The 57671-nt window shown below is 74.9% G+C and carries 45 protein-coding genes and 2 pseudogenes (1 of these 47 only partly in view); 27 read left to right on the forward strand and 20 right to left on the reverse strand.

The window, feature by feature from the left end; genetic code table 11:
* The 3 genes from ACQEVS_RS27000 to ACQEVS_RS27010 all read right to left on the reverse strand — a co-directional run.
* A protein-coding gene (locus ACQEVS_RS27000; protein ID WP_433024383.1) for a transcriptional regulator crosses the window boundary here: on the reverse strand, positions 1-509 show its 5' portion. 151 nt of this gene lie to the left of the window's left edge; the window shows 509 of its 660 coding nt (coding positions 1-509); the start codon lies at positions 507-509; the stop codon falls past the left edge of the window.
* Positions 510-587: 78 nt separating this feature from the next.
* Positions 588-800 carry a DUF6126 family protein gene (locus ACQEVS_RS27005; protein WP_433024385.1) on the reverse strand — a complete coding sequence of 71 codons (213 nt, stop codon included), beginning with the start codon at positions 798-800 and terminating at the stop codon, positions 588-590.
* A complete protein-coding gene (locus ACQEVS_RS27010; RefSeq protein WP_433024387.1) occupies positions 793-1437 on the reverse strand; it encodes a helix-turn-helix domain-containing protein in 645 nt (214 codons plus the stop codon). The genes ACQEVS_RS27005 and ACQEVS_RS27010 overlap by 8 nt, the downstream gene beginning before the upstream one ends.
* Positions 1438-1606: 169 nt before the next feature.
* Here ACQEVS_RS27010 and ACQEVS_RS27015 point away from each other — a divergent pair, with 169 nt between their 5' ends.
* Entirely contained in the window at positions 1607-2044 is a 438-nt protein-coding gene (locus ACQEVS_RS27015) for a ribonuclease domain-containing protein (protein ID WP_433024389.1), read from the forward strand.
* A gap of 390 nt (positions 2045-2434) precedes the next feature.
* Positions 2435-3094 carry a bifunctional 4-hydroxy-2-oxoglutarate aldolase/2-dehydro-3-deoxy-phosphogluconate aldolase gene (locus tag ACQEVS_RS27020; RefSeq protein WP_433024391.1) on the forward strand — a complete coding sequence of 220 codons (660 nt, stop codon included), beginning with the start codon at positions 2435-2437 and terminating at the stop codon, positions 3092-3094.
* Positions 3095-3360: 266 nt separating this feature from the next.
* Here the strand turns inward: ACQEVS_RS27020 and ACQEVS_RS27025 are convergent, their stop codons facing one another.
* A complete protein-coding gene (locus tag ACQEVS_RS27025; RefSeq protein ID WP_433024393.1) occupies positions 3361-4023 on the reverse strand; it encodes a LysE family transporter in 663 nt (220 codons plus the stop codon).
* A gap of 418 nt (positions 4024-4441) precedes the next feature.
* Between ACQEVS_RS27025 and ACQEVS_RS27030 the strand changes: the two genes are divergently transcribed.
* The 12 genes from ACQEVS_RS27030 to ACQEVS_RS27085 all read left to right on the forward strand — a co-directional run bounded on the left by ACQEVS_RS27030 (position 4442) and on the right by ACQEVS_RS27085 (position 19273).
* Positions 4442-5161 (forward strand): GntR family transcriptional regulator, encoded by a 720-nt coding sequence (locus tag ACQEVS_RS27030; protein WP_433027936.1) that lies wholly within the window; start codon positions 4442-4444, stop codon positions 5159-5161.
* A gap of 254 nt (positions 5162-5415) precedes the next feature.
* Complete coding sequence (locus ACQEVS_RS27035) at positions 5416-6387, forward strand: sugar ABC transporter substrate-binding protein (RefSeq protein ID WP_433024395.1); 972 nt, start codon at positions 5416-5418, stop codon at positions 6385-6387.
* Entirely contained in the window at positions 6384-7424 is a 1041-nt protein-coding gene (locus ACQEVS_RS27040; RefSeq protein ID WP_433024397.1) for an ABC transporter permease, read from the forward strand. The genes ACQEVS_RS27035 and ACQEVS_RS27040 overlap by 4 nt, the downstream gene beginning before the upstream one ends.
* Positions 7421-8305: an ATP-binding cassette domain-containing protein gene (locus ACQEVS_RS27045; RefSeq protein WP_433024399.1), complete on the forward strand. Its 885-nt coding sequence runs from the start codon at positions 7421-7423 to the stop codon at positions 8303-8305. The genes ACQEVS_RS27040 and ACQEVS_RS27045 overlap by 4 nt, the downstream gene beginning before the upstream one ends.
* Before the next feature lie 239 nt (positions 8306-8544).
* Positions 8545-9666 (forward strand): ROK family glucokinase, encoded by a 1122-nt coding sequence (locus ACQEVS_RS27050; protein WP_004942501.1) that lies wholly within the window; start codon positions 8545-8547, stop codon positions 9664-9666.
* A 5-nt stretch (positions 9667-9671) separates the two neighbouring features.
* The gene (locus ACQEVS_RS27055; RefSeq protein WP_433024402.1) at positions 9672-10238 is read left to right on the forward strand and encodes a hypothetical protein; all 567 of its coding nucleotides are present in this window, start codon (positions 9672-9674) and stop codon (positions 10236-10238) included.
* A 115-nt stretch (positions 10239-10353) separates the two neighbouring features.
* Complete coding sequence (locus ACQEVS_RS27060) at positions 10354-10737, forward strand: hypothetical protein (protein WP_433024404.1); 384 nt, start codon at positions 10354-10356, stop codon at positions 10735-10737.
* A 62-nt stretch (positions 10738-10799) separates the two neighbouring features.
* A complete protein-coding gene (locus ACQEVS_RS27065; RefSeq protein ID WP_433024405.1) occupies positions 10800-11396 on the forward strand; it encodes a nucleotide exchange factor GrpE in 597 nt (198 codons plus the stop codon).
* A gap of 58 nt (positions 11397-11454) precedes the next feature.
* Positions 11455-13002 (forward strand): Hsp70 family protein, encoded by a 1548-nt coding sequence (locus ACQEVS_RS27070; protein WP_433024407.1) that lies wholly within the window; start codon positions 11455-11457, stop codon positions 13000-13002.
* A gap of 64 nt (positions 13003-13066) precedes the next feature.
* Positions 13067-15721, forward strand: a complete 2655-nt coding sequence (locus tag ACQEVS_RS27075) for a hypothetical protein (RefSeq protein WP_433024409.1) — start codon at positions 13067-13069, stop codon at positions 15719-15721.
* Positions 15718-16809: a TRAFAC clade GTPase domain-containing protein gene (locus ACQEVS_RS27080; RefSeq protein WP_433024411.1), complete on the forward strand. Its 1092-nt coding sequence runs from the start codon at positions 15718-15720 to the stop codon at positions 16807-16809. Before ACQEVS_RS27075 ends, ACQEVS_RS27080 begins: the two co-directional genes overlap by 4 nt.
* 202 nt (positions 16810-17011) lie before the next feature.
* On the forward strand, positions 17012-19273 hold the full coding sequence (locus ACQEVS_RS27085) for a hypothetical protein (protein ID WP_433024413.1): 2262 nt from the start codon (positions 17012-17014) through the stop codon (positions 19271-19273).
* Positions 19274-19304: 31 nt separating this feature from the next.
* On the opposite strand, the gene ACQEVS_RS27090 is transcribed toward ACQEVS_RS27085, so the two are convergent.
* Together ACQEVS_RS27090 and ACQEVS_RS27095 are read right to left on the reverse strand one after the other, a co-directional pair.
* Positions 19305-21908: an NACHT domain-containing protein gene (locus ACQEVS_RS27090; protein ID WP_433024415.1), complete on the reverse strand. Its 2604-nt coding sequence runs from the start codon at positions 21906-21908 to the stop codon at positions 19305-19307.
* 108 nt (positions 21909-22016) lie between these two features.
* Complete coding sequence (locus tag ACQEVS_RS27095) at positions 22017-22850, reverse strand: hypothetical protein (RefSeq protein ID WP_433024417.1); 834 nt, start codon at positions 22848-22850, stop codon at positions 22017-22019.
* Between the two features lie 458 nt (positions 22851-23308).
* Here ACQEVS_RS27095 and galE point away from each other — a divergent pair, with 458 nt between their 5' ends.
* A complete protein-coding gene (gene galE, locus ACQEVS_RS27100) occupies positions 23309-24304 on the forward strand; it encodes a UDP-glucose 4-epimerase GalE (protein WP_433024419.1) in 996 nt (331 codons plus the stop codon).
* Between the two features lie 78 nt (positions 24305-24382).
* Positions 24383-24976 carry a GNAT family N-acetyltransferase gene (locus tag ACQEVS_RS27105; protein WP_433024421.1) on the forward strand — a complete coding sequence of 198 codons (594 nt, stop codon included), beginning with the start codon at positions 24383-24385 and terminating at the stop codon, positions 24974-24976.
* Here the strand turns inward: ACQEVS_RS27105 and ACQEVS_RS27110 are convergent.
* The 5 genes and pseudogenes from ACQEVS_RS27110 to ACQEVS_RS27130 all read right to left on the reverse strand — a co-directional run bounded on the left by ACQEVS_RS27110 (position 24952) and on the right by ACQEVS_RS27130 (position 29059).
* Positions 24952-25743, reverse strand: coding sequence for a nucleoside 2-deoxyribosyltransferase domain-containing protein (locus ACQEVS_RS27110; RefSeq protein WP_433027939.1), 792 nt, complete (start codon positions 25741-25743; stop codon positions 24952-24954). The two genes, ACQEVS_RS27105 and ACQEVS_RS27110, sit on opposite strands and share 25 nt — an antisense overlap.
* Complete coding sequence (locus ACQEVS_RS27115; RefSeq protein ID WP_433028193.1) at positions 25733-26053, reverse strand: alpha/beta fold hydrolase; 321 nt, start codon at positions 26051-26053, stop codon at positions 25733-25735. The genes ACQEVS_RS27110 and ACQEVS_RS27115 overlap by 11 nt, the downstream gene beginning before the upstream one ends.
* Before the next feature lie 170 nt (positions 26054-26223).
* Positions 26224-26571, reverse strand: a pseudogene (locus tag ACQEVS_RS27120) (alpha/beta fold hydrolase); the annotation flags it as partial.
* A complete protein-coding gene (locus ACQEVS_RS27125; RefSeq protein WP_433024423.1) occupies positions 26568-27548 on the reverse strand; it encodes a macrolide 2'-phosphotransferase in 981 nt (326 codons plus the stop codon). The pseudogene ACQEVS_RS27120 and the gene ACQEVS_RS27125, both read right to left, overlap by 4 nt.
* A complete protein-coding gene (locus ACQEVS_RS27130; protein WP_433024425.1) occupies positions 27545-29059 on the reverse strand; it encodes an AMP-binding protein in 1515 nt (504 codons plus the stop codon). The genes ACQEVS_RS27125 and ACQEVS_RS27130 overlap by 4 nt, the downstream gene beginning before the upstream one ends.
* A gap of 19 nt (positions 29060-29078) precedes the next feature.
* On the opposite strand from ACQEVS_RS27130, the gene ACQEVS_RS27135 reads away from it, so the two are divergent.
* On the forward strand, positions 29079-30731 hold the full coding sequence (locus tag ACQEVS_RS27135) for a CocE/NonD family hydrolase (protein WP_433024427.1): 1653 nt from the start codon (positions 29079-29081) through the stop codon (positions 30729-30731).
* Here the strand turns inward: ACQEVS_RS27135 and ACQEVS_RS27140 are convergent.
* From ACQEVS_RS27140 to ACQEVS_RS27180, 9 genes are all read right to left on the reverse strand, one after another.
* Positions 30696-31778, reverse strand: coding sequence for a glycosyltransferase (locus ACQEVS_RS27140; RefSeq protein ID WP_433024429.1), 1083 nt, complete (start codon positions 31776-31778; stop codon positions 30696-30698). The two genes, ACQEVS_RS27135 and ACQEVS_RS27140, sit on opposite strands and share 36 nt — an antisense overlap.
* Before the next feature lie 80 nt (positions 31779-31858).
* Complete coding sequence (locus ACQEVS_RS27145) at positions 31859-33091, reverse strand: ATP-grasp domain-containing protein (protein WP_433024431.1); 1233 nt, start codon at positions 33089-33091, stop codon at positions 31859-31861.
* Positions 33084-33788: a PIG-L deacetylase family protein gene (locus ACQEVS_RS27150; protein ID WP_433024433.1), complete on the reverse strand. Its 705-nt coding sequence runs from the start codon at positions 33786-33788 to the stop codon at positions 33084-33086. The genes ACQEVS_RS27145 and ACQEVS_RS27150 overlap by 8 nt, the downstream gene beginning before the upstream one ends.
* Positions 33785-35806 carry an NAD-dependent epimerase/dehydratase family protein gene (locus ACQEVS_RS27155; RefSeq protein ID WP_433024435.1) on the reverse strand — a complete coding sequence of 674 codons (2022 nt, stop codon included), beginning with the start codon at positions 35804-35806 and terminating at the stop codon, positions 33785-33787. Before ACQEVS_RS27155 ends, ACQEVS_RS27150 begins: the two co-directional genes overlap by 4 nt.
* 73 nt (positions 35807-35879) lie before the next feature.
* Positions 35880-36614, reverse strand: coding sequence for a hypothetical protein (locus ACQEVS_RS27160; protein ID WP_433024437.1), 735 nt, complete (start codon positions 36612-36614; stop codon positions 35880-35882).
* 6 nt (positions 36615-36620) lie between these two features.
* Entirely contained in the window at positions 36621-37655 is a 1035-nt protein-coding gene (gene vioC / locus ACQEVS_RS27165) for an arginine beta-hydroxylase, Fe(II)/alpha-ketoglutarate-dependent (RefSeq protein ID WP_433024439.1), read from the reverse strand.
* A complete protein-coding gene (locus tag ACQEVS_RS27170; protein WP_433024441.1) occupies positions 37613-39583 on the reverse strand; it encodes an amino acid adenylation domain-containing protein in 1971 nt (656 codons plus the stop codon). Before ACQEVS_RS27170 ends, vioC begins: the two co-directional genes overlap by 43 nt.
* A gap of 5 nt (positions 39584-39588) precedes the next feature.
* Positions 39589-40713 carry a capreomycidine synthase gene (vioD, locus tag ACQEVS_RS27175; RefSeq protein ID WP_433024443.1) on the reverse strand — a complete coding sequence of 375 codons (1125 nt, stop codon included), beginning with the start codon at positions 40711-40713 and terminating at the stop codon, positions 39589-39591.
* Positions 40714-40767: 54 nt separating this feature from the next.
* Positions 40768-42159, reverse strand: a complete 1392-nt coding sequence (locus ACQEVS_RS27180) for a KamA family radical SAM protein (protein ID WP_433024445.1) — start codon at positions 42157-42159, stop codon at positions 40768-40770.
* A gap of 410 nt (positions 42160-42569) precedes the next feature.
* On the opposite strand from ACQEVS_RS27180, the gene ACQEVS_RS27185 reads away from it, so the two are divergent.
* From ACQEVS_RS27185 to ACQEVS_RS27230, 10 genes and pseudogenes are all read left to right on the forward strand, one after another.
* On the forward strand, positions 42570-43076 hold the full coding sequence (locus ACQEVS_RS27185) for an XRE family transcriptional regulator (protein ID WP_433024447.1): 507 nt from the start codon (positions 42570-42572) through the stop codon (positions 43074-43076).
* Between the two features lie 70 nt (positions 43077-43146).
* The gene (locus tag ACQEVS_RS27190) at positions 43147-44880 is read left to right on the forward strand and encodes a carbamoyltransferase family protein (protein ID WP_433024449.1); all 1734 of its coding nucleotides are present in this window, start codon (positions 43147-43149) and stop codon (positions 44878-44880) included.
* Positions 44877-46577, forward strand: a complete 1701-nt coding sequence (locus ACQEVS_RS27195; protein ID WP_433024451.1) for a condensation domain-containing protein — start codon at positions 44877-44879, stop codon at positions 46575-46577. Before ACQEVS_RS27190 ends, ACQEVS_RS27195 begins: the two co-directional genes overlap by 4 nt.
* A 37-nt stretch (positions 46578-46614) precedes the next feature.
* Positions 46615-48132, forward strand: a complete 1518-nt coding sequence (locus ACQEVS_RS27200; RefSeq protein WP_433024453.1) for an AMP-binding protein — start codon at positions 46615-46617, stop codon at positions 48130-48132.
* Positions 48129-49829 carry an ABC transporter transmembrane domain-containing protein gene (locus ACQEVS_RS27205; protein WP_433024455.1) on the forward strand — a complete coding sequence of 567 codons (1701 nt, stop codon included), beginning with the start codon at positions 48129-48131 and terminating at the stop codon, positions 49827-49829. Before ACQEVS_RS27200 ends, ACQEVS_RS27205 begins: the two co-directional genes overlap by 4 nt.
* Positions 49826-51661: an ABC transporter ATP-binding protein gene (locus ACQEVS_RS27210; protein ID WP_433024457.1), complete on the forward strand. Its 1836-nt coding sequence runs from the start codon at positions 49826-49828 to the stop codon at positions 51659-51661. The genes ACQEVS_RS27205 and ACQEVS_RS27210 overlap by 4 nt, the downstream gene beginning before the upstream one ends.
* A gap of 70 nt (positions 51662-51731) precedes the next feature.
* Positions 51732-52634: pseudogene (locus ACQEVS_RS27215) on the forward strand (alpha/beta fold hydrolase); the annotation flags it as partial.
* Positions 52635-55648: 3014 nt separating this feature from the next.
* Positions 55649-56131, forward strand: coding sequence for a carboxymuconolactone decarboxylase family protein (locus ACQEVS_RS27220; RefSeq protein ID WP_433024459.1), 483 nt, complete (start codon positions 55649-55651; stop codon positions 56129-56131).
* Entirely contained in the window at positions 56128-56772 is a 645-nt protein-coding gene (locus ACQEVS_RS27225) for an MBL fold metallo-hydrolase (protein WP_433024461.1), read from the forward strand. Before ACQEVS_RS27220 ends, ACQEVS_RS27225 begins: the two co-directional genes overlap by 4 nt.
* An 88-nt stretch (positions 56773-56860) precedes the next feature.
* Positions 56861-57640: an exodeoxyribonuclease III gene (locus ACQEVS_RS27230; protein ID WP_433024463.1), complete on the forward strand. Its 780-nt coding sequence runs from the start codon at positions 56861-56863 to the stop codon at positions 57638-57640.
* The last annotated feature ends 31 nt before the right edge of the window (positions 57641-57671 follow it).

A 57671-nucleotide genomic window follows, 5' to 3' on the forward strand; every position in this document is an offset into this window, starting at 1 on the left:
GCGAAGAGGTCGAAGAAGCCGCAGGCCGTGTCGTCGAACCCGTAGTGCGCGCGCAGCGCCCGGCCCAGCACGGCGCAGTAGCCGCTCCACGTCGCGAAGTTGACGGTCAGAGCCACCACCACGTCCACCGGCTCGGCCTGCAGCGCCAGCCAGGACGTGTACGCGGGGTACGCCTGGCAGCCCGGCGTCGGCTCGTACGCCCGTACCGACCGCTCGTCCAGGCCGCAGGCCGCCGCCAGCGGGTCCAGCAGCTCCAGGGCGGTGGTCTCGCCGTCCGCGAGCGGCGCGAAGAACGCCTCGACGGCGGGGCGGCCCGCCGACCGTTCCGCCAGGTGGCGGTACGAGATCCGGTCGGACGCGATGACGTGGTGCTGCTCCAGGGCGAACGCGGCGATCACCGAACGCGGCGCCGAACCCTCGGCGATCAGGGGGACGAGCCGGTTGGCACCGGTGTCCGGGGTCAGCTCGCGTACCGCGTCCGCGAGGACGTCCTGAGCCGAGCGCGCCATCGGCGTTCCGCCTTCCTGGGGGAGCCCGGGGTGCGGGGAAGGGCCGCCAGGATAGCGGTCCTTCCCGGCCCGGAGCGGTCACTTGCCCAGGTAGAAGAGGAGGAAGAAGAAGGCGGAGATGAAGTGGACGGCGACCAGGTAGATGAAGACCCGCACCGCCATGCCCATGGGCGCGCGGTCCTCCACCTGCGCCGCCTCCCTGACGGGGGCGGGCGGCTCCGGCGCGGCCGGTGCCGTCGCGGCCTCGTGCGCGGCCTGTCCGGCCGGCCGGCGGTGCGCGGTGTCACTCATGGTGTCCCCTCCGGTTGGGTCCGGCGTCGCCGAGGCACAGCCCGGCCGCGCCGCTCTGCATCAGCGTGTGCATGAACAGCAGGTCCACCCCGCCGGGCGTGGCGGACGCGATGCGGTGCGGGGTGAGCGAGTCGAAGTGGGCGGCGTCGCCCGGGCCGAGCAGGTGCGTCGTCCCACCGAGGGACAGCCGGAGCCGGCCGCCGGTGACGTACAGCCACTCCTCGCCCGGGTGCACCCGCACCAAGTCCTCCTGGCCCGCCGCGTCGTGGCCGTGCGGCACGTGCAGCCGCAGGGCCTGCATGGCGCGGCCGGAGCCGCCGGCGCGCCAGTATGTCCAGCCGCCCGCGCGCTGGGGCTCCATCCGGTCCGCGCGCACGATCGGATCGGCCGTCTGGGGCACTTCGCCCAGGAGGTCGGATACCGTCGTTCCATAGGTGCGCGCGAGCGCCAGCAGCATGGGGAGGGACGGCGTCCGGCGGCCGGTCTCCAGTCGGGACAGGTGAGCGGGCGACAGTCCGGCCCTGGCGGCCGCGGCCTCCAGCGTCAGCGCGCTGCGGGTGCGCAGCGCGCGCAACTGCGGGGCGACGGCGGGCAGATCCTCGGTCTCGGGGGCGTCCGTGCCGGTGTTCGGGCTCATGCTCCCGGTATAGCCCTGCCGTGCCTCAAAGGCAAAAGTTGTTGCCTCTGAGGCAAATACGCCGCGAACCCACTTCCTCTCCGGGTCGTCCCCGGATTCGGTGAACGATGAGCAAACATCGGGTCTTTGTCGTTGACATGACATGCGCTACGCGCGTCATCCTGGGCGCATGAACATCCCCCACCGTTTCGCACGCCTCGGCGCGCCCGCCGTGCTGGCCTCCTTCCTCTTCCTCGGCGCCCCCGCCGCCGCCATGGCGGCTCCCGCCACCCCTGCCTCCTCCGCCCCCTCCGTCTCGGCCGCCTCGCTCGCCGTGAAGGGCGTCGGCCACGTCTGTCAGTCCGCCCTGCCGTCGCAGGCCCACGACACGCTGGACCTGATCGACGAGGGCGGCCCCTTCCCGTACCCCAAGGACGGGACGGTCTTCTCCAACCGCGAGGGCGTGCTGCCGAAGCAGGGCAGCGGCTACTACCACGAGTACACGGTGATCACGCCGGGCTCGCCCGACCGCGGCGCGCGCCGGATCGTCGCCGGGGAGGCCGACCACGAGGACTACTACAGCGCGGACCACTACCAGTCGTTCGCCCGCGTCGACTTCTCCTGCTGACCGCCGCTTCTTCTGTTGACTGTCAACCGGCCGGGCGGGTGCCGCTCGGCCGGTTGGCGTCGTCCGGCCGGTCGGCGGCGCTCGGCCGGTTGGCGGCGCCCGCGCCGGAATCCGTGGCTCCGCGGGGTGGGCCGCTCCGGCGCGTGAGCTGATGGAGCGTCAGCTTCCGCGCGCAACAGGCCAGGTGTCGTCACACCCGGCCGTACTCCCGCACGCTCCCGCGGGCCGTTCCGGGTGCCCGGGGAACCGCGAGCCGGGGTCGGATGTCAGTCCCTGCCGTTACCGTTCTTCTCGTTCCGCGAACCGCGGCCGCGCGAGCCGTGAACCCGCGAACCGCGGCCACGCGAACCGCGAACGATCCGCGCGCGACGAGAAGGGCGGCGAACTGTCGTGTACCGCTGGGAGATCACCCGGGCCGCGCTGGGGCAACGCGTCCTCGCCATGGTGCGCGGCGACAGCTACGACCAGGCGACGCTGACGTCCGGCACGCTGCTCTCGGCCGGCCTCACCAGCCTGGAGATATCCCTCGCCACGCCCTTCGCCCTCGACGCCGTCGCCACCCTGGTCCGGGAGGTCGGCGACGAGGCGCTCATCGGGGCCGGCGCGGTCCTGGACGCGGCCTCCGCGCGGATGGCCGTCGAGGCCGGCGCCCGTTTCCTGGCCTCTCCCGCCCTCGACCCCGAGGTGCTGCGCACCGGCCACCGCTACGGCGTCCCGGTCTTCGCCGGCGTCTCGACGCCCGCTGAGATCGTCCGCGCCCTGGAACTGGGCGCCGACGCGCTGAAGCTGTTCCCCGCCGCCGGCCACCACCCCGGGCGCGTCCGCGAGATCCGTTCCGAACTGCCGCAGGCCGCCCTGGTCCCCAGCGGCGGCGTCGGCGTCGACACCGCCCCCGAGTGGATCGCCGCCGGAGCCGTCGCCTGCGGCATCGGCGGTGTCCTGGCGGAGGGCGACCGTGACGCGGTGGCGAAGCGGGTGGAGGACCTGATCGCCCGGCTGGCGGAGGCGGACCGGGGCGAAGGGACGGGAGAAGGGGTGGGAAGGGATTAGGCGCTGCGGGACGGGGGGCGGAGCGGGAGCGCGAGCCGTCGGGCGGCGCTTCCCCGGCCCGCGGCCCTGACCGGGAGCACGCTCCGACGTCCGCCCGCCCGCGCCCTGGCCCGGGGCGTCGGACGCGCCTGGTGCGCGGTCACCCGCCGAACGCCGTCGCCCGCGCCCGCCCGGGGCGTCGCCGCGCGCCGGCCCACCGGCTCCGCACCTCCGCCGCCCCCCTGGCCACGCCCCCGTCCCTCACCCGATCGCGCGGGCCCCGTCCCTCACCCGATCACCCGCGCCCCGAAGGTCACCAGCAGCAATGCGGAGGCGGCCAGCAGCAGCAGGCCCGACCCCGCGAGCAGCAGCCGGAAGACGCGGGTGTTCATGCGGTGCCGGGTGCGGGCCACCACCAGGGCGAGGAGCGCCTTGCTGCCGACCAGCAGCGCGTAGAAGGCGACGAGGAAGCCGACGGCGCCCCCGGGGCGCTCCCGCCACGCGTCGACGAGCAGCGGCGACCCCGTCGTCAGCCAGAACAGCCACGGGTGCGGGCTGAGGAGGTTGACCACCACGCCCTGCCGGACGGTCCGCCGGTCCGCGGCGGTACGAAGGGGGGCGTCCGGTCCGGGGGAGGCGTCCGGCGCGGCCGGGGCCTCCGGCGTCGGCAGCGTGGCCGTCCGCGCCTCCCGCAGCGTGGTGCAGGCCGGCCACAGGAGGAACAGGCCGCCGAGGAGGCCGCCCGCCGCGACCGCCCGGTCCGGCAGCGCGGAGAGCACCGTCACCGACAGCGCGATCACCGGCAGGTCGGTCAGCAGCGGCACGGCGGCCACGCGCAGCCCGACCCCGAGCCCGCCGCGCAACGTACCCGACAGCACCAGCGCCAGCAGCGGCCCGGGGCTGATGCCGGCGCTCAGACCGAGCGCCACCCCGAGGGCCAGAACCTTCATCGGTGCTCCTCTGCCGAGTCGTGGTCGTCCGCGTGTCGGGCTGTGGTCGTCCGCGGGCCGAGTCGTGGTCGTCCGCGGGCCGGGCTGTGATCGTCCGGGACGGCGGCGGCGAGGCCCGCGCCCGTACGCCGCAGCGATCCTCGCGCGCTCCCGGGACGCGCGCCAGAGCGCCCGCGACGAACCCCCGATGACCGGCCGGGTCCCATATGTCCGGACAATAGAACCTCCGGACTTCCCGTCATCAGGCCCCCCCGCTACCCTCCACGGAGTGGCGAAGCACCGACCCCCGCAGCACCAGACACCGCAGCACCAGGCGCCGCAGTCCCAGGCACCGCAGTCCCAGGCACCCCAACACCAGGCCCAGCGAGCCCAGTCCCCGCGACACCGGCCCCCGCAGCACCGGCCCCTCCAGTTCTCCCTGGACCGCGGCAGCCCCGTCCCGCTCTACTACCAGCTGGCCCAGCAGCTCGAAGCCGCCATCGAGCAGGGCGGGCTCGCCCCCGGCAGCCTGCTCGGGAACGAGATCGAGCTGGCCGCGCGGCTGGGCCTGTCCCGGCCGACCGTGCGGCAGGCGATCCAGTCGCTCGTCGACAAGGGGTTGCTGGTGCGCCGCCGCGGGGTCGGCACCCAGGTCGTGCACAGCCAGGTGAAGCGCCCGCTGGAGCTCAGTAGCCTCTACGACGACCTGGAGGCCGCCGGCCAGCAGCCCGCCACCCTGCTGCTGGGCCGGACGACCGAGCCGGCCACCGCCCGCGTCGCCGCCGCCCTCGGGGTGCCCGAGGGGACGGACGTCGTCCGCGTCGAGCGGCTGCGCCTGGCGCACGGGGAGCCCGTGGCCCACCTGCGCAACCACCTCCCCGTCGGCCTGCTCGACCTCGACGGCGACGTCCTGGCCGAGACCGGTCTGTACCGGCTGATGCGCTCCGCCGGCATCACCCTGCACAGCGCCCGGCAGACCATCGGCGCCCGCGCGGCCGACGCCGAGGAGGCCGAGCGGCTCGCGGAGCCGCCCGGGGCGCCGCTGCTGACGATGGAGCGGACGACGTTCGACGACACGGGACGGGCCGTGGAGCTCGGTTCGCACCTCTACCGCGCGTCCCGCTACTCCTTCGATTTCCAGCTGCTGGCCCGGCCGTGAGACGGTCCCCCGGAGCCGTCGGAGATCATCCGGTCGACAGAATGTTCTGACAAAGTATTGACGTGGTGTGGCGCACACCACTAGAACACCTGCACACCGCGCCGGGAAAAGCCCCGCCGGACGACCGTGACGGATCGTGACGGATACTTGGGCGGTCGGGCCCGCGGGACCGGGGCCCGGCCGCACCGTGACAGACAGTGGAAGGGCAAGTCCTCGTGGCAAGGGTTCGGACAGGCGTACGTGCGGTGAGCGCCGTGCTGGCAGCGGTGCTCGGCGCCACACTGGCGGGGTGCAGCAGTACGGGCGGCAAGCGCGCCGAGGAGCGGGCCGCCAGGGCCGCCCAGGGGCGTTCCGCGGTCGACACGCCCCGGTGGACCTTCGCGATGGTCACCCACTCGGGCGATGGCGACACCTTCTGGGACATCGTGCAGAGCGGTGCCAAGCAGGCGGCCGTGAAGGACAACATCAAGTTCCTCTACGCGCACGACGTGGAGGGGAACAAGCAGGCCCAGAGCGTCCAGGCCATGATCGATCAGAAGGTCGACGGCCTGATCGTGTCCCTCGCCAAGCCGGACGCCCTGAAGGACGTCGTCGCCAAGGCGGAGAAGGCCGGCATCCCGGTGATCACGGTGAACTCGGGCTCGGACAAGTCCAAGGAGTTCGGCGCCCTCACCCACATCGGCCAGGACGAGGTGATCGCGGGCGAGGCCGTCGGCGAGCAGCTCAACCAGCGCGGGAAGAAGAAGGCCGTCTGCGTCCTGCACGAGCAGGGCAACGTCGGCCACGAGCAGCGCTGCGAGGGCGTGAAGAAGGCGTTCAAGGGCGAGGTGGTGAACCTCTACGTCGAGGGCACCAACATGCCCAACGTCCAGTCCTCCATCGAGGCCAAGCTCCAGTCCGACAAGGACGTGGACGCCGTCGTCACGCTCGGCGCCCCCTTCGCGCCGACCGCCGTGAAGGCCGCCCAGCAGGCCGGCAGCAAGGCCGAGGTCGACACCTTCGACCTCAACGCCAAGGTCGCCGACGCCCTCAAGGACGGCTCCCTCGGCTTCGCCGTCGACCAGGACCCGTACCTCCAGGGCTACGAGGCCGTCGACCTGCTCTGGCTCTACCGCTACAACCGCGACATGCTCGGCGGCGGCCGCCCGGTCCTCACCGGCCCGCAGATCGTCACCAAGGACGACGCCAAGGTGCTGGCCGAGTACACCAAGCGGGGGACGCGATGAGCACCACCACCGCCACCGCCCCCGAGGCGGCCCCGCGGGTCCGGAGCCTGCCGCGCCGCGTGCTCGGCCGCCCCGAGCTGGGCTCGGTCGTCGGCGCCGCCGCGGTCTTCGTCTTCTTCGCGATCGTCGCCGACTCCTTCCTGTCCGCGCCGAGCCTCTCCACCGTGCTCTACGCGTCGTCGACCATCGGCATCATGGCCGTCCCGGTGGCGCTGCTGATGATCGGCGGCGAGTTCGACCTCTCCGCCGGTGTGATGGTGACCAGCTCGGCGCTGGTCTCCTCGATGTTCAGCTACCAGATGACGGCCAACGTCTGGGTCGGCGTCGGCGTCTCGCTGCTCGTCACCCTGGCGATCGGCTTCTTCAACGGCTTCGTGCTCACCCGCACCAAACTGCCCAGCTTCATCATCACGCTCGGCACGTTCCTGATGCTCACGGGCCTCAACCTCGGCTTCACCAAGCTCATCAGCGGAACCGTCTCCACCAAGACCATCGGGGACATGGAGGGGTTCGACTCCGCCCGCGCCCTGTTCGCGTCCCACTTCACCCTCGGTGACGTGGACCTCCAGGTCACCGTCCTGTGGTGGATCGGCCTGGTCGCCGTCGCCACCTGGGTGCTGCTGCGCACCCGGGCCGGCAACTGGGTGTTCGCGGTCGGCGGCGGCGTGGACGCGGCCCGCGCGGTCGGCGTCCCGGTCCGGCGCACCAAGATCGGCCTCTACATGGCGGTCGCGTTCTGCGCCTGGGTCTCCGGCCAGCACCTGCTGATGTCGTACGACGTGGTGCAGTCCGGCGAGGGCGTCGGCAACGAGCTGCTGTACATCATCGCGGCCGTCATCGGCGGCTGTCTGATGACCGGCGGCTACGGGTCGGCCATCGGCTCGGCGGTCGGCGCGTTCATCTTCGGCATGACGAGCAAGGGCATCGTGTACGCGCAGTGGAACCCGGACTGGTTCAAGTTCTTCCTCGGCGCGATGCTGCTGCTGGCGACCCTGCTCAACGCCTGGGTCAGGAAGCGCGCGGAGGCCAGCAAATGAGCGCTCTGGTCAGACTGGCCGGCGTCGGCAAGGACTACGGCAACATCCGTGCCCTGGAGGACGTCTCCCTGGAGGTCCACGCGGGCGAGATCACCTGTGTGCTGGGCGACAACGGTGCCGGCAAGTCCACTCTCATCAAGATCATCGCGGGGCTGCACCGGCACGACGCCGGCACCTTCGAGATCGAAGGCGAGGAGGTCCGTCTCGGCTCCCCCCGCGAGGCCCTGGACCGGGGCATCGCCACGGTCTACCAGGACCTCGCCGTGGTCCCCCTGATGCCGGTGTGGCGCAACTTCTTCCTGGGCTCGGAGCCGACCAAGGGCCGGGGCCCGTTCAGGCGCCTCGACGTGGCCGCCATGCGCGAGACCACCCGCACCGAGCTGGCCCGGATGGGCATCGAGCTGCACGACGTCGACCAGCCCATCGGCACCCTCTCCGGCGGTCAGCGGCAGTGCGTGGCCATCGCCCGCGCCGTCCACTTCGGGGCGAAGATCCTGGTCCTGGACGAGCCGACGGCTGCGCTCGGCGTCAAGCAGTCCGGCGTCGTCCTCAAGTACGTGGCCGCCGCGCGCGACGCGGGCCTCGGTGTGGTGCTGATCACCCACAACCCGCACCACGCGTACCTGGTCGGCGACCGGTTCGTGCTGCTCAAGCGGGGTGCGATGGCCGGCAGCCACGCCAAGGCCGACATCGGCCTGGACGAGCTCACCCGGCAGATGGCGGGCGGCAGCGAGCTGGAGCAGCTCAGCCACGAGCTGGAACGGGCCGCCGCCCCCGATCTGGCGGCGCGCGAGCCGGCGGACGGCGCCCCGGAGAAGCGCGAGAAGCCGGAGAAGCGCGCGACGCCCGAGCAGGGCGCGAAGCCCGAGAAGGGCGCCTAGCCACCCCGCGGGGCCCGGCACCGGAGGCGGTGCGGGGCCCCGCCGCCCGTCGTGCACCGGTCGTCCGCCCGTTGTGCGGCGGACACCGCCGGTGAGGCACAATCGGCGACGCGGGCAGCACCCGCACCGACCGCATCCGCGAGGCCCCCGGCCTCCCGAGACCACCGCAGGGACGACGACCTCGTGCGAGCACGCCCCCGATCTGCCGCCGGAGCCCACCGAGGCGCGGAGGTGCCGCGATGAGCATCTACCGCGAGCGGGTCCACCGGGGCTCCGCACGGGCCACCGTCCTCCGTACCACCGGATCGCGCGAACGCCGTTCCCACCTCACCGCGCCCCGGGTGCCCACGGTCGGCATCGACATCGGCGGCACCAAGGTCATGGCGGGCGTCGTGGACGCCGACGGCACGATCCTGGAGAAGGTGCGCACCGAGACCCCGGACAAGTCCAAGAGCCCCAAGGTCGTCGAGGACACCATCGTCGAGCTGGTCCTGGACCTCTCCGACCGGCACGACGTGCACGCCGTCGGCATCGGCGCGGCGGGCTGGGTGGACGCCGACCGCAACCGCGTCCTGTTCGCCCCGCACCTGTCCTGGCGCAACGAGCCGCTGCGCGACCGGCTGGCCGGCCGGCTGGCCGTGCCCGTCATGGTCGACAACGACGCCAACACCGCCGCCTGGGCCGAGTGGCGCTTCGGCGCCGGCCGGGGCGAGGACCACCTGGTGATGATCACCCTGGGTACCGGGATCGGCGGCGCGATCCTGGAGGACGGGCAGGTCAAGCGCGGCAAGTACGGCGTCGCGGGCGAGTTCGGCCACATGCAGGTCGTCCCCGGCGGCCACCGCTGCCCGTGCGGCAACCGCGGCTGCTGGGAGCAGTACAGCTCCGGCAACGCCCTGGTTCGCGAGGCCCGCGAGCTGGCCGCCGCCGAGTCCCCGGTCGCGTACGGGATCATCGACCGGGTCGGCGGCAACATCCCCGAGATCACCGGCCCGCTCATCACCGAGCTGGCCCGCGGCGGCGACGCCATGTGCGTCGAGCTGCTCCAGGACATCGGCCAGTGGCTGGGCGTCGGCATCGCCAACCTCGCCGCCGCCCTCGACCCGTCCTGCTTCGTCATCGGCGGTGGCGTCAGCGCCGCCGACGACCTGCTGATCGGCCCCGCCCGGGACGCCTTCCGCCGCCACCTGACCGGCCGCGGCTACCGCCCCGAGGCCCGCATCGTCCGGGCCCAGCTCGGCCCCGAGGCCGGCATGGTCGGCGCCGCCGACCTCGCCCGGCTGGTCGCCCGCCGCTTCCGGCGCGCCAACCGGCGCCGCGTCGAACGGTACGAGCGCTACGCGCGGGCCGGCCGCGGGTGATCACCATGGAGCACACGGACCGCCAGGAGGCCGCGGAGGCGCCCGGGGGCACCCCGGGCGGCCCCCGCCCGCGCCGCTGGCTCAAGCCGCTGATCGTCTTCCTGCTCGTCGCCATCCCGGCCGGGTACCTCTACATCTCCGCGCTGCAGAGCCGCGACGGCAACGGCGACAAGCAGGAGGAGCACACGATCACCGGCCTGGAGGAGGGCTGGCCCTCCCGGCTCCAGCGGCGGCTCTACGAGGTGACCGTCCCGGCGGACGCCGAGGACGTCGCCCACTACGAGACCAACTCCTGGAAGTCCAGCTCCCTCTTCCTCCAGTTCACCACCACCCACGACAAGTTCGGCCAGTGGCTGAACGACCACGGGATGAAGCCCTCCGAACTGGAGGAGGGCGACGTGACCATCGACGAGGACGAGGCGGCCACCGTCGGCTGGAAGTTCACCGGCAAGCACCACTGGGCGGGCACGGTCCGCGAGGAGGACAAGCCCAAGCCCAACATCGAGGTCACCGCGAACCTCGACGACCCGCGCTACCCGCGGGTGTTCGTCGTCTCCACGACGAGTCCCTGACGGTCCGTTCCGCCGCTCCGGGAGTTTCCTTCACCAAACCCGGGTCCCGACGGCCCCACCGGTTCTAGGCTCGGCCCATGGCCCGAGCGGCGGGCCGTGGTGGAGGACGGACCTCATGGATCAGATAGCACCCGAACTGCTGATGACCCTGGCCGGCGGGGCCGCCGGCGCGGCGGGGAGGCAGGCGTGGGAAACCCTGCGGAGCCTGGTCGTCCGGCGGCGGCCGGGCGGGGAGCCGGAGGAGGACGGCGAGCTGACCGCCCTGGCCGACGCGCCCGACGACGCCGAGCGGGCCGCCGAGTTGGCCGAGGCGCTGGCCCTCCGGGCCCGGCAGGACCCCGCGTTCGCGCAGGCCCTCGCGGACTGGCGGCGGGAGGCGGAGGCTCTGGAGACCGGCCGGACCGGCTCCGGCAATGTGAGCAACAGCTTCTCCAACAGCACCGTGACCACGGCCGTCCAGACCCGGGACCTGAACGGCTCCTTCACCATCAACAACTGACGGGGAAGGCGGAGCGGCCGCTCGGCTGACGTGCGATGCCCCCAGGGGCTACTGTGAGCGACGTGTCGGAACAAATCGAACTCAGTTCTCTCGCAGCCGAGTTCACCGAGGCCCTCGCCCGCCAGCAGCGGCTCGCCGAGCGCCGTGAGGCCATCGTGACCAGGCTGCACGACGAGGTCGAGCGGCTGCGGCAGGGCGAGATGGAGACGGCACTCGACCTCGTGCGCCACTCCCTCATCCGGCTCCACGACCAGATCCTCCGCCAGGCCGAGCACGTCGACGGCCCCCTCGGCGTCGACGAGCTGCGGGCCCTGCTGACCGCGCTGGCCGACGAGGCCGCGGACACCGTGGCCAGGACCGGCGTCGAACGGTACGTCCCCCGGCGCGGGGAGGCCTTCGACCGGGCGCTGCAGCGCCCGGTGGGCCGCGTGGCCGCCGAGTCACCCGAGGCGGAACGGACGGTGGCGCGGGTCGTGACGGCCGGGTTCGTCCAAGGGGAGCGGGTCGTGCGGAAAGCCGACGTCGTGGTGTGCCGGTGGGAACCGGACGCCACGCCGAACGCTTCTTCCCCGGCGACCACTGCGGTGACCACTTCCACCCCGGCGTCCCCTTCTTCCCCGGAGGGCACGGGGGACACGACGGCGTACCAGGACAACTGACGGACAACGGACGGGACCGCCCCGAACGCGGGCGTCCCGGTGGCGGGAGAGAGACCCTATGGCCGTGTACGGCATCGACCTCGGGACCACCTACTCCTGCGTCGCGCGGATCGACGACGTCGGCAGGCCGGCCGTGCTGCGCAACATCGAGGGCGCGGACACCACGCCGTCCGTCGTCTACTTCGAGAGCGCCGACAGCGTCGTCGTCGGACAGAGCGCCAAGGACGCCACCGTCCTTGACCCCGAGCACGTCGTCCAGCTCGTCAAGCGGGACATGGGGGAGTCGGTGCCGCGTGAGTTCCACGGCCGCGCCTACACCCCCGAGGAGATCTCCGCCCGCATCCTCCGCAAGCTCGTCGAGGACGCGAAGGCGGCCACCGGCGAGGACGCCCGCGACGTGGTGATCAGCGTGCCCGCCTACTTCGGGCTCGCGGAGCGGGACGCCACCCGCAAGGCCGGCGAGATCGCCGGGCTGCGCGTCCTGGACGTGGTGGCCGAGCCCATCGCGGCCGCCCTCGACTACGGGGCCCTGGAAGGCGCCGAGGAGCACGGGGGCCGGGCGATCCTCGTGTACGACCTGGGTGGCGGCACCTTCGACACCACCGTGCTGACCCTGCGCGGCCGCGAACTGACCGTGCTCTGCACGGACGGCGCGAAGGAGCTGGGCGGCAGTGACTTCGACGACCGCGTCGTGGCGCACCTGGCGGACCGGTTCCGCGAGCGCTTCCCCGACGCCGACGACCCGCTGTCCGACCCCCAGTCCGAGACGCAGCTCCGCAAGGACGCCGAGGAGGCGAAGAAGGCGCTGTCGTTCCGCGAGCGCTACACCGTCCGCGTCATGCACCAGGGCAGGGTCGAGGCGGTGGAGCTGACCCGGGGGCTGGTCGAGGAGCTGACCCGCGACCTGCTCGACCGCACCGTCGACATCACCCGCCGTACCGTCGAACTGGCCGCCGAGCGCGGCGTCGCGTCCTTCGACGAGGTGCTGCTCGTCGGCGGCGCCACCAAGATGCCGGCCGTCGCCGCCGCCCTGCGCGCCCAGTTCGGCTTCGAGCCCAGGCTGCACAACCCCGACCTGGCGGTCGCCCGCGGCGCCGCGCTGTACGCCCTCGACCGGGCGGAAGGGGCGTCCGGCGCGGACACGGCGGAGACCGGCCTCGCCCACCGCCCCTACGAGATCTCCACCGTCGCCTCGCGCGGCTACGGCATCAAGGTCACGGACATCGACACCGGCCGCGAGTACGTCACCCACCTTGTGCACGCCAACGACGTCCTGCCGGCGTCGGTGACCGACGACTTCTTCACCCTCCGCGACGACCAGCGGAAGGTGCGGATCCAGGTGATGGAGCAGGCGGGCGCGGTGGAGTCGGACGAACCGGCGCACAACACCGCCGTCGCGGAAGGGACGTTGCGGATCCCGCCGGGCAAACCGAAGCGCTGGCCCTTCCAGTGCGTCTTCACCCTCGACGCCTCCGGCCTGCTCAACGTCGTCGCCACCGAGCGGGAGACCGGCGAGCGGATCGAGATCTCCGTGCAGATCGGGGGGCTGTCGCAGGAGGCGGTCGACGAGGCGCGGGTCGCGATGAGCCGCCAGCGGATCGGCTGAGCGCGGGCGCGGGCGCGGGCGCGGGAGCGGACGGGGACGGGGACGGGATCGGGGGAGCACGCTCGTGGGTTTCGACGAGGCACGCTACCGGCGCGAGGTGCTCGACGCCGGGCCGCCCGTGACCGAGGATCTCCGCGCGCGGTACCAACTGCCGGATGACCTGGGTGCGGACGCGGTCGCCGAGGCGGTCGCGGCGGTCCGCGCCTGCTGGCGCAGGAGCCGGGCCCGGCTCCGCTACCGCCCGGTGATCGAGCAGTTGGAGGCCGGCTACCTGGCCCACCGGCCGCTCTTCGACGCGGCCGCCGCCGGGGACCCCGAACCGCTGAAGGCCGCCCTCCGGGAGCACGGCCGGCGCGCCGCGTCCGAACGGGCCCGGCTGCGCGCCGCCTTGGAGGAGGCCGCGGGCGGGCTCGGCCTGCTCGCGGAGAGCACGGTCGCGCACCTCGCCGCCGCCCACCGGGTGCACGAGGACGAGGTACGGGCGTCCCTGGCCGCCCTCGGGCTGCGCACCGCCGAGCCGGACGCGCTGCCGCGCTCGGTGCCGCACCCCGCGTACGCGCGCTGCCCCGGCCACCTGGAGGTGCTGGGGCTGCGCCACCTCGCCGACTTCCTCGCGACGGGCACCCCGGGCGGCCGGACCGACCGGCCCGTACGCGTCTTCGGCGCACCCCCGGCCGGCCCGCCGGCCGTCGAGGCGGCGGCCCGCCGCTGGGGCCGGCTGCCGCACGGCGCCGCGCACACGGCGGCCCAGGCCGTGATCGCCGCCGTCCGCGGCGTGCTGGCCGAACAGGGCCCGGAAGGGCTCGCCCGGGTCCTGCTCCACGAACTGGCGGTGCCGCTGCGGACGCGCCGCGCCGCCCGCGCGGCCCCGGCCACCCTCCTCGCCCACGCGGTGGGGGAGTTGTCCGTCGCCGAGGACGACGCGCGGCGCCTGGTGTTCGCGGTGCTGCACGAGCCGGCCGGGGACCCGGTGGCGGAGCGGCTGCGCCGCCTGGCCGCCGACGGGCGGCTCGCCGAGGCGGCGGCCGTGGCGGACCGGCTGCCGCCGGGCGCGCTCCCCGAGGACGTCCGCGCCCTGGCCGAGCACGTGCGCGGGAGGCTCGCCGACGCCCGCGCGGTCCTCGACCAGGCGCGCCGGCTGCCGCCGGAGGACGCGGACCGGGCCTGGGACCTGCTGGAACAGGCCGAGGCCGCCGTATCCGACCTGCCCGGGACCGACGCCGTGCGCCGCGGCCTCGCGGTCCGGCCGGTGTCGGGCCTCACCGCGACCCCGGACGGCGCGGGCGTCGCGCTCCGGTGGCGGCCCTCGCCGTCCACGGCCGGCGAGCCCGAGTACGTCCTGCTGCGCACCGAGCGGCGCGCGCCACGCGACGCGGCCGACGGCACGGTGCTGCCGCTGCCGTCGCCGCGCGCCCCCTCGTGCGTGGACGGCGCGCCCCCGGCCTGCGTCCCGCTGTACTACGCGGTCGCCGTCCGCCGGGCCGCCGAACCGGCGAGCGGGTTCTCACCGCTCGCGGTGCACGGACCCGTCGTGCACCGGCCGGAGGTCGCCGACGTCCGGGTGGAGCCCGGGGACGGCCGGGTCACCGCCGCCTGGACGTGCCCGGACCCCGCCCGGTCCGTCGAGGTCGTCCGCACCCCGCCCGACGGCGAGGACGTGCGCGTCACCACCCGCCGCGACGGCTTCACGGACGCCGGCCTCACCAACGGCACGGCATACGGCTACCGCGTGAGCGCCGTCTACCGCACCGACCACGGAACGACCGTGCGCACCCCGGGCGTCCGGCTCACCGCCACCCCGCTCCCGCCGCCCGAACCCGTCACCGGCCTGGACATCCGCCCGCTGGACGGCCACCCCGACGGCCGGCTCCTCGCGCGCCTCGACCCGCCGGCCGGCGGGGAGGTACGGCTGTACGGCCTCGACGACGTGCCCCCGTGGCCGGCCGGCACCCGGCTGCGCGCGGCCGGTCTCTCCGGCCGGCCGATCGCGGCCCGACCGGCGCCCGGGGGACTGTCGTTCGCGCCCCCGGACCGGCCGACCACGGTCGTCGCCGTGACGGTCGCCGGCGACCACGCCGTCGTCGGCGCCCACGCCGCCACCGGCGGGCCCGCGCTCGGCACCCCCACGCTCTTCCGGCACGGCGGCGCGGACGTGCTCGTCCTCTTCGACTGGCCGCCCGACGGCGGCGACGAGGCCGAGATCGCCTGGCGGACCCCCGGCGAGGCGGCGGGACGACGGCGTACGGTCACCCACGCCGCCTACCGGGACGAGGCGGGCGTACGGCTGCCGGTCGCGGACGGCGCCGGGGTGGAGGTCGAGGTGCGGGCGGTCGCCCGGCTCGGCGGACGGCCCGTGTACGGCCGGCCGAGCACGGCGGTCCTGCCGCCGCGCACCGAGGCCGGCTACCGGCTGGAGCGGCACGGCCTGCCCGGACGCCGCACGGTCACCGCCGTGTTCACCGCCCGCGCCACCGTACGCGCCGAACGCCTGCTGCTGGTGCGGTCGTACGGCCCGGTCTGGCCGCTGGACCCCGCCGACGGGCACGTCCTCGCGGAAGCCGCCGACGTGACGCTCGGCCCCGGGAAGGACGTACGGCTGTCGGCGCGCCTCGCCCGCGGCCCGGGCGGCCGGCTGCGCTGCTTCGCCGTCGGCGCGGCACTCGTGCTGCGCGACCCGCCGCAGCACACCCTCGACGTCACCCGGAGGGAGCGGGGGTGAGAACACCGTGGCGGCGCCGCACCCGGGTGTGCCCGCACTGCTTCCGGCCCCTCACGCGCGAGCGGATCGCCTACGTCTGCGCGAGCCGCCCCGCCTGCCCCGACGACCGTGCCCTGGCGTCCGCCGATCCCCGGGCCGGCTCCGCGGTGTGCGGCACCTGCCGCCGCACCACCACCCGGCTCCGCTGCACCGCGTGCGGCGGGCGGCTGCCGGAAGGCTATCTGCGCACCCCCGGCAAACTGGTCGCGCTCGTCGGACCGGCCGGCTCCGGCAAGAGCACCTACATCGGCGTCCTGCTCCACGAACTGCTGCACCACCTCGGCGCCGAACTCGACGCCGCGCTGCTGCCCTGCGACGACACCACGATCCTCGACTACCACGAACGGTACGCACGGCACCTGTACGAGGAGCGGCACACCGTCCCCGAGACCACCGGGCACGACGCCGGCCGGCCCCTCGTCCACCGCCTCGGCCGGGTCCGCCGGGGCCGCTTCGGACGGGAACGGGAACGGGTGCTGACGCTGGTCTTCCTCGACACGGCCGGCGAGCACTTCGCCTCCCGGGAACGCATGGAGACCGAACTGCGCTACCTCGCCGCGGCCGACGCCGTCGTCGTCCTCGTCGACCCGCGGGACCTGCCCGGGGCACCGGTGAGGGGCGGCGACGGGGTGCCGGGCCGGTCGGGCGAGGTGCTCGCCCGGGTGCTGGGCCGGCTGGCCGGCGGCGGGAAGGTGACCGTACCGGTCGCGGTCGTCCTCACCAAGGCCGACCTCCTGTGGCCGCACCTCCCGGAGCACTCCCCGCTGCACCGCGCCCGCCGCCCCGGCCCCGTCTTCGACGCCGACGACCGGGCCGCCGTCCACGCCGAGCTGCGCGCCCTGCTGTGGCGCTGGCAGGAGCACCAACTCGACGCGCGGCCCGCCCGGTTCTGCGCCGACTACCAGCTGTTCGCGGTGTCCATGCTCGGCACCGCCCCCCGGCCGGACGGCGGCCTCGGGCTCGGCGGCGTCGTCCGCCCGCACCGCGTCGAGGACCCCCTGATGTGGCTGCTGCACCGCTTCGGCGCCCTCGACCGGGAACGGAAGTGACGCGCGTGGCACCCGGCGGCGCGGACGGCGCGGCTGCCGGCGTACGGCGGCCGCGGGCCGGATGCGCCCTGCCGCCGGCCCCGGAGCCGTTCCGGCGGGGGCGGCGGGGGGAGACGGAGGTACACGAGACGCCGGGCGGGCGCGCGCCGGGGAACCGGGGAAGGCACCGCGGCCCTCGCGGCGGCGGGGGAGGGGGTGAGCCGTGACCAACCCCGTCGTGCTGCTCCTGGTGATCGTCCTCCTCGTCGTGCTGGTCGTCGGCCACGGCGTCTGCGTCACCCTCCCCAGGCTGGTGTGGGCCCAATGGCTCACCCTGTGGCGGACGTTCGGCCGGGCGGCGCCCGTCCCGCCCGATCCGCACGCCGAACCGGCCGTCCCCGCCTACCTCCCCGGCACCGCCTCCCGCGACCTGCGCGCGACCTGGTGGGACGGGCTCGAACAGCACGAACGGCTGATGGGCGACGCCGAGCGGTTCCTGGCCGACCGGCTGGGCGACGCCTTCCGCCGGCCACGGCAGGGCGGGACCGGCGGCCCGGGCTGCCTGATGGTCTTCCTGCGCCCGGCCTTCCTGCTCACGGCCGTCGGAGTCGTACTGGCCGCGACCGCGCTCAACATCCTCCCGGCGCTGTTCGCGCTGACGCTGTGGGCGCTGTGCCGCGCCCTGTGGACCCTGTGGTGGGCGGTGGGGGCGGCGGCCGCGCGGGCGGAGCGCGCGCTGCGCCGGGGACGGGCGCCGTGCCCGTACACGGACTGCGGGCGCGCCATCGACCGCCCGGTCAGGCTGTGCCCGAAGTGCCGCGCCCGGCACCGGCGGCCGGCGCCGGGCCGGTACGGCGTCTTCCGGCACCGCTGCCGCTGCGGCGCCCGCCTGCCCGCCGTGCTGCGCGTACACCGCCTGGACGCGTGCTGCCCGCACTGCGGGAAGGCACTGCCCGGCGGGTACGAACGGGCGCGCGTCGTGGTGCTCGTCGGCGGCCCGGCCGCGCGGCGCGCGGGGGTGCACCGGCAGGCGCTGGCCGGCCTCGGCGTCCCGCCGGGCACCGAACCGCCGCTCGTGCGCACGGCGGGGACGCCCGTCCTGTGGTTCGACCCGTCCGGTGACGCGTCCGGTGACGCTTACGGCAGTCAGGAGGCGGCGGCCGCGCTGGACGTACTGCGCCGGGCCCGCGGACTGCTGCTGGTCGTGGACGATCCCGCCGTGCACGGCGAGGCCGTGCGCGCCGTCACCCGGGTCCTGCACGTCCTCCACGCGCTGCCCCGGCGTTCCCGCCCGCGCCGGCTGGCGCTGCTGTACGGCCCGGCCGTACGGGGCGACGACACCGCCGTGCGCGCGCGGCTGGAGGCCGCGGGCGGCGGGCACCTGCTGCGCGCGCTGGACGGCACGGGCATCCCTGTCCGCTGCGTCCCGGCCGAGGCGCCCGGGGAGACGGTGCGGTGGCTGGCCGGTACGGACGACACCGCGGGCACGGGCGTGAGCATGGCACCGCCGCCCGCGCGCCCGCCGGTGAACACCGCGTTCCGCCTCCCCCGGCACCGCGTCCCCCGCCGCACCCTCCTCCTCGCCCACCTGGCCGGATACCTGGCCGTCCCGCTCGTCCTGACCCTCCTGGAGACGAGTGCGCTGCCGCCGGACTCCCTCGGGGGCCTGCCGCAGAGGTACGACAAGTGGCGCCACCCGCTGACCGGTTCGGTCCACCAGGTCGACCTCGCCGCGTCCGCCACCCGCGACTGGCCTAAGCTCAGGGCCAGTTACTCGGCGCCCGGCCACCCGCCGTCCGCGGCGCTGCCGGGCCGCGGGGGCTACTGGTCGATCAAGGGGTCCCCGCGGAAGGGCGGCTGGCTGCGGGCGGACTTCGGGATGCCGCTGCCGCTGGACGAGGTGTCGGTGGCCTTCGATCCGGACAGCGTCCCGCCGTTCGCGCCGCCGGCCGACGTGGAGGGCCAGGTCGGCGCCCGTACGGTCGCGTTCACCGAGAAACGTGCGCACAGCAGGAAGTCGGGGCCCGTCCTGTCCAAGACGTACGGCTACGACATCACGGTCCCGGAAGCCGTCGACTCCGTCCGCGTCGGCCTGGGGCCCGTCCTCGACAAGAGCGGCAAGGAGGCCCAGCGGCTCCGCCTGCGGGAGTTCCACCTCCGCTGGTCCAGCTCCGACGCCCTGCGCCTGCGCCCGGCGGACGGCGGCGGGCTCGTCGTGGAGAACACGACCGCACGCGACCTCGCCGTCACCGTACGCCCGCCCCTGCTGCCCGCGGGATGGCGCGCCACCCCGGCCGGACGCCCGCCCCGGATCCTGCGGGCTCACGCCGCGTACGAGGCACGCTGGCGGATCACGGCCCCGGGCGGGACCACGGGCCGCGCGCCCCTCGCGTACGCCGTCGACATCACCGAGGACGGCCGTACCGTGACGGCACGTTGCCTGGCCCTCCTCACGGCCTCCCTGCGGACCGAGCCGCTCTGCTGAGGAGGCCGGGAACGCCATGGACGCGGAGGCTTCACCCGCCGCCGGACGGCGACGTCCACCGGGGCCCGGCGAAGTCGGCCAGGGCCGCGGCGAGTCCGGGATCCACGTGCGGTGAGGGGCCGGTCGGCAGGACGAAGTACCAGCCGTCGCCCAGGCGGGAGCGCCGGGGCGGCCGCGGGGCGCCGGCGAGGAGCCGGACCTGGAGCGCGTGGAAGCGGGAGTCCCGGCCCCGGACGACGGCACGGCGCACGGCGATCTCCTCGACGTGCCGCCACTCGTACGAGCGCCGCCTGCGCCCGGCGACCGAGGTGACGCCGTCCCGGGTCAGCTCCAGCTCCAACGGCCGCGGCGGCATGAGGAATCCGACGACGGTGAGCAGGACGCCGGCGACGGGCCAGAAGGCCAGGCCCAGCCACACGACCGGCTTGTGCCACTGCCCGGTCACGCTCATCCGGACGGCGTAGGTGCCCAGGACCGCGCCGACCACGGCCCAGTGGGCCAGCGGAAGCCTCCGCGACCGGCCGCGGAGGCGGTAGTGGTCCGCCGTGTGCTCCACCGTGAAGTCGCGAGTGTCCGAGAGCTTGGGGAGCGGGACCGGCCCCGGGCCGGACGCGGCCGTTCCGCGTTCCCGGGCGCGCCGCCCCGCCAGGTGCTCCTGAAGCCTGCGGTTGCGGAAGCGGTAAGTACCGCCGGACAGTTGCAGCAGGCCGGCCGTGCGCGCGTCCCGGAGGAACGCCATCAGCGACCAGGGCACCCGGCGCGCCGCCGCGAGGGAGCACCTGGCCAGCACCCAGCGGCTCCACGGACTCAGCAGCACCAGCATGGCCGAGGCGCCCGCCCAGGAACCGGCCGCCGCCCAGCCGCCGCCCCCGCCACCGAGCCAGAGGAACGCACTGGTTCCCACCCCGATCAGCGGCGCCACCAGCGTCAGCGTCGTGACGAGCGCGCTCCGCTCGCCGCGCAGGAGTTCGTCGGGGGTGGCGGCGTCCACGGTGTCGGCGGGCGCCGCGTACACGATCATCAGCAGGACCGGCAGGACGCCGCCGACGGACAGCGACACCAGGATGGGGTCCCGCACCACGGCGTACAGGGCGAGGAGGAGGACGACGAGGACGGGCCCGCCCGAGAGCACCGCGAGCCGGGCGAGCGGACCGACGCGCGCGTGCCGGTCGAGGGAGCGCAGCGCCCTGACGAAGAGCAGCGGATTCGCGCTGCGGCGTGGTTCGGTCAGCCGCTGGCCGAACCAGGAGCCGGTCACCGAGCGGGCGACCGTCGCGGCGAGTACCCCGATTCCCACCACGGTCGTGCTGAGGAAGTCGTCCGACATCGAGGTGTCCGAGGAGCCGGACACCGCCGCCCTGACCGCGAAGGAGAGCAGGATGCCGGCCGTCAGCAGCGCGGGCAGGGCGAGCAGCCGGGGCAGGGGTGCCATGTGCAGCCGCCACCACGCCAGTTCGGACTCGCCGCGCCGGTTCAGCATGAGCGCCAGGTAGGAAAGCCAGGCGCCGGCCCGTTCGGCGTCCCAGGTGCGGGGCGGGTGCAGCCGGCCGGGGTGCGCGGGCAGCGGCGGGAAGGCGGCGGGCACGATCCGGTCGAGCAGGTGCGCCTCGACGGCGTCCCGGGTGGGGAACAGCTCGCGGTTCACCAGTTCCCCCGGGCCCTCCGGGTCCTTCTCGTACGCGCGGCGCACCAGCCACACCATCAGCGGACTGCCCAGGGCCCAGGCGGCCGGGGCGGCGGGTTCCGTCCGGAGGGTCGCCAGCAGCGGTGCCCAGGCGGCGGCGCGCGCCGGCGGCCGGGCCTTGCGGAGGTACTCCGCCACCTCGCCGGGGCGCAGCGGCAGCGACTCGATCACCGTGGCGTGCCGCAGCCCCCTGCCCTCCCGGTCGAGGGCGGCGTACTCGGCCGTGCGGGAGACCAGTACGGCGTCGCCCTCGCCGCCGAGGCCCGCGTCGAGCGCGTCGAGGACCTCGGCGCGGCGGTGTGCGGGCAGCTCGTCGAGCCCGTCGAGGACGGGCAGGACCCGGCGTTCGAGGACGAGCCGGCGGGCCGGGTGGACGCCGTCCACGGGCGGCAGGCCGGGGTGGTCCCGGTGCAGCCGGTCGATCAGCCACTCGGCGAGCGGCTGCTGCCGGGTGTTCCAGGACTCCAGCGACAGCATGAGCGGGACCGGCACGTCGTCCTCGCCCTGGGTGAGCCGGCGGGCGAGGAGTTCGAGGGTGAGCAGGACGGAGAGCACGGTCTTGCCGGACCCGGCGGTGCCCAGCACGACCAGCCGCCGCCGGGGCCGCAGCCGGAGGAAGGTCCCGGCGATGGTGTCGGTCCCCGAGCCCGCGGGCACATGCTCCCCCGCGGACGCCACGCGCCGGCTGGGCGTCCAGCGGACGGGCAGGGGCTCGGGGTCCGTCATGTCCCAGGCGTCCGCCTCCGCGCGCCACCGGTGCAGGAGGCTGCGGGCCAGTCTTCGCTCGGCCGCGGCGAGCGGGGCGTCGTCGTCGGGCGGCGGATGCTCCACCCGCATGGTGAGGTTGAGATCGCCCCGGAGGATGCCGATCTGGATCAGGTACTGGGCCGTGCAGTCGACCGCGGTGTTGATGATGTCCGGCTCGCCGCCGGAGTCCGTCCGCCTCACCATGTCCGTCCGCCCCCGTCGTCGCGCTTTCCGCCATCGCGCTTTCCGTCGTCGCGCCTTCCGTTGGTGTGCTTTCCGTCGGTGCGACCGATAAGACTCACGTGGTGCTTCTCAGGGTTTCCTCGGCTTGCCGTGGAGACGCACCGTGCCGAGGATCCGCATGATCGTCGAGTCCGGCAGCTCGTCCCGCACCCCTGTGGCGCCGTAAAGGCTCCAGGCGACGTAGCCGCCCGCGGAGTTCCTGAAGCCGAAGGTGACGGCCTTGCCGTCGGTGGAACACGCGTTCCTCCGGGGCGCGTTCCTGGACCGGGCCCAGGCGATGCTGCCCTTAACACCGGACTTGGTCGTGTAGGGCTTGGCCGTCCTGTCGGAGACGATGCTCTTCTTGTCCGGCTGTGTGTAGCCGCCGTACACCCACTTCGGAGCCCCGTTCAGGGCGACTTGGCCGGTGTCCCCGGCCCCCTGGGCGCCTTTGGTGCCGGCCCCCGCCAGCTCGCTGCCGACCACGCGCCCGTTCTCGTCGATGTCGGGCACGCACCAGTCGTCCCGGAGCAAGGCGTATCCGCTCATGGCGATGATGAACCTGCTCCAGTTGCGCGGGTCGTCGGGGTCGAGCTTGCGGTCCTGGAAGCCGTACGCCTCGGACGGAGGCTTGACGTCCCAGTCCGGCGGCACGTCGAAGGCGGTGCCGAAGTCGGGGTTGACGACGACCTTCCAGCCGGGGATGACGGGACGTTCGGTCTCCGCGACGTGGGGGGTGGCGCTCGCCGGTGCCGGCGCGGTCGGGCTGTGCGAAGTGCTTGCCACCGCACCCGCGTTGTCGCCGCCACCCCCCAACAGCAGCGAGCCCGCGACGCAGGCGGTGACGACCACGGTTGTGGCGGCGACGACCGCGACGGCCTTCGCCCGTCTTCCGGCGCCCACGGACGGCTCTCCCGACGGCATGGCCAGTACGATAGCGCCTGGTGTTTCCGAGGGCGCTGTTCCGCGGGTGAAGCGGTACGACGCAGGTGAAAGGGGCGCCCTGCGACGGCGGTTGCGACGCCGCAGGCGAAGCCCGCCGGCCCCTCCGCGGGCACCACTGCGGTCACGACTCCGGTCACCACCGCGGTCACGACTCCGCGACGTGCTCCGTCGGCGCGGGTGCGGCCACTGACCCCGCGGCACCGCGTCTCCCGACGCGGGCGCCGCTCCTCACTTCGGCCCCACCCGTCTCAGCCGCCTCCCTGGCGATGTGGGACCGGCCGCTCGTGCGCCCGCGACCAGGGCGCGACCGCCGCCTCGGCCTCGCGCGTCATCCGCGCGCCCAGGTGATCCACTGTGTCGGTTGTGTCGGTAGGCTGCGTGAAGTGCCCTGAGTGATCACACCGTTGACCTCGTGTTCTCCCCGTGGAGGGTTCACCGTGAAGGTTCTCGTCGCCGGCGGCGCCGGTTTCATCGGCAGTACCGTCGCCTCCGCCTGTCTCGACGCCGGCATCCGTCCCGTGATCCTCGACAGCCTGGTGACGGGGCGGCGCGAGTTCACCGAGGGGCGGGATTTCTACGAGGGGGACATCGCGGACGGTCCGCTGGTGGACCGCGTCTTCACGGAGCACCCGGACATCGGCGCCGTCATCCACTGCGCGGCCCTGATCGTGGTGCCCGACTCGGTCGCCGACCCGGTCGGCTACTACCGGGCGAACGTCGTCAAGAGCCTCGACTTCGTCTCCCACCTCCTGCGCAACGGCTGCGAGCGGCTGGTCTTCAGCTCCTCCGCCTCCATCTACCGTGCCAACGACGACCTGACCGTCGACGAGGACTCCGCCATCGACCCGCGGAGCCCGTACGCCCGCACCAAGGCGGTGTGCGAGGCCATGTTCGCCGACATCGCCGCCACGCGGCCCCTGCGCGTGCTGTCCCTGCGCTACTTCAACCCCATCGGCGCCGACCCCAAGATGCGCACCGGGCTGCAGCTGCGACGCCCCAGCCATGCCCTGGGCAGGATGATCCTCGCCCAGGAGGAGGGCGTCCCGTTCCCCGTCACCGGTACCGGGTACGCCACCCGCGACGGGTCCGGCATCCGGGACTACATCCACGTCTGGGACCTGGCCGCCGCCCACCTGGCCGCCCTGGAGGCGTTCGACGACCTGCTGACCGGCGGCACGACCTCCCTGGCCGTCAACCTGGGCACCGGCACCGGGACCACCGTGCGCGAACTCCTCGACGCGTTCAACAGCGTGACCGACCGGCCGATCGCGTCCGTCGACGCCCCGGAACGCCCCGGCGATGTGGTGGGCGCCTACACCCGCAGTGACCGCGCCCGCCGGCTCCTCGGCTGGCAGGCGCGGTACCCGGTCGCCGAGGGCATCCGCGACTCGCTGCGGTGGGCGGCCCTCCGCGACGAGATCCTCGCCCCGTAGACGGCCGGTGTTCCGTCCGGCGCCCCCACCGGCCGAAACCCGTACCGTCCCGGCCGTCACGGCCTTAACTTCTGTGCCATGAACAGTTCTGACGACACGACGTACGAAATCCGTATCGCCCGTCCCGAGGACACCCAGGCCATCGAGGATCTCGACGGCTCCTTCACCACCGGCACCATCTTCGAAGTCACCGTTTCCGAGCACGGGTTCACCCTGCGCGAGGTGCCCGTGGACCCGCCGCTGACCAAGGTCTTCCCCGACGACGAGCCCGACGGCGAGAACGACCGGGACGGCGAGGGTGACGAGGACGGCGAGGACGGCGACGCGTCCGGCAGCCGCACCTTCGTCGCCGTCGGCCCCGGTGGTGAGCCGGCCGGTTTCGTCGCCGTCTCCTACTCCCCGTGGAACCGCCGGCTCACCATCGAGGACATCGAGATCGGCCCCGGCCACCGTGGCCGGGGCGTCGGCCGCGCGCTGATGGGGCACGCCGTGGAGTTCGCCCGGGAGTGCGGTGCCGGGCACATCTGGCTGGAGGTCACGAACGTCAACGCCCCGGCGATCCACGCCTACCGGCGCATGGGGTTCGCCTTCTGCGGACTGGACACCACCCTCTACGACGGCACCGCTTCCCACGGTGAGCAGGCGCTCTACATGAGCATGCCCTGCCCCTGAGCCGACAGCAGACGGCCGACGGCGGGGCCGGAGCCGTCGCCCGGCGCGACCGTCACCGTCAGCAGCCAGGCCGCGAACCCCTCGGGGGCCGCGGCCGGCGCGTACCACTCCACCCGCGCGTCCAGCAGCCGGTCGCCGGCCGCCCGGCGGGCGGCGTACCACTCCCGGAACGCCGCCGACCGCCACACCACGAGGGGCACCGACCTCTCGCCGCCCGTGCGGCGGGAGCCCGGTCCGGCCAGGCGCAGGGCCGCGTCCGCCGCCCCCGGGAGCGTGCGCTCCACCGGCACCCCCAGGGCACCGGCGAAGTGCAGCAGGTACGCCATCCGTTCGGCCTCCGGCGGCGTGCCGAGCACCGCCCGGCCCGAGTCGCACCAGGCCCCCCACTTGATGTTGGAGACCAGCCCGGGCAGCCGGGCCATGTCCCGGGGGATCCAGAACAGGATGACGTCGGAACGGCGCATCGTCTCCTCCTCCCAGGCGATCTGGTCCGCGTACGCCGGGTAGGAGCCGCCGGCGGCCGGCTCGGGCAGGAACACCGCCAGCCGTCCCGGGCCGGTCCACGCCGCGCGCAGGGCGGCGACGGCGTCGGGGCGCCACGAGGGCTCCGCCGGGTCGGTGGGGGTCGGGCCGCACAGGTACACGGCCGCCGACCAGTCCTCCGGCGGCTCCTGGCCGACGTACACGACATGGACGCCGGCCACCCCGGAGCCGTCGGCGGCCTCGGCGGTCCGGCGTTCGGGGGTGGCAAGGGACTCAGCGGACACGGGACGCTCCGGGTTCGGTCGGGGAGAGGGGCGGGGAGAGGGTGGCGAGGAAGTCCAGCAGGACGGAGTTGAACGCTTCGGGCCGTTCCAGGAAGCCCAGGTGGCCGGTGTCCGGGAGCTGCTCGTAGCGTGCGCCGGGTATCGCCTCCGCCACCTCGCGGCCCAGCGGGGCGGGTGCCAGCACGTCGTCGGCGAAGCCCACCACCAGCACGGGTGTGGTGATCCGGGCGTAGTCGGCCGGCCGGAGGCGGACCGGCGGCAGCGGGCGGGGGGCGGCGGAGGTACCGCTGAACGCGGCCAGTTCGAACAAGTCGAGCCATTCCGCCGCCGCGCCCTCGTCGGCCAGGGTCCGGGGGAGAGGTTCTGCGTCAGGCGCACGAACGCCTCGTACTCCGGCGGCAGCCGGGTGCCGGCGTCGGCGAACGCGGCCTCCGCCCGGGCCATCGCCTCGCCGACCGGGTCGGGCCGGCCCCGGGTCGCGGCCAGCACCGCGCCGCTCGCCAGGTGCGGATCGGTGAGGAGCAGCTCCTGGACGGCGAGGGCCCCGAGGGAGTGACCGACCAGCGGGCAGGGCGGCAGGCCCAGTGCGGTGACCAGGTCCCGCACGTGGGCGGCGAGTTCGGTGACACCACCGGTCCCGGCCGGGTCGTGGTCGAAGGTGATCGCCTGCCGGCCCGCCGCGGTCAGCGCGGGCACCTGGTGGTGTTCCCAGATCCGGCCGGTGCCGCCCGAGCCCGCGACCAGCACCACCGGCTCGCCGGTGCCGTGCACGGTGTACGCCGGTCGCCCGGCGCAGGCCCGGTCCGTCCCGTCCGCCGGGCCCCTCATGACGCGATCCTGCTCATCGCCGTCTCCACCCACGCCGGGCGCCCGGTGTCCAGGCCGCGCAGCGCCACGTGGACCCAGAGGAAGGATCCCCGGGCCAGGATGTGGTCCCGCAGGCCGGCGCGGACCTCGCCGCCCGCCGCCCGGTAGGCGTCCAGCAGCCCGTCGAGAACGGCCGTCCCTCCGGCGTAGAGCATGTCGACGAAGTCGGCGGCGGGATCCCCGATGTCCGCGTTCGCCCAGTCCAGCAGGCCCGACAGGACCGGCGGGCCGGACGGCGGGCGCTCCACCAGGGTGTGGCCCGGGTGCACGTCCCCGTGGACGAGCACCAGGCGGTCCGGCCACAGCCGGTCGTCGTCCAGCCACTCCCGCCAGCGCCGCGTCCGGGCGGCGGGCAGTCCCAGCTCGGTACGGGCCCGGGCCAGCTTGTCCGCGATCCGGGCGCGGACGTCCTCCGGGGCCGCCGGCGGCCCGCCCGGCAGTTCCCGGGTGCGGTCCGGCGGGGTGGAGTGCACCGCCACCAGGGACCGGGCGAGCGGCTCCAGGTAGCGGTCCGGGTGGGCCAGCGGGTCCATCGACCAGCCGTAGACCAGGGTGTCCGGGTCCTCGCTGCCCGCCGCCTCGCCGGGAAGGCGGGGGTAGGCGACCAGCCCGGGGGTGTGCAGTCGCCAGTCGGGCACCGGCACCGGGACCCGGTCGCGGACGGCGGCCAGGACGGCGCCCTCCACGGCCAGCCGGTCCGCGGCCTCGGGCCGGCGCGGCTGCCGCAGGATCCAGGGGGTGCCGTCGGCGGCCCGGATGTGGGTGACCCGGAAGTCCCAGCCGCTGTCGTCGGCCCGCGCGGACGCCGGGTCGAGCGTCACGCCCAGCTCCCGCGAGGCGTACGCCGCCAGCTCCTCGGCTCCCGGGACCCCGGAGACCCCGGAGACCCCGGAGACCCCGGAGACCCGGGAGTCCTCGGAGGATGCCGTCGCGCTCATCGGCCCGCCCCCACCGGGCCCAGGTGACGGTCACGGGTCGCGTTCCGGTCGACCTTTCCGGTGTGGGTCCGCTCCAGCGCGTCGACCGGGAGGATCAGGCTCGGCACCAGGTGTGGCGGCGCCGTTCGGGACAGACGCTCGCGGATGCCCGCCGCGACCTCGCCGGGCGTGCGGTCCGGCAGCGGCACGAAGAACGCGGCCAGCGTGCCGGTCCCGTCCCGCTCCACCCTCGCGGCCGCGACCGCCGCCACCCCGTCGCACCGCCCGGCCAGCGCCTCCACGTCGAGCAGGTCCACCCGGAAGCCCCGGATCTTCACCTGGTGGTCCGAGCGGCCCCGGAACACCAGAACGCCGCCGTCCGCTTCGCCGACCAGGTCCCCGGTGCGGTACCAGCGGACGCCGTCCCGTTCCGTGAAACGGGCCGCCGTCGCCTCGGGGTCGTCGTGGTAGCCGAGCGCCAGCCCCGGCCCGGAGACGTGCAGCTCGCCCGCCTCGTCGAGCCACTGCCCGACGTGTGGCAGCGGGAGCCCGATGGGCAGGTCCCCGCCCGTCTCCGGCAGTGCGGGCGCGCCCGGCCCGGCCAGTTGGATCGCATGGGTGACCAGCGCCGTCTCCGTGGAACCGTAGGTGTTGAGCAGCCGGACGCCGTCGCGGCCCAGCAGCCGCCAGCGCTCCAGCATGTCGGCGCGGACCGCCTCTCCGCCGATGACCACGGTGCGCAGCGACTCCGGGAGCCGGGCGCCCTGGTGCAGCAGGTCCCCCGTGAGGTCGTTCCAGAACCCGGTCGGCAGCACCGCGACGGAGACCTGCTGGTCCTCCGCCACCCGCGCGAACCCCTCCCGCGCCGCGTCGTCGACGACGAGCGTGGCGCCACCGGTCAGGGCCGGGAGGATCTCCTCCAGGCTGGTGTCGCCGCCGGCGCCGTGGAAGTGCAGGACGTACTCGTCCGGGCCGGTGCCGTACAGGGCGCGCAGCCGCGGCACGACGGCGTCCAGCGCCCGGTGCGGGACCACGACCCCCTTGGGCTCGCCGGTGGAGCCCGAGGTGAACAGCATGTACGCGGGGTCCTCGGGCCGCCCGCCGGGCGCCGGGGGCGCGGCGGCCGAGGCGGGCGCTGCCGGGCCGGTGGCCCAGCGCGGCCGGATCACCGTCTCCACGGGCGGCTGCCAGCCGGTCTCGGCGGTCGCCACGGCCTCCCGGCAGCCGGCCCGCGCCAGGATCGTCTCCAGCCGGGCCTCCGGATGGTCGGCCTCCAGGGGCACGTACGCCCGTCCGGCCGCCAGCACCCCCAGGATCGCCGCCACGTCACGGGCCGAGTGGTGCACGACGACGCCCACGGGCGGCTGGGCGTCCGCGGTGCGCGGTGCGACGGCGCCGGCCACCGCCAGCGCCCAGGCGGCGAGGGTGCCGTAGGTGACGACGAGTCCGTTGTCGACCACGGCCGGCCGTGACGGGTCGTCGCGCGCCGTCCCGAAGAACGGTTCCAGATAAGAGACTTTCGCGGGCTGCATTGTGAAGTTCCTTGTTCTGATGGAATATTGGCGGGTGCATATCGTTGTGGAACACGACCTGAAAATACCCATGCGGGACGGCCGGTTATCGAGTGCCGATCTCTATCGCCCGGATACCGGCGGAGCGGTGCCGGTGCTCATCCGGCGGACGCCTTACGGGAAATCGGGGAATCCCGGCGGGGCCTCCGTCGACGGCCTGCGGCTGGTGCGCTCGGGGTACGCCCTGCTGGTGCAGGACGTCCGCGGCCGGTTCGGCTCCGACGGCACGTTCGACCCCTACTGGAACGAGGCGCGGGACGGCGCGGACACCGTCGCCTGGGCGGTCGCGCAGCCGTGGTGCGACGGCTCGGCGGGCATGTTCGGCCGCTCCTACGAGGCCATGGCCGCGCTGCTCGCGGCCGCCGAGCGGCCGCCCGGCCTGGCCGCCGTCGCCTCCCACATGGGCGGATCCGGGTTCGACGAGGGGTGGACCCGCCAGGGCGGCGCCTTCCAGACGGGCTTCGTCCTCTACTGGGTGCTGTACGACCTCCTGCTCGACGGGGCGGGGCTCGCCGGGCCCGAACGCGCCGAGGTGGCGGAAGCGGTCGACCGGATCGACGAGCTGTACCGGGACCCGGAGGCCGCCGCCGATCTCCTGGACCGGCTCGCGCCCTATTACCGGGAATGGTGTGAACACCCCACCGGCCACCCGTACTGGAAGCGCGCCGCACCCCGTGAGTCGTATCCCGCCGTGGAGATTCCCGTGCTGAATCTGACGGGCTGGTACGACATCTTTCTCGCCGGGGCCCTGGAAAACCACCGGGGATTCCGGGAGCACGGCACGGAGACGTCCTTGGTGGTCGGCCCCTGGTCCCATTGCGTCACCGGCGGGATATTCCCCCGGCGCCGCTACGGGCTGGCCGCCGACGAACAGCGGCTCGACGTCACCGGCCTGCACCTGGACCACTTCGACCGCCATCTGCGGGGGCGGCGGGACGGCGGGGCCCCCGGCCGGGTACGGCTCTTCGTCACCGGCGCCGACGAATGGCGCGCCTTCGCCGACTGGCCGGTCCCCGGCACCGAGGAGTACGTCCTCCACCTGGACGGCCGCCGTCTCGTGCCCGGCCCCGCCCCGGCGGCCCCCGGCAGCGACCGGATCCGCCACGACCCCGCCGATCCGGTGCCCACCACGGGCGGTGCCACCGCCCTGCCCGGCCAGTTCACCGGCGGCGACTGCGGCCCGCTCGACCAGCGGGAGGTGGAACGGCGCGACGACGTGCTGTGCTTCACCGGCGCCCCGCTCGCCGAGCCGCTGACCGTGGTCGGCGACGTCACCCTGACGGTGTTCGTCACCCCCGACGCCGCGGGCGCCGACGTGACCGGCAAGCTCGTCGACGTATGGCCGGACGGCCGGGCGGAGCTGCTGTGCGACGGTGTCCGCCGGCTGGAGCCGGCGGACGCCGTGGCGGGCGGCGGGCCCGCCGCCGAGGGGTCCGGGGAGCCGGCCGAGGTCACCGTCCGGCTCGGCGCGACCGGCCACGTGTTCCGCGCCGGCCACCGGGTCCGCCTGGAGATCGCCGCGAGCAACGCGCCGCGCTTCGACGTCCACCCCCCGGTGGTCGCGCACCACACGGTCCACCACGGCGGCGAGCACCCCTCACTCCTGCGGCTGCCGCGCCTGGCCGGCGACTGAGCCGGCGGCCGGCCCGGCGGCGTCCGTGTCGTGGAAGACGGACAGGTCGGCCACCTTCTCGATCCGCCGGCCCGCCTCCCAGTGCGCCCGGCGCAGCCGCCGCGTCTGGGCCCTGGTGAGGCGGGTGCTGTGCTGCGGGATCGACCGCACCATCCGGGCCCGCTTGGCCGAGGCCGGGTAGCGGTCCCGCACCCGGTACGGGTCGTTGAGCAGGTGGTGGACGGTTCCCGTGTGGAAGGCGGCCTTCAGCAGCGCGTAGTAGGCCGCCGCGCCCACGCCCTTGTCGCGGGCGCAGTGCACCAGGGTCCTGGACGCCTCGAACAGCCGCCAGACCACCGGCACCGCCGGGGTGGTGAACACGCCCGTCTCCTGGGCGATGCCCTCGCCCACGCCGTAGCGGAAATAGCTGCGCATGTTCGCGAAGCCGTGCTGGGCGTCGTGGAAGATCCGGGCCTCCGGCAGGTACACCACCGGGATGCCCGCCAACTGGAGCCGGAAGTCGAACTCCCGGTCCTCGCACCAGTGGATGAGCTCGTCGAAGTGGTAACCGCCGATGTGGTCGACGATCGCGCGGTTGTAGATCAGCGGCGGGGACAGCGCGCTGATGTAGTCGCCTTCGTCGAACTCCCGTACCCGGGCGGTCAGCCTGCTGAGCAGGCCCTCCGACTCCCCGTACACCACCTGCCCCTTGACCACGGGGTCGGTCAGGACGGCGCGGACCATGGCCCGGACCACGCCCGGGGCGAAGGTGCAGTCGGAGTCCATCAGCAGCAGGTACTGCCGGTCGGTGGCGGCGGCCCCCGCGTTGTAGGCCGCGCCCAGGTTGCCGACGTCCTCGATCTCGGTGACGGTCAGCGGCCGCGGGTGCTCCTCGATCAGCTTCAGGATCGCCTTGCTGGGGCCGTTGAGCGCCAGGACGATCTCGACGTCCTCGTCGATCGAGTCGATGCAGTCCGCGATCCGCAGGTCGTCGCGCAGCGCGATGACCACGGCGGTCCGGGCGATGCCCTTGTCGACCGCGGCCTCGTCCACCGGGTCGGTGGCCATCCGTTCTCCCTCGTGTCGGTTGTCTCCGTGCGATGTGCGGGCTCCGCGCGGGCCGCCGGCCCGTGGCGTCCGCGGGGCCGTCATCCGGTCGCGGCCTTGAACCGCAGCGGCAGCGCGCGCAGGGTGCGCTCGGCGATCGCCTCCGCCTCGTCGGGCTCCTCCGCGTAGGCGATCACCCCCGCCAGGACGTCGGCCCCGCCGCGGTACGGCGGCACCACCGTGCCGGGCGCCAGCTCCATGCCCCAGAACACGTCGTGCACCCCGGCCCGGCGGGCGGCGTCGCGCGGGTCGCCGGCCCACTCCACGACCCCGCCGTTCGCCGGGAGGAACCGCTGGACCACCGCGCGGTCGCGCACCGGCTGCAGCTCGGTGAGGTCCAGGGGCCGGCCGAGTGCCAGCCGGACCACGTTGGGCAGCGGGTCCACCCCGGTGGCCAGCCGCATCACCTCGGTGGCGATCCGGGCGCCGGTGATCCGGCAGGTGATCTCCAGCAGCACCACCCGGCCGTCGTGCGTGCACAGGATGTCGGTGTTGATCACCGCCGGGTCCAGGCGCAGGGCCCGCGCCCCGCGCCGTACGACGTCGGTGACCTCCTCGATCCGCTCCGCGGAGAGCCGGCTGGGCAGGGTGTCGCCGCCCTCGAAGAAGTACGGGGCGAACTCCTCCTTGCGCCCGTACTCCCGGTCGGCGAACCCGAACCGGTGCAGCTCACCGTCGGCCATGAAGGCCGCCAGCGTGTGCTCGGTGCCCCGCAGGAACTCCTCGACGACGATCCGGCCGCCGGGGCTGAGCCGCAGTGCCTCGGCGGCGACCCCGGGCACCTGCTCGGCCGACTCCACCTTCATCACGCCGAGCGACCCGGTCTGGTCGCTGGGTTTGATCACGGCCGGCAGACCGGTCACGGCGACCGCCCGCACGGCCTCCTCGACCGTCCCGGCGGTCGCGAAGCGGGGCAGGTCCAGCCCCGCCTCGCCCAGGATCGCGAGCCGCCGGTCCTTGAGCGTGCAGTCGAGCGCCGTCTCCACGGGCAGGCCGGGGCAGCCGAACCGGTGCGCGAGCGCGCTGATCACCGGCGGGTTGTCCGCGCCCAGCGAGAACACCCCGTCCAACCGGTCGATGCCGGCCGCCGCCAGCTCCGCGAGGACCGCCCCGGCATCGCCCGGATCGCAGACCAGCAGGACGTCCGCGGCCGCCCGCGCACGCTCGGTGGGCGTGTCGGTGACCACCACCAACTCCACGCGGGACGAGTGCAGTTCGGCCAGCGAACGGTCCATGCCGGAGCCGAGCCCGCAGACCAGGAGCCGGTCAGTCACGGCCGGCTCCCGGCCCGCCGGAGGCCGGCGCGGGGCGCAGGCTCAGCACCTGGAACACCTCCGCGTGGCCCGAGCCCGAGGTCACCGCGCCCCGGTAACGGGCCAGCCCCCGGATGCCCTCGTCCCAGGCGGCGTGCCGCAACTGGGAGACGTACGCGCGCATCGCCTCGACCTTGGTCTCGATCTGCTCGTCGATGTCCTCGGCGTACTGGAACCGGGCCATCGGCGCCCACACCTCGTACCCGAGCACCAGCCGCGGTGCGGGCATCGGCGGACCGCCCGCCTCCTGGAAGAACTCCGACTGCGCCATCCAGAGGGCCTCGGTGGTCAGTTGGTGCACCATGCGGTGCTCGACGTCGTCGTCGTTGTCGTGGGGCAGGTAGACCACCTGCGGCCGCACCTCACGCAGTACCCGTACGAGGTCCAGGTGGACCCGGCGGGAGAGCGTGAAGTCCCGGGAGGGCTCGTCGAAGCGGACGCAGCGGTGCACGCCCAGCGTCTTCGCGGCGGCCTCGGTCTCGGCGGCGAACTCGGCGTCGGTGACCGCGTCGTCGAGGGCGCTGCGCTCCCGTCCGATGACGATGACCACCGTCACCCGGGCGCCCGCGCGGACGTGTTTCGCGAGGGAACCGCCGCAGCCGATGACGTCGTCGTCGGGGTGCGGCGCGACCACCAGCACATCGGTGACCCCGGTCATGCGCGGGCCTCCGGCGCCTGCCGCGCCCAGCCGGCCCACTGCCCGGTCACCGCGATGCCCTCCGCGAAGGGGGTGCGCGCGGTGAAACCGAGCACCTTCCGGGCCTTGTCGTAGCGGGCGCGGGCGGTCGAGCGGTACAGCTCCAGCTCCCAGTCCGGCACCGGCTCCGCGCCGGGCCCGGCCGTGACCTCGCCGATGCCGCGCAGGGAGCGGATCGCGTCGAAGAACGCGCCCCAGCCGAGTGCCTCGTCGTGGCCGACGAGGAAGCGCTCGCCGGCGGCCTGCCCGGTCCCGGCGGCCAGGAGCACCGCGTCCGCCAGGTCGTCGACGTACACGGCGTTGCACACGCCGCCGCCCCCGCCCGTCGGCAGCGCGGCGAAGTCGCTCTCCGGGCGCCGCAGTTGAGCCGTGGTCCACTGGCCGCCCCACGGTCCGTAGACGACGCCCGGCTGGATCACGACGGTCTCCAGGCCGTCGCCGTCGGCGTCGAGCACCAGCTTCTCCGCGGCCAGCTTCTGCTGCTCGTACTCGCGGTCGGCGGGGTCGGCCGGGCGGGCCGGCGACTCCTCGGTCAACTCGCCGCCGACGGCCGGGTCGTAGACGTCGACGGTGCTCAGGTGCACCACGCGCCGGACGCCGGCGGCGCGGGCGGCGGCCAGGACGTTGGCGGTGCCCTCGACGGAGGCCGCCCAGCGGTCGGCCTCCTCGCCGGCGCTGCCGAAGGCGCAGTGCACGACGGTGTCGCAGCCCTCGAAGGCCGCCCGCAGCGCGTCCGCGTCGAGCAGGTCGCCCCGGCGGAACTCCAGCCGGTCCTGGGGGAGTACGGACAGCCGCGCGACCCGGCCGAAGCCGCGGACCACCGGCCGGACGCCGGCCTCGGTCCCCAGGATCAGCCGCTCGACGAGCCGGCCGCCGATGAACCCGCTCGCGCCGGTGACCGCGACGGTGCGGCCGGCGAGCGCGGGCAGGCCGTCGGTGCCGCGCGTGGTCCACGGCTGGACCGCCCGCTCGGGGGCGGTGTGGCCGTAGCACTCCCGGATCAGCTCCACGACACGGACGCCGTCCTCCGGACCGGAGTGGACGGTGGCGGTGCCGCGGACGGCGGCCGCGAAGTTGGCGAGCTGCTCGGTGAAGAGCAGCTCCCACTCGCCCTGGGCCGGGGCCACCGCCTCCACGTCGCCGCGGTGCAGCTCCACGCCGTCCGCGGTGATCAGGGTGCACTCCCCGGCCGGGAAGTCGGTGCCGATGGTGACGGTCGCCCGGGTGCCCGTCACCGTGCAGGAGATGCCGAGGTCGCGCACCCGGCTGAAGGAGCAGTGCGCGTCGACCGGGCCGAAGCGGAGGTGGGCGGTCGCGTCGGTCTCCACACCGCCCAGGGAGTCGTCCTCGTAGCGGACGACCGACACGTCGGGGCCCAGCCACCACAGCAGCGTGTCGAAGACGTGCGAGGCGGTGTCCGTGAGCACGCCGCCGCCGGCGAGCCGCCGGTCGAACATCGACCAGGAGACGGGCTCCCAGGCGTACGGGTGGCCCTCCGACCAGTCCACGCGCACGACCTCGCCGAGCTCGCCGCCCTCGATGAGCCGCTTGACCCAGGCGTAGGCGGGGAAGAGCCGGCGCGGGTGGGCCATCGCCAGGAGCGGCTTGGAGGGGTCGGCGGCGAGGGCGGCCAGGCGGCGCGCGTCCTCGACCGAGGTGGTCATCGGCTTCTCCAGCAGCACGTGCTTGCCGGCCGCGAGCAGCGGCTCGACGGTCTGTGCGTGCAGGGTGTGCGGGACGACGACCACGGCGGCGTCGAAGGCGTCGGCGGCTTCGGCCGGGTCGGTGGCGATCACCACCTCGTCGGCGCCGGTGCCGCCGAGTTCCCGGTACAGGTCGAGGGCGGCCCGGGCCTGGGCGGGGTCGCGGTCGACGAGCGCGGTGAGCCGCACGTCGCCCTTGAGCGGGGGCAGGGCGGGCAGGTGGCAGCCGCGGGCGGCGGCACCGCACCCGACGATGGCGAGGCGCACGGGAGGCATGGGTTTCTCCAGGGGATGAGAGGACGGGGGTGGTTGTGGGGGAGTGGGCCGCGCGCGGTGGCACGCGGCCCGCTCACGGTGCGTGGTGGACCCAGACGTTGGGCTCGGTGTACGTCCCGTGGCCGTCCTCGGCGACGCTCAGCGGCACCAGGGCCCCGGGCAGGGGATAGTCGCCCGGGCCGGGCAGCGGATGGCCGAGGACCCCTTCCCAGCGGGCGACCGGCTGACGGATCACCAGGGACCGGCGGGCGATGCCCAACTGCCGCGCGCCCAGGTCCAGATGCGTGCGCAGCCACGGGTCGAAGCACCGGCCGTCGGAGCGGCGCCAGGCGGCGTACTCCTCGATCGGGATCAGCGGGTAGCGGGGCTTGCGGGTGGGGCGCACCGGGATGACGACGCCGCGGGGGCACTGCTCGGCGGCCAGACGCCGGGCCTCGGTCAGCAGCCGTTCGGCATGGCCGGCCGCCCGGTGCCCGGCGTCGACGGACACCGACAGCATGCACAGGGCGTCCGGCCGGTCCGGCGGGCCGTTGTCCACGGCCTCCACCAGCACCTCGTCACTGCCGGACGGCAGGGACGCGGGGGTGCCGTCCCACCGGACCGGCAGCCCGTTGGCCGCCGCCACCAGCCGCCCGCCTTCGTCCACCAGGCACAACTGGTGGGCGGGGTAGCGGTCGTACATGCCGTGCCAGCGCCAGTTGCCGGGGGATTCCCAGCTCATGAACTCGGGCATGTTGGCACCGATCAGGGCGTCGACCTCGGGCAGCAGCCAAGGGTCCCGGGACAGGTCGGTGAGCGCGAGGGCCACCGGCGCTCAGCCCAGCAGCCGGGTCTCGGCGGTGGCCCGCATCTCACGGGAACGCCGCAGGTCGGTCGTGACGCACACCCGCTTGAGCCAGCGGTCCGTGCCGTCGTAGCGGGCCTTGAACGGCAGCCGGCCGTGCACCGCCCGGTGGTTGTCGATGAACAGGACGTCGCCCTGGTCCGCGACGACCTCCCGCATCCCGGCGTCCACCACCTTGAACAGCGCGTCGTACGCGCGCCGGGCGTCGGGGTCGTCCTCGGGCACGGAGGTGAAGTACGGGTCGAGGCGCATGTAGGGGTCCGTCCGCGAGCCGTAGAGCAGCGGGCCGAGCGGTCGCTCGTCGATCATCCGCTGGATGGTGGCGAACCGGGCCGCCTCCTCCTCGGAGGCGATCGTGTTGTTCTTCGGGAGGTGGGACTCGTCCGGCGCGATGTGGAAGCGCGGCTCGAAGAGGATGTCGACGTCCTCGGCGGACAGCGAGGACAGGTCCAGCTCGCCGACCGTGGTGGGCACGTGGTCGGGGTTGCGCAGCGCGCCGAGGATCAGGTAGTCGCTGCGGTGGGGGTGGAAGGCGTCCTCGGTGTGCCAGGTCAGCAGCTCCTTGCTGCCCATCCCCAGCTGGTCGTTCTCGTGCTTGCGGATCGGGAAGATGTCATGCACGAGGTGGCCGTCCTGCTGGGTGGTCCAGCCGAAGGGCTCGCCGAGCAGCGCGGAGTACAGCATCAGCAGGAGCTCCTCGGGGAACTCCGGGCCGGGCCGGGTGCGGCCGCGCCAGTGGGCGGGGGTGGGGCCGATGCGCCGCTGGTCGAAGTCGTGCCCGTGGATCACCGCGTGGCCGCGGCGGTCGGCCAGCTTGAACTCGCGCAGGAAGTGCTGCACGCCCAGCGGCAGCCGGGCCGCCAGCCCCGGGAGGTCCCGCAGCAGCACGGGGTCGTCGAAGGACGGGTAGGTGTCGGCCAGTTCGAGGCCGAGCGCCGCGGTCGCGGCGGCCTCCTCGGGCGTCAGGGTGTAGCCGTACGGGGAAGGGTCGGTGAGGTTCGACATGCCAACTCTCGCTGAGTGGTCGGGGCTGATTGCTGCCCGCGGTCGGCCGGAGCCGGGACCGCGGGCCCTCGGGTGGTGCGGGGTGACGTCGTGCCCGGGGGGTGCGCGACGGTGGTGTCAGGGCCGGGCGGCCGCGCTCCGCGCGAGCGCCTCGGCCAGCAGCCGGGGGTCGGACGGGTGAACAGGGCGCTCGCCCGCAGCCCCTCGGCGGCGGGGAAGGACTCGCGCAGTCGCGCGAGCAGGCGCATGGCGAGCAGGGACTGCCCGCCGTGGTCGAAGAAGTCGTCGTCGGGGCCGAGCGCCGGTGCGCGCAGGACCTCGCGGAACAGGCCCAGCACGGTGTGCAGTGGCTCGTCCGGGTGCCCCTCCGGGGCGGTTTCCGGCGCTCCGGCCGGTTCCGCCCGTGCCGTGGCCGCCGCCCAGGTGGCCAGCAGGCGCTTGTCGATCTTCCCGTGCGGGTTCTTCGGCAGCACGGCCACCCGGTGGAGCACCCGGGGTACGGCCCAGTCGGGCAGCCGGGCCTCCAGGGGCGCCACCAGCGCGGCCCGTTCCGCGCCGGTCAGGCGGACCGCCTCGCCGGGCGGCGGGGCGTACCGGGGGTCGGCCGGGACGGTGAACGCCCACAGCACGGTGCCGGTCTCCGGGTCCGGGAAGACGACGGCCTGGCCGACCGACGGGTCCTCGCACAGCGCGCGCTCGACCCGGGCCGGCTCCAGGCGGTGGCCGCGGATCTTCACCTGGTCGTCGACCCGGCCGAGGAAGACCAACTGCCCGTCGGCGTCGATCCGTCCCAGGTCACCGGTCACGTACACGCGCGCCCCGGGGGCGGTGGCCGACGGGTCGGCGACGAACCGGCGGGCGGTGGCGGCCTCGTCGTCGAGGAAGCCGCGGGCCAGCAGCGGCCCGCCGATGTGGATCTCACCGGTCTCGCCGTCCGGCACGGGCCGCCCGTCGCGCCGGACGCTGATCTCCACGTCCCGCAGCGGAGTGCCCAGCGGGACCTCCCGGGCGTCGGCCGACAGCAGCCCGGTGTAGAAGGTCGAGCTGACGGTGCACTCGGTCAGCCCGTAGACGTGGGCGAGCCGGGCCGGCTGACGGTCCTGCCACGCGCGGTAGGGCCGCGGGTCCATCCGCTCGCCGCCGACCACCACCGTGCGCAGGCTCTCCGGGGTGGTCAGGCCGCCGGCGTCGAGCCAGCGGGCGTACTCCAGCCAGTACTGCGTGGACAGTTCCACGATGGTGGTCCCGGTGCGGGCCATCGTGGCGTGCAGCTCCTCGGCGTCCAGCGCCCGGGTGTCCGGCCGGCAGACCACGGCCGCCCCGGCGGCGAGGGCGGGGAAGACCTCCTCGACGAGGACGTCGAAGCCCAGCGAGGCCACCTGCAGCCAGCGGTCCGCGGCCGTCAGCTCCAGCCGTTCGGCGACGGCGGCCGCGAACCGGCGCAGCGCGTCCCGCTCGACGACCGTGCCCTTGGGCTGCCCGGTGGATCCGGAGGTGAACAGCACGTACGCCATGGCGCCGGCCCCGGCCCGGGGCGGGGGAGCGGTGGGGCCGGTGTCCGCGGTGCCGTCCGGCACGTACGCCCCCTCGGGGGCGTGGCGGCCGTCACCGAGCCACACCGCCGCCCCGGTGCGGCGCACCAGCGCGGCCCGCGCCGCGGCGGGCAGCCGGTCGTCGAGGACGGTGAACCCGGCCCCGGCCTTCAGCACCGCGAGCATGCCCAGCACCGTGCGGCCGGCGTCGGGGAACGCGAGGCCCACCAACCGCTCCGGGCCCGCGCCGCGTCCGGTCAGGGAGTTTGCCCAGGCGTCGGTCAGGCGGTCCACGTCCCCGTAGGTCAGCACCCGGCCCGGGGTCACCAGCGCGGGGGCCTCGGTGTGGGCGCGGACGGAGTGGTCCCACAGGTCGAGCACGTCGGGTTCGGTCATGGCGGTCACCGGGCGGCCCCACGGGCGCGCAGGAAATCCGACAGCCCGGCGAGACCGGCCCGGAAGCTCTCCTCCGGGCCGCCGAAGCCGAGCCGGGCGCCGTGCGGCGCGCCGAAGGCCGTGCCCGGCACCAGCAGGGTGCGGTGCCGGGAGAGCAGCTCCAGGCAGAGCCGTTCCACCGCCTCCGGCCCGGCCGCCGTCTCCTCCAGCTCACGGAAGACGGGCAGCGCGCACACGCCGCCCTCCGGCGGGGTCCAGCGCACGAGGTCCTCGTGCCGGGCCATCCACTCCGTGAGGTGCGCGAGGTTGCGCCGCGCCTCGGCGGCCCGCCGGGCGATCAGCACGTCGGCGTTGCGCATCGCCCGCTCGGCGATCAGTTCCACCAGCGGGGAGAGGAAGAGCGTGGTGCGGTCGCGCAGCGGGAAGACGGCCGTGAGCAGCTCCGGCGGCGCGATGGCCCAGCCCACCCGGAGCCCGGGCAGGCCGAAGGTCTTGGAGAAGGTGCCGTAGGACACCGTGTCGCCGCCGTCGCCGCCGGGGTCCGGGAGCACGTCCCAGCGGTGGGCGATCTCGGCGGTGGCGGCGTCCCAGACGAGGGCGGCCCCGGCGGCCGCCGTCCGCTCGGTCAGCTCCTTGAGGCCCTGGGGGGAGAGCGTGACGCCGGAGGGGTTGTGCGGGAAGTTGACGATCACGGCGGTCGTCCCCGGGGTGACCAGGGCCGTCAGCACGTCGGGGTCGATCTCCCCGTCGCGCACGGCGGTCGCCGGCAGTTCGGCGACCTCGCAGCCCGCCGCCCGCGGGTAGTGGCCCAGGGAGTGGTAGATGCCCTCCTGGACGACCACCCGGTCGCCGCCCCGCAGCAGGGTGCCCAGCGTGAGCGCGATGGCCTCGCTGGAGCCGTGGGTGACCAGCACCCGGTCGGCGTCGCCCCCCGCGTAACGGTCGGCTATCGCCTGCCGGATGCCCGCTCCGCCCTGGGAGACGCTGTCATCCATGACGATCGCGTCGAGGTCCTCGGCCGCGATGCCGCACAGGTCGCGGATCTCGGCGAAGGAATACGGGTGGACGCCGCTGGAGCTGATGTCGTGGATGTCGGGGCCCAGATGCCGGCGGTACCACTCCTCGAGCACCGGAGGGTCTTCACGCCGCGGACGGAGACTGCTCATGGCTGTGCACGGTCCCTTCTATCCCTGAGGGGTGTCCCGCCACCACCGCTGCCCGGCGAGCGGGAGCGTGTCGATGGGGTCGTAGTAGTGGTACGAGCCGCTGTGGGCGTCCGGGTCCGCCGCCTCCAGCGGGGTGAGGTAGCTCTTGCTCCAGTGGGAGATGCCGAGCTCGCGGTCGTAGGAGTCGGCCTGGTCGACCCAGCGCTTGCCGGCCATCGGCACGTCGCACACGATGCGGGGGGTGGCGAAACCGGGCAGGTAGCCCATGATCTGACGCTGGATCAGCTGGGCCCGGTGCAGGGGCAGGCGCCAGTGCTCGGCGTTGGGGATCATGTCGCACATGTAGAAGTAGTACGGCGTGATCCCGGCGTGGTCGGTGAGCGCGAAGCACAGGTCGAGCAGGTCGTGCGCGCTGTCGTTGACCCCGCGCATGAGCACGCCCTGGTTGCGTACGTCGTGCAGGCCCGCGCCCAGCAGCGCCCAGGCCGCGTCCGCCACCGCGGGCGTCACCTGCTGGGCGGCGTTGGCGTGGGTGTGCAGGGCGATCCGCACCCCGCGGGACCGGGCGGTCGCGGCGAGCCGGGCGACGCCCTCCAGCACCGGGCCGGACCGCCAGTATTGGGGCAGCCCGATCAGGCCCTTGCTCGCCAGCCGGATGTCCCGGATCGAATCGATCTCCAGCAGGCCGCCGACGAACCTTTCCAGCCGCGGCCAGGGCAGGTTGGCGAGGTCGCCGCCGGAGACCACCACGTCCCGGATGCCGGGGGAGTTGCGCAGGTGTTCCAGGATGCGGTCGGCCCGGTCGGCCGGCTTGAGCCGGAGCCTGTTCTTGACGACCTGCGGCGTGGAGTTGCCCACCAGGTCCATCCGGGTGCAGTGCCCGCAGTACTGGGGGCACGTCGACAGCAGCTCCGCCAGCACCTTCGTGGGGTAGCGGTGGGTCAGCCCCTCCACCACCCACATGTCCTGCTCGTGCAGGGAGTCACGACTGGCCATGGGGTGTGAGGGCCACCGCGGGTGCCGGTCGGAGAAGACCGGCAGCATGTAGCGGCGCACCGGGTCGTCGTAGAACGCCTTGGTGAGTCCTCCCGGGCCGGGGGCTTCCGCCCCCGGGGCCATCGTGTTGATCATCTGGGGTGGCAGCAGCACCGACATGGTGGCGCGGTGCAGCCGGTCCTGCTCCCAGTCCTCGTAGAACTCCTCGTCGAGGAGGTCGCCCATGACCGCGCGCAGCCCCTTGGCGTCCTTCACACAGTTCGCGCGCTGCCACTGGGGGTCGGCCCACTGGGCCTCGGTGACGTCACGCCACCCGGGGAGGCGCCGCCAGTCCGGTTCCACGAGCGGACGGTCGCGGTACTCGTAGACGCCCTCCAGCGCTGCCGCGTCGGTCTGACTGCGTGCTGTGTCCACCAACCGTCTCCCGTTCCCGTCGGATTCGGCCGTCACCTGACAGCAACTGATCTTGCAGAGCGCCGGGGTTGTACACGAGGGGAGGTTGTACGGGGTGCACGGCAGGTGTGGTCCTGTACAAAACCTGGCGCACGACGGGAAACGGAAGCGGACGGACGGGCGTTGGGGTGGGTGAGCCGACGGCGGGCCGGCCCGGAAGGGCGGAACCGGCGGATGGCCGGATTCATCGGTTGATCGGTTGATCAATGTGATTGCGGCATGTACCAATGGCCGGGAGATTCCGGTGCGGGACTTCTCCGGCCCCGGCGGCCACCTCCGGCTGCCCATGCCGACGGACCGCCGCCGCCGACCCCGGTTGTACGGCTACGAGATGTGTGCTTCGGCGAGACAATCGATGACGAGGGGGAAACATGCCCAGGCCAGAGCGGTTACTGGACCCAGCAGCCGGACCGCTGGAAGCCTTCGCCCACGACCTGCGCGCTCTACGGAGACAAGCAGGGAATCCCTCCTACCGCACGATGGCGAAAACCGCCCACTACTCGGTGGCCACGCTCTCCGAGGCCGCCCGGGGACTGCACAAACCCTCGTTGAAAGTGACTCTCGCCTATGTGACCGCCTGTGGCGGTGACCCCGACCTGTGGGCGCGGCGCTGGCACCGTGTCACCCGCGAACTGGAGGCACGGGAGACGCGGGGCCGCCGCCCGGCCCGTGACGACGCCAGGACCGCCGACCGCGAGGTCCCGGGCGGACTGACCGCCGACGAACGGGCCGAACTCCGCGAGCTGCGCAGCGAGGTGGAGCAGCTGCGGCACGCGAACGAGGTCCTCAAGGCCGCATCCGCGATCTTTGCCGCGGATCTCCGTACAACCGCACAGGTCGTGTACAACTCCCCTGGCCGACAAGATCGGTTGGTGTGACCGGTACGCCGCGTGCCCACGGGCCCCGGGGCGTAACCGGAAGATCCCGACCGACCTTTGGGGACTGACCATGCGTGTGCTCGGAGTCAACGGCTGGCCCGGGGCCAGCCACGACGGTGCCGCCTGCCTCGTCGTGGACGGCGAAGTCGTCGCCCTGGCCGAGGAGGAACGCTTCACCCGCAACAAGCACGCCTACGGCGAAGCGCCCCTCAACGCCGCTGCCCACTGCCTCGCGGAGGGCGGTCTCACCCTGGACGACATCGACGTCGTCGCCCACGGGTGGGACCTGCCCAGGCTCTTCGGGGACCGCGGCCTGGACTGGTTCGCCACCGACGCCGACGCCCTGGAACACCTGCTGCCCAAGGCGCTCTTCCCGCGCTCCAAGGACCCCCGGCTGACCTTCGTCGACCACCACATCGCCCACGCCGCCAGCGCCTACCACCTCTCCGGGCGGGACCGGGGAGCGATCCTCGTCCTGGACGGGCAGGGCGAGAACGAGAGCACCACCCTCGCCGTCGGCGTCGACGGAGAGATCAAGACCCTGCGCGCACACACCCCCGGCTGGTCGCTGGGCTACTTCTACGCCGCCGTCTGCGAGTACGCGGGCCTCGGCGCCGACGCCGCCGGCAAGATGATGGGCCTCGCCTCCTACGGCACGCCCGGCGACATCACCTTCGGCGGCGCCCTCGGCTTCACCGACGAGGACTTCACCGTCGGCGCGGTCCCGCCGGACCTGCGCTCCGTCGGCACCACCGACGAGGAGACCGCCACCATCCGGCACTGGCTGGAGCACCTGGAGAAGGCCGTCCCGGACACCCCCAACCGCTCCCGCCGCCGCTTCGACCCCCGCACCGGCCGCTTCACCAGGGTCACCGACCGCGACCCCTTCGAGTACCGCGACCTCGCGGCCACCGCCCAGGCGGCCCTGGAACGCGCGGTCATGGGCCTGGTCCGCGGTCTGCTCCGGGAGACCGGCGAGACCACGCTGCTCGTCGCGGGCGGTGTCGGCTTCAACGCCACCCTCAACGGCAAGCTCATGCGCATGCCGGAGGTCGGCGACCTCTTCGTCCAGCCCCTCGCGGGCGACCAGGGCGTCTCCCTCGGCGCGGCGGTCTGGGTCGCGTCCCGGGAGGGCGACCGGATCCGGCCCATGGAGGGCTCGGTGGCCTGGGGCCCCCAGTGGTCGCCGGACGAGATCCGCCGCGTCCTGGACGCCTCCGGCACCGCCTACACCGAGCCCGCGGACATCGCCGCCGCGACCGCCGGGATCCTGGCCGGCGGCGGGGTCGCCGGCTGGTTCCAGGGCCGGGCCGAGGGCGGCCCCCGCGCCCTGGGCCACCGCAGCATGGTGGCCGTACCCGCCCCGGAGAGCACCCGCGACCGGGTCAACGTCCGCATCAAGGACCGCGAGGCGTGGCGGCCGTTCGCCCCGAGCATGCAGGAGGAGGCGGCCGAGGCCCTGATCGGCACCGCCACCCCGCTGCCGTACATGATCGTCACCACCCCGGTCACCGAGACCGGTGCCGAGGCCATGCCGGCCGTGGTGCACAGCGACCGCACCACCCGGCCGCAGACCGTCTCCGCCGCCGTCGACCCCCTCTACCACCGGCTCATCGGCGAGGTGGGCGAGCACACCGGTACCGCGGTCGTCCTCAACACCTCCTTCAACGGCCGTGACGAGCCGGTCGTGTGCAGCCCCCGCGACGCCCTCGCCACCTTCCACCGGCTGCCCATGGACGCCCTGGCCCTCGGCCCGTTCCTGGTGCGCCGCCCCTCCGGCTCCCTCGGGGAGGCCGGCGCGTGACCGCCCCCGTCCACCCGGGTCCCGGCCCCGCCGCGGACCCGGGCCCCGGCCCGGCCGCCCCGGCCGTCGACGAGATCCGGGCGCGACTGGCGGCATGGCTCGCCGAGGCGGTGCTCGTCCCGGAGGCGGACCCCACGGCCCCGCTGCGCGACCTCGGCGTGGACTCCCTCGACCTCATCCGCCTCACCCGCCGGATCGAGGCCGCCTTCGGCGTCCGGCTGGGACTGCGGGAGCTGTTCGCCCCGGAGACGACCACCGACCGGCTGGCCGGGCTGGTGGCCGAGCGGGCCGCCCGGCGCCGCTCCGCCGACGCCGCCCCACCCGGAACGGGCCACGGCCCGGTCGTGCTCACCCCCTCCCAGGAACAGGCATGGGAGGAGCAGACCGGTGACCGCGGCCACTGGAACCAGGCCATGCTGTTCACCACCCGGCCCGGCATCGACCCGGACCTGTTCGCCGAGGCCGTCCGGCGCCTGGTCGCCGGCCACGCCTCGCTGCGGCTGGCCGTCGAGGCCCGTCCGGCCCGGCGGCCCCGGCAGACGGCCGAGGCCATCGCCGCCGACGGCCCCCCCGCCGAGGTCCTCGGGGACGTGCTCGACATCGTGGACATCTCCGAACTCGCCGACGCCGAACTGCCGGCCGCGGTCACCCTGCGCTGTGCGATCGAGCAGCGCTCCCTCGACCCGCGGGCCGGCCGCGTGGCCCGGTTCGTCCGGTTCGACGCGGGTCCGGCCCGCCCGGGCCGGCTGCTGATCGCCGTCCACCAGCTCGCGTTCGACATGGTGTCGTGGTCCGTCCTCCTGGAGGACCTGGAGGAGCTGTACACGGCGCTCGAATCCGGCCGCGACGACGCGTGGTGCGGCGAGGGCACCCCGTACCCGCGGTGGGCCGAGGCCCTGGCCGCCCACGCCCGCACCCCCGAGGCCGAGGCGGAAGCCGAGTGGTGGACGGAGGTGGCCCGCACCCCGGCCACCCTCCCGCCGGACCACCCCGTCGAGGACCCGCGGGCCGTGAACACGGCCGCCACCGCCGCCACCCACACCGAGGAGTTCCCGCGGGAACTCACCGCGCGCCTCCACACGGCGGCCCGCGCGCACCGCGCCCACCCCGGAGACCTGGTCCTGCACGCCCTGGGCGAGACGCTGGCCGGCCTGCTCGACGAGCCGGCGGTCCGGGTGGACATCCTGCGGCACGGCCGGGAGGAGGCCGTCGGCGACAGCCATCTCGCCCGCACCACCGGCTGGTTCACCACCACGGTCCCGGTCCGCCTGGACCTCACCCCCGGCACCCCGGCCGAACGGCTCGCCCGCACCGTCGGACACCTCGCCGCCCTGCCCGGCGGGGGAGTCGGCCACGGCGCGCTCGCCCGCCACGGCCGGCCGAGGATCTCGGCCGCGCTGCGCGCCGCCCCGCCCAGCGACGTCTCCTTCGACTTCGAGGGCGACGACGTGGACGCCCTGCCGCTGGGCGCCCTCCTGCCGGACCTGGCGCCGGAACCGGTCGGCGACATCACCGCCCCGCACTGGGTGCGTCCGCACCTCGTCGAGGTGATCGCCACCACCGACGACGGGGTCCTGCGCGTCGAGTGGTGGTACTCCACCGCCCTGCACGAGGAGGCGACCGTACGCGACCTCGCCGCCCGGCACCGGGCCGCGCTCACCGCGCTCCTCGACGCGGCGGCGCCCACCGCCCCGTAGCCGAACGCCTCACGGACGGACAGAGAAGACGCCTGCCATGACCCTGCCCAGCGTGCTCGACCCCTTCTTCGCCATCGCCCGCACGGACCCCGGCCGGCCCGCGGTCGTCGACAACGGAATGACCGTCGGGTACGGCCGGCTGGCCACCTGGGCAGGGGCCGTGGCCGACCTCCTCGCGACCCGGGCCCCCGGGCCGCACCCGCCCGTGGGCATCGTCGTCCACCACAGCGCCCGGGACATCGCCGCGATCCTCGGCACGCTCGCCGCCGGCCGCGGCTACGTACCGGTGCCCGACGGCCCTGGGGACAGCGCGGACCGCGCCCTGCGCGCCCTCGGCTGCCGGGAGCTGATCGCCACCGCCGAGACCGGCGAGCCGCCCGCCGTGGACCGTGTCCTGCGCCCTTACTGGGGCCACCCGCGCACCCCCGTGCGGGAGACCGGCGCGCCGGTCCGCGCCGAGGACCCCGCCTACGTGCTCTTCACCTCGGGCTCGACCGGCGCCCCCAAGGCCGCCGCGATCCCGCACGGCGCGCTGCACGCCGTCCTGCCCGCGCTGCGCGAGCGGTACGGGACCGGCCCGGACACCGTGGCCCTCAACTTCCACCGCGCCGAGGGCGACACCAGCCTGGAGGAGATCCTGCCCACCCTCCTGGCCGGCGGGCTCGTCGTCGTGGAGGAGGACGCCGAGGCGGACCTCGACCGCGTCCTCACCGACCACGAGGTCACCCTCCTCAACCTGCCCGTGGACTACTGGCACATCTACACCGGCCATCTGCTGGAGACCGGCCGCGCGCTCCCCGCCGCCCTGGAGACCGTCGTCATCGGCGGCGAGGCCGTCCGCCCGGACATGCTGGAGCGCTGGCACCGGCTCGGCGCCGGGCACGTCCGGCTGCTCAACACCTACGGGTCCACCGAGACCGCCCTCGTCACCCACAGCGCCCTCCTCGCCGGCCCCGGCGCCCCGGCCTCCTTCCCCGAAGGCGTCCCGATCGGCCGCCCGCTGCCCTCCGTCCGGCAGGCCGTGGTGCCCCGCCCGGACGCGCCCGGCGAACCCGGCGAACTGTGCGTCGCCGGCCCCCAGCTCGCCACCGGCTACCTCGACGACCCCGCCCGCACCGCCGCCCGCTTCGTCGAGGCCGACCTCGGCGGCGGCACCACCCGCTGGTACCGCACCGGCGACCTCGTCCACGAGGCCGCCGACGGTTCCCTCGTCTTCCACGGCCGCATCGACCACCAGGTCAAGATCCGCGGCCACCGGGTGGACCTGGTGGACGTCGAGGAGGCACTCGGCCGGCTCCCCGGCGTCGCGGCGGTCGCCGCCGCCGCGCACGAGAAGGGCGAGCACACCGCGCTGGTCGCCTTCGTGGTCCGCGGGGCCGACGGCACCGGCACCGGCGAGGACGCGGAACCCGCCGGTCCGGACGCGCTGCGCGCCCGCCTACGGGCCGGCCTCCCCGACCACATGGTCCCCGACCGCATCCTCGTCGTCCCCGAGCTGGAGCACACCCGCACCGGCAAGGTCGACCGCGACGCCACCCGGGACCGGTACCTGTGACCAACCGACTCTTCGACGCCTCGGCGGCCCCCGCCGTCGTCCCCGAGGCCGATGCCCGGGGCCCCTGGGCCTACCTGTGGTGGCTGGTGCGGATCCGGCCCTGGCCGCTGGTGCTGAGCGCCCTGCTCGGCATCGTCTGGATGGTGCCGCTCGCCCTGGTCCCGCTCGTCATCGGGCGGGCCGTCGACGAGGCCGGCCGGAGCGCCGGCCACACCGGCCTCTACCTGTGGGCACTGCTCGCGCTCGGTCTCGGCATCGTCCAGGCGCTGGCCGGTTCCGGCCTCATCCAGGCCGCCGTCGGCGCCGAGGCGCACGCCCTGTCGTACACCCACCGGGTGCTGATGCGGCAGATCGTCCGGCTCGGCGCCACCCTGCGGGGCAAGGCGCGCTCCGGCGACGTGGTCGCCTCGGCCGCCGGCGACGTCGAGAGCATCGGCAACGCCTTCGAGGTCGTCGGCCGCACCGTCGGCGCGGTGATCGCCGCGATCCTCGTGGCCGTGGCCCTCACCACCACCTCGCCCGTGCTCGGGCTCGCCGTCCTCATCGGCGTGCCCGCCGCCGTCCTCGGCATCGGCCCCCTGCTGCGGCCGCTGCAGGAGCGCGACGAGGAACAGCGCGAGCAGATGGGCAACGCCACCTCCCAGGCCGGGGACATCGTCGCCGGCCTGCGCATCCTGCGCGGCATCGGCGGTGAGGCCGTCTTCGCCGAGCGGTTCCGCCGCACCAGCCAGGAGGTGCGCCGCGCCGGTGTGTCGGCCGGCCGGATGGAGGCGTGGCTCCAGGCGGCGGGCGTCCTCCTGCCCGGCCTCGTCACCGTCGGCATCCTCTGGCTGGGCGCCCGCCTCGCCCTGAACGGCACCATCACCGTCGGCGAACTGGTCGCGTTCTACGGCGCCTCCGCCTTCCTCACCCTGCCGGTGAGCACCGCCACCGAGGCCGCGGAGACGCTGAGCCTGGCCAAGGTGGCCGCCGGCCGGGTCTGCACCCTGCTGCGCCTCACCCCCGAGGCCGCCCAGCCGGCCCACCCCGAGCCGCTGCCGGCCGGGCCGCTCTCCCTGGCCGACCCGGAGACCGGCGTCACCGCCGAAGCCGGGCTGCTCACCGTCATCGCCTGCCCCGCCGACCGCACCACGGACCTCGCCGACCGGCTCGGCCGTCCCGGCGTGCCCACCGCGTCCGGCGGCACCTCGGCCGTCCTCCTCGGCGGCGTCCCGCTGGACCGGGCCGACCTCACCGAGCTGCGCTCCCGGCTGCTCCGCTCGGGCCCCGCCGACACCCTGTTCAGCGGCACGGTCCGGGAGGAACTGACCGCCGGGACCGACCGGTCCCCGGAGGCGGTGGACCGCGCGCTGTTCGCCGCCGACGCCGCCGACGTGGCCGAGGCCCTGCCCCACGGGCTGGACACCCCCATGGACGAGGGCGGCCGGGCCCTGTCCGGCGGCCAGCGCCAACGCCTCGTGCTGGCCCGGGCCCTGCTCGCGGACCCCGACGTCCTGGTGCTGGAGGACCCGACCGCCTCCGTCGACGCCCACACCGAGGCCCGCGTGGTCGAGCGGGTGGCCGCGCTGCGGGCGGGCCGGACCACCGTCGTGTTCAGTGACAGCCCGCTGTGGCGCGGCGTCGCCGACCGCGAGGCCGTCCTCGACCCGGTCCCCCTCCCCGGCGGCCCCGACCGCTCCGCTGGAGTGCCCTCATGACGACGACGTCCCCCCAGGCTCCCGCCCCCGAGGCCGCCGCCCCGGCCCCCGCGCCCACCGGCCCGCCGGGCGCCCCCGGGCGCCTGCCCCTCGCCGACCGGGCCGCGGCCCGCGCCTGGATCGGCGAGTTCGTCCGTGCCGACGCACCCCGGCTGACCCTCACCTTCGGGCTGTTCGCCGCCGCCCTCGTGGCCGGCCTCACCGGCCCCCGCCTGCTGGGTCACCTGGTCGAGTCCGTCAAGGCCGGCACCACCACGGGCCGGGTCGACCTGCTCGCCCTGGCCTTCGTCGGCATCCTCGTCGTCCACGCGCTCCTCGCCCGCGCGGCCCGCACCCAGGCCACCCTGCTCGGCGAACGCGTCCTGGCCCGCACCCGCGAGAACTTCGTCCGCCGCGTCCTCGGACTGCCGCTGTCGGAGGTGGAGAGCGTCGGCACCGGCGACCTGCTCAGCCGCGCCACCAACGACGCCGACCGGCTCAACGAGAGCATCCGGCAGGCCGTGCCGCGCATCGCCCTGGCCGCCGTCACCCTGGTGTTCACCTTCGCGGCGATCCTGCTGACCTCACCCCTGCTCGCACTCGGCCTGCTGGCCGGTGTGCCGTTCGCGGTCCTGTCCACCTGGTGGTACCGGCCGCGCGCGACCCGCGCGTACGAGCGGCTGCTCGCCCAGGAGGCCGACGTCCTGGCCGTCACGCTGGAGACCGCCCGCGGCGCCGCCACCGTCGAGGCCCTCGGGCTCGGCCCCCGCCAGAGCCGGCGCCACGGCGCGGCCGTCGACGCGGTCGTACGCACCCGGCAGCGCACCACATGGCTCCAGACCATCTGGTTCCCCAGCCTGGACCTCGCCACCATGGTCCCGATGGCGCTGACCCTGCTGATCGGCGGACTCGCCTACCAGCGGGGCGCGGTCGGGCTCGGCGAGCTGACCGCCGTGGTGCTCTACGTACAGGCCCTCGGCGAACCCCTCAACGACCTGCTGACCTGGACCGACGAACTCCAGATCGGCAACGCCGCGCTGCGCCGGATCCTGGGCGTGAACCGGCTGCCGCGCGAGGAACCGCGGCCGCCGGCCCCCACCGAGGGCCACGCGATCCGGCTCGAAGGAGTCGGCTTCGGCTACGGGCCCGGCCGCGAGGTCCTCTCCGGCATCGACCTCGACATCGCCTCCGGCGAGCGCCTGGTGGTGGTCGGCGCCTCCGGCGCGGGCAAGTCCACCCTCGGCAAACTGCTGGCCGGCGTGCACCACCCCACTCGGGGCAGCGTGCGCATCGGCGGCGCGGAGGTCACCGACCTGCCGGTGGAACAGCTCCGGCGCGAGATCGTGCTCGTGACGCAGGAGCAGCACGTGTTCACCGGCACCGTGCGGGACAACCTCACGCTGGCGCTCGACGACGCCGACGGCGCGCACGCCCCGGCGGACGAACGGCTGTGGGAGGCGCTGGAGACCGTCCTCCTGGCGGACTGGGCCCGTACGCTCCCCGCCGGCCTGGACAGCGAGATCGGCCCGGGCGCCGCCCCGGTCTCCCCGTCGGCCGCCCAGCAACTGGCCCTGGCCCGGCTCCTGTTGTCCGACCCGCACGCGCTGGTCCTGGACGAGGCCACGGCACTGCTGGACTCCACGGCCTCCCGCCGCGTGGAGCGTTCGCTGGCCGCCCTGATCGAGGGCCGCACGGTCATCTCGATCGTCCACCGCCTGGACTCCGTCCGGGACGCCGACCGCATCGCGGTGATGGACCACGGCCGGATCGTCGAACTGGGCAGCCACGAGGAACTCCTGTCCGCCGACGGCGCGTACGCGGCGCTGTGGCGCTCCTGGGAGGCAGCGCGGTAGACGGGGGCAGCCGCATGCCGGGCAGACCCCGGCGATGTGACTTCCCGTGCCGGATGAGAGGGTCTGGCGGGTGAGCGAGACACCGGCGAACACCCTGCAATACCGCTTCGACGGGCCAGAAGACGCCCCGGTCCTGGTCCTGGGCCCCGCGCTGGGTACCACATGGCATATGTGGGACCGGCAGGTGCCGGAACTCACTCGCCAATGGCGGGTCTTCCGCTACGACCTGCCGGGCCACGGCGGCGCGCCCGCCCACCCGGCGGTCACGGTCGGCGAGCTCACCGACCGGCTGCTCGCCACCCTCGACGCCCTCGGCGTCGAGCACTTCGGCTACGCGGGCTGCTGCATCGGCGGCGCGATCGGCGCCGACCTGGCCCTGCGCGGCCCGGAACGGCTCGGCTCCCTCGCCCTCATCGGGTCGGCCGCCCGCTTCGGCACGGCGGACGGCTGGGGCGTACGGGCCTCCGAGGCCCGCTCCCACGGTCTCGACCCCGCGGCGCGGGCCGCGCCCGAGAACTGGTTCAGCCCCGCCTTCGCCGCGGCCCAGCCCGCCATAGTGGACTGGGCCGTCCACATGGTGCGCACCACCGACGTCCCCTGCTACTCCGCCGCCTGCGAGGCGCTGGCCGCCTTCGACGTCCGCTCCGGCCTCGACCGGGTCGGTGTGCCCACGCTGGTGCTCGTCGGCGCCGAGGACCAGGTGACACCGCCCGCCGACGCCCGCGTCCTGGTCGCCGGCATCCACGACGCCCGCCTGGCCGTCGTCCCCGGCACCCGCCACCTTGCCCCCGTCGAACAGCCCGCCGCCGTCACCGATCTGCTGGTGGGCCACTTCACGGCGGACTGGCAGCGGCGGCCCCCACGAGGGCGCGGTACGGGCGCGGGCGTCGGTCCCGGTACGGGCCCCGGGACGCCGCAGGTCGCACCGGCCGACCCGGCCGGGCCTACCCCTCCGGGCGGGCCGGGCATGCCGTCCGCCGGGGGTGCGTCCGGTGGCTTGGGCGTGCACGTCGGCCTCTCTTCGGGCGCGTCCTCGGTTTCTCCTGTCACGTCCGTCGGCCCGTCTGCGGCCGGCATGGGCGGTCCTGCCGGCCGCTCGGAGCCCGGCGGGCCGGGCATGCCGTCTGCCGGAGGTGCGTCCGGTGGTCCGGGCGTGCACGCCGGCCCTTCCCCGGTCCCTCCGGTCACGTCCACCGGCCCGTCCGCGACTACCGGCGCGGGTGGTTCCGCCGGCCTGCCGGAGCCCGGTGGGCCGGGTCTGCCGTCCGCCGCCGGGGGTGTGCCTGGTGGTTCGGGCGTGCACGCCGCTCCTTCCTCGGGCGCCCCCGTCACGTCCCCGGCCGGCCCGGGCGTGTCCGCCACGGCTCCTCCCGGCTCGGCGACGGCCGTTCCGGGGCCGGCTGCCGGGCTGTCCGTACCCACCGGACCGTCTCCGGCCGCCGCGGGCGCGCCCGGCGGTTCGCCGCCCGTCGCTCCCGCCGACCCGTTCGCGGCCGCTCCTGCCGCGCCGCCGGGCGTGGCTCCCGGCGAGGCGCCGACGGCGTTGTTGCCGCCGATCGTGCTCGGGGACGGGCCGGTGCCGTCCGCCGCCTTCGCCGAGGGGCCGCCCGCGGGCTGGCCGCCGCCCCGCGGCGCGGACGTGCCGCACGGCGTGTTCGGGCCGCCCCTGGCGGGCGGCATACCGGCCCCCGCCCCGGATCCGGCGCCCTTCGGCGCGGTCCCCGGGTCCTTCGGCCCGGCCAACGGCCCCCAGCCGCCGACGCCCCCGGCGGCCCGCGGACCGGAGGCCATGCTCCGCAACGGGACGCTGCGGGCCGACGTCTTCGGCCCGGTGGGCCCGCCGGCCGACAGCCCGTACGCGGCGGCGGCCCCCGGCGGCTCTTCCACGGGCGCGGGCGGCCCGATGACCGAAGGCGCGCCGACGACCTACGGCCCTCCCGTCCCCGGCCGCGTCGAGGGCGGTTTCGGCCCGTTCCCTGGCACGTCCGGACCCTCGCCGTTGCCCGGCTCCGGGCACGGTGCCACCGAGCCGCCGGCCTCGGCCCAGGGAGGAGCGTCCCATTCCGCCCGGCCTGCCCCCGGCCCGTTCGCGGGAGTCGGCGGCAGCGGCGTCGAGGACGCGGGAGTAGGTCCGCGTACGGACGCGGGCGCGGGTCCGCGTACGGACGCGGGGGCGCCTCCGGCAGGGCAGGGGAGCCCCGCACGGGTGGACGTGCCGACCACGGACATGTCCGCGCTGACCCCGTCCGTCCCGGCATCGCGATCCGGGGGAGTCGACGAGTCGGCGGAAGCGCGCCCGGGGGCCGGTGCCGCAGCCTCCGCAGCGGGTGGTGCCGCCCCGGGCCCGGCTCGGGTTGACGTGCCGACGACGGACATGTTCCCGTTGTCCGCGCCTGCGCCGGCGAGCCGTCCCGAGGCCGGTGCGAACGAGCGCGGTGCGAACGAGCGCGGTGCGGACGAGGGCGGTGCCGCGTCGGCGGACTCCGCTCGTGTGGATGTGCCCACAACCGACATGTCCTCGCTGTCCGCGCCGGGTTCGGCGAGCCGTCGCGGTGCCCTGGACGGCGTGAACGGCGAGGCGGCGCAGGCGGGTTCCGCCGACGGGCCTGCTGGTGATGCGCTCGCCGCTGACGTGCCCCCGTTGGGTGGGCACACTGTGGCGGCGGGGGCTGACAAGGCGACGGCGCCGGGTTCCGGCCGCGTCGATGTGCCGACGACCGACATGTCGGTGCTCTCCACGCCTGATTCGGTGGGGGCTGTCCGTAAGGCGACCGGTGTGGTTGATCCGGGCCCGGACGGCGCCCGGGTGGATGTCCCGACGACCGACATGTCGGCCCTCCCGGTACTTGGTTCGGCGACTGCCGTCACGAAGGCACCCGATGCGGGTGGCTCCGCCCCGAAAGCTGCCCGTGTCGATGTGCCCGCGACCGACATGTCGGCGCTCTCCGCGCCTGGTTCGGTGGCGGCTGCCGGCAAGGCACCTGGTGTAGCCGGGCCCGCTCCCGGCTTCGCCCGAGCGGACGCGCCGACTGCCGGCATGTCCGCGGGGGCGGCACCGGACCCAGTGGTGACCGGTTCCGGGGAGGGCGCTTCGGCTCCGAAGCGGGCGCACGAGGACGTGTTCGCCGTCGACGGGTCCGCAGTCTCCGCGCCGGGTTCGGGGGCCCGTTCCGGCGCCGGAACGCCGACCGTGGGACAGGTTCGGGTGGACGTGCCGACCGCCGACATGTCCGCAGTCCCGGCGTCGAGTTCAGCGGTCCACCCCGGCGCCGCGGCGTCGGCCGTGGAATCGGCCCAGGTGGCCGCGCCGACCGCCGACCTGCCCGTCGGGTCCGCACCTGATGCGGCCGGCCTTCCCGGTGCCGGAGGGCCAACCGGGAAGCGGGTTCGGGCAGATGTGCCGATTACGACCGACGCGACCCAGTCGTCCGCACCCGATTCGGCCGTCCGTTCCGGCGACGGATCGTCGGCCGTGGAGCAGGCCCGCGTGGACGTGCCCACCACCGAGATGTCCCCGGTCACCACCGCCACCGCCACCGACCGCCCGAGCCCCCGCCGCACCTCCGGAAGGACGGGTATCGGGGTGGGCGTGGGTCGGCAGGCCGCCTTTGGGGCGAGGGGGCAGCAGGAGGGGGCCGGTGGCCCGGCGGGTGTGGGGGTCGGCGCGGCCTCCGGTGCCCTCGGAGGCAACGGACGGCCCGCCGGGGCGGAAACCGGGACCCGTACGGGCGCCGGCACCGACCCCGGCACCGACATCAGCACCACCGTCACCCCCAGCACCCTCCCCACTCCCACCCCCGACACCCCCACCGAAGTCGCCCGCCGGGAGGGTGCCCGGCCCGCCGGTTCCGCACCTCTGGCCGCCGCCACCGCGCACGAATCGGACGCGACCGCCCCCGCCGGCGCCCCCACCGACACCCGAACACCCCGTGCCCCCGCGCCCGCCACCGGGCCGGAGGCGCGTACTCCGCCGACGCGCTGACCGTCGTGGAGCCGGGAGCCGACGCCGGAAGCGCGGGCGCGGGCACCCAGGCGGGAGCGCTCGACGTGCGGCGGCGGGCGCTGGGGGAGGCGCACGGCGAGGCGCATGGCCAGGCGGCCGGCGTGGATCCGTTCACGCGCGAGTTCGAGGACTTCGCGGCCCGCGTCACCTGGGACGAGAGCTGGTCCCGCCCCGGCCTCGACCCGCGGACAAGGGCGCTGCTCACCCTCACCGCGCTCACCACCGGCGGGCACCTCCAGGAGCTCCCCGGCCACGCCCGGGCCGCGCTCCGGCTGGGGGTCACGCCGGGCGAGATCCAGGAGGCCCTGCGGCACACGGCCCTCTACGCGGGGCTGCCCGCCGCCCGGGCCGCCTTCGCCGCGATCCGGCCGGTCATGGGGGACGGGTCCGGCCGGCCGGAGCCGTCCCCGAGGACAGCGCGCTCGGTCGTCCCGACGCGCACCCTTAGCGCCATCATGTGGACATGAAACTCACCAAGTACGGTCACGCCTGCGTCCGTCTGGAGAAGGAAGGCCGCGCCCTCGTCATCGACCCCGGCGGGTTCACGGAGGAGGACGCGGCCCTCGGGGCGGACGCCCTGCTGGTCACCCACGAGCACCCGGACCACTTCGACGCGCACCGGCTGCGGGCCGCCCTGGAGGCGAACCCCGCCGCCGAACTGTGGACGCTGCGGAGCGTCGCCGAGCGGCTCTCGGCCGCGTTCCCGGGGCGGGTGCACACCGTCGGCGAGGGCGACGCCTTCACGGCCGCGGGGTTCGACGTCGAGGTGCACGGGCAGCTGCACGCCGTGATCCACCCGGACCTCGAACGGATCACCAACGTCGGCTACTTCGTGGACGGCACGCTCTTCCACCCCGGCGACGCCCTCACCGTCCCCGGCCGGCCGGTGGACACGCTGATGGTGCCGGTCATGGCGCCGTGGAACAGGGTCGGCGACGTCATCGACTACCTCCGCGAGGTCGCGCCGCGCCGGGCCTTCGACGTCCACGACGCGCTCCTCACCGACCTGGCGCGGCCCGTCTACGACCGGATGCTCGGCCCGGACGGCCCCGGCGTCGGCGGGGCGGAACACTCCCGGCTGGCGTCGGGGGAGAGCGTCGAGCTCTGAGCCCTCGGCCCTGAGCCCCCGGCCCTGACCCCACCCCCTTCCACCTGCGGAAACGGGCGTTGTCAGACCCTCCCGTTAGGGTGGCCGCATGCGCATCGCCACCTGGAACGTGAACTCGATCACCGCCCGCCTGCCCCGGCTGCTGGCCTGGCTGGAGAGCAGCCGTCCGGACGTGCTGTGCCTCCAGGAGGTCAAGTGCGCCGCGGACGTGTTCCCGTACGAGGAGCTGCGCGGCCTCGGCTACGAGGCCGCGGTCAACGCCACCGGCAGGTGGAACGGCGTGGCCGTGCTCTCCCGCGTCGGCATCGCCGACGTGGTGACCGGCCTCCCGGGCGGCCCGGACTTCGAGGGGGCGCAGGAGCCCCGGGCCATCTCCGCCACTTGCGGGGCCGCCCGCGTCTGGTCGGTCTACGTCCCGAACGGCCGGGATGTCGAGCACGACCACTACGGCTACAAGCTCCGCTGGTTCGAGGCGCTCCGCGACGCCGTGGCCGCCGACGCGGCGGGCGACCGCCCGTTCGCCGTCCTCGGCGACTACAACGTGGCGCCGACCGACGACGACGTCTACGACCCGGCCGTCTTCGAGGGCGCCACCCACGTCACCCCGGCCGAGCGCGCCGCCCTCGCCGCCCTGCGCGACACCGGCCTGTCCGACGTCGTGCCCCGGCCGCTGAAGTACGACCACCCGTACACGTACTGGGACTACCGCCAGCTGTGCTTCCCGAAGAACCGGGGCATGCGCATCGACCTCGTGTACGGCAACGCGGCGTTCTCGGGCGCGGTCAAGGACGCGTACGTCGACCGCGAGGAGCGCAAGGGCAAGGGCGCGTCGGACCACGCGCCGGTCGTCGTCGACCTGGACGTCTAGGTCCTGCCGCTCCGCCGCAGGCATCTCCCGG

This window comes from Streptomyces sp. CA-181903, assembly GCF_050937075.1.
Lineage (GTDB): Bacteria > Actinomycetota > Actinomycetes > Streptomycetales > Streptomycetaceae > Streptomyces.

Bases quoted from the DNA above. Each gene is read 5' to 3' on its own strand.
- ACQEVS_RS27005 (WP_433024385.1), bottom strand. From the start codon at position 800: ATGAGTGACACCGCGCACCGCCGGCCGGCCGGACAGGCCGCGCACGAG.
- ACQEVS_RS27010 (WP_433024387.1), bottom strand. From the start codon at position 1,437: ATGAGCCCGAACACCGGCACGGACGCCCCCGAGACCGAGGATCTGCCC.
- ACQEVS_RS27015 (WP_433024389.1), top strand. From the start codon at position 1,607: ATGAACATCCCCCACCGTTTCGCACGCCTCGGCGCGCCCGCCGTGCTG.
- ACQEVS_RS27025 (WP_433024393.1), bottom strand. From the start codon at position 4,023: ATGAAGGTTCTGGCCCTCGGGGTGGCGCTCGGTCTGAGCGCCGGCATC.
- ACQEVS_RS27040 (WP_433024397.1), top strand. From the start codon at position 6,384: ATGAGCACCACCACCGCCACCGCCCCCGAGGCGGCCCCGCGGGTCCGG.
- ACQEVS_RS27045 (WP_433024399.1), top strand. From the start codon at position 7,421: ATGAGCGCTCTGGTCAGACTGGCCGGCGTCGGCAAGGACTACGGCAAC.
- ACQEVS_RS27050 (WP_004942501.1), top strand. From the start codon at position 8,545: ATGAGCATCTACCGCGAGCGGGTCCACCGGGGCTCCGCACGGGCCACC.
- ACQEVS_RS27055 (WP_433024402.1), top strand. From the start codon at position 9,672: ATGGAGCACACGGACCGCCAGGAGGCCGCGGAGGCGCCCGGGGGCACC.
- ACQEVS_RS27060 (WP_433024404.1), top strand. From the start codon at position 10,354: ATGGATCAGATAGCACCCGAACTGCTGATGACCCTGGCCGGCGGGGCC.
- ACQEVS_RS27070 (WP_433024407.1), top strand. From the start codon at position 11,455: ATGGCCGTGTACGGCATCGACCTCGGGACCACCTACTCCTGCGTCGCG.
- ACQEVS_RS27090 (WP_433024415.1), bottom strand. From the start codon at position 21,908: ATGGTGAGGCGGACGGACTCCGGCGGCGAGCCGGACATCATCAACACC.
- ACQEVS_RS27095 (WP_433024417.1), bottom strand. From the start codon at position 22,850: ATGCCGTCGGGAGAGCCGTCCGTGGGCGCCGGAAGACGGGCGAAGGCC.
- ACQEVS_RS27105 (WP_433024421.1), top strand. From the start codon at position 24,383: ATGAACAGTTCTGACGACACGACGTACGAAATCCGTATCGCCCGTCCC.
- ACQEVS_RS27125 (WP_433024423.1), bottom strand. From the start codon at position 27,548: ATGAGCGCGACGGCATCCTCCGAGGACTCCCGGGTCTCCGGGGTCTCC.
- ACQEVS_RS27130 (WP_433024425.1), bottom strand. From the start codon at position 29,059: ATGCAGCCCGCGAAAGTCTCTTATCTGGAACCGTTCTTCGGGACGGCG.
- ACQEVS_RS27135 (WP_433024427.1), top strand. From the start codon at position 29,079: ATGGAATATTGGCGGGTGCATATCGTTGTGGAACACGACCTGAAAATA.
- ACQEVS_RS27140 (WP_433024429.1), bottom strand. From the start codon at position 31,778: ATGGCCACCGACCCGGTGGACGAGGCCGCGGTCGACAAGGGCATCGCC.
- ACQEVS_RS27150 (WP_433024433.1), bottom strand. From the start codon at position 33,788: ATGACCGGGGTCACCGATGTGCTGGTGGTCGCGCCGCACCCCGACGAC.
- ACQEVS_RS27155 (WP_433024435.1), bottom strand. From the start codon at position 35,806: ATGCCTCCCGTGCGCCTCGCCATCGTCGGGTGCGGTGCCGCCGCCCGC.
- vioC (WP_433024439.1), bottom strand. From the start codon at position 37,655: ATGTCGAACCTCACCGACCCTTCCCCGTACGGCTACACCCTGACGCCC.
- ACQEVS_RS27170 (WP_433024441.1), bottom strand. From the start codon at position 39,583: ATGACCGAACCCGACGTGCTCGACCTGTGGGACCACTCCGTCCGCGCC.
- ACQEVS_RS27185 (WP_433024447.1), top strand. From the start codon at position 42,570: ATGCCCAGGCCAGAGCGGTTACTGGACCCAGCAGCCGGACCGCTGGAA.
- ACQEVS_RS27190 (WP_433024449.1), top strand. From the start codon at position 43,147: ATGCGTGTGCTCGGAGTCAACGGCTGGCCCGGGGCCAGCCACGACGGT.
- ACQEVS_RS27200 (WP_433024453.1), top strand. From the start codon at position 46,615: ATGACCCTGCCCAGCGTGCTCGACCCCTTCTTCGCCATCGCCCGCACG.
- ACQEVS_RS27210 (WP_433024457.1), top strand. From the start codon at position 49,826: ATGACGACGACGTCCCCCCAGGCTCCCGCCCCCGAGGCCGCCGCCCCG.
- ACQEVS_RS27225 (WP_433024461.1), top strand. From the start codon at position 56,128: ATGAAACTCACCAAGTACGGTCACGCCTGCGTCCGTCTGGAGAAGGAA.
- ACQEVS_RS27230 (WP_433024463.1), top strand. From the start codon at position 56,861: ATGCGCATCGCCACCTGGAACGTGAACTCGATCACCGCCCGCCTGCCC.